Origin of the sequence: Zunongwangia pacifica, from assembly GCF_023499215.1 — a bacterium.
Classification (GTDB): Bacteria; Bacteroidota; Bacteroidia; order Flavobacteriales; family Flavobacteriaceae; genus Zunongwangia; species Zunongwangia pacifica.
In genome coordinates this window covers 1-57,671 of the sequence record NZ_JAKHSK010000014.1, presented here as the reverse complement: position 1 = coordinate 57,671, position 57,671 = coordinate 1, and the positions used below count along the sequence as shown (strand labels likewise).

47 protein-coding genes (1 of these 47 running past the window's edge) are annotated in these 57,671 nt (G+C 35.9%); 29 read left to right on the top strand and 18 right to left on the bottom strand.

Annotated elements, in window-relative coordinates:
• From L1967_RS11215 to proC, 6 genes are all read right to left on the bottom strand, one after another.
• Positions 1–395 carry the 5' portion of an ABC1 kinase family protein gene (locus L1967_RS11215; RefSeq protein ID WP_249601719.1) on the bottom strand. Its footprint begins 1,276 nt before the window's first position, so 395 of the gene's 1,671 nt are visible here — the first part of the coding sequence; the start codon lies at positions 393–395; the stop codon falls past the left edge of the window.
• Between the two features lie 173 nt (positions 396–568).
• On the bottom strand, positions 569–2,572 hold the full coding sequence (locus tag L1967_RS11210; RefSeq protein WP_249601718.1) for a monovalent cation:proton antiporter family protein: 2,004 nt from the start codon (positions 2,570–2,572) through the stop codon (positions 569–571).
• Between the two features lie 164 nt (positions 2,573–2,736).
• Positions 2,737–4,608: a M61 family metallopeptidase gene (locus tag L1967_RS11205; RefSeq protein WP_249601717.1), complete on the bottom strand. Its 1,872-nt coding sequence runs from the start codon at positions 4,606–4,608 to the stop codon at positions 2,737–2,739.
• 136 nt (positions 4,609–4,744) lie between these two features.
• Entirely contained in the window at positions 4,745–5,944 is a 1,200-nt protein-coding gene (locus tag L1967_RS11200) for a glutamate-5-semialdehyde dehydrogenase (RefSeq protein ID WP_249601716.1), read from the bottom strand.
• Between the two features lie 74 nt (positions 5,945–6,018).
• Positions 6,019–6,795: a glutamate 5-kinase gene (proB, locus tag L1967_RS11195; protein WP_249601715.1), complete on the bottom strand. Its 777-nt coding sequence runs from the start codon at positions 6,793–6,795 to the stop codon at positions 6,019–6,021.
• 29 nt (positions 6,796–6,824) lie between these two features.
• Positions 6,825–7,631, bottom strand: a complete 807-nt coding sequence (gene proC / locus L1967_RS11190; protein WP_249601714.1) for a pyrroline-5-carboxylate reductase — start codon at positions 7,629–7,631, stop codon at positions 6,825–6,827.
• Between the two features lie 534 nt (positions 7,632–8,165).
• Here proC and L1967_RS11185 point away from each other — a divergent pair.
• From L1967_RS11185 to ggt, 5 genes are all read left to right on the top strand, one after another.
• Positions 8,166–11,828 carry a CheR family methyltransferase gene (locus tag L1967_RS11185; protein WP_249601713.1) on the top strand — a complete coding sequence of 1,221 codons (3,663 nt, stop codon included), beginning with the start codon at positions 8,166–8,168 and terminating at the stop codon, positions 11,826–11,828.
• Positions 11,829–14,054, top strand: a complete 2,226-nt coding sequence (locus tag L1967_RS11180) for an ATP-binding protein (protein WP_249601712.1) — start codon at positions 11,829–11,831, stop codon at positions 14,052–14,054.
• 54 nt (positions 14,055–14,108) lie between these two features.
• Complete coding sequence (locus L1967_RS11175; protein WP_249601711.1) at positions 14,109–14,675, top strand: response regulator; 567 nt, start codon at positions 14,109–14,111, stop codon at positions 14,673–14,675.
• Positions 14,659–15,222: a biliverdin-producing heme oxygenase gene (locus L1967_RS11170; protein WP_249601710.1), complete on the top strand. Its 564-nt coding sequence runs from the start codon at positions 14,659–14,661 to the stop codon at positions 15,220–15,222. The genes L1967_RS11175 and L1967_RS11170 overlap by 17 nt, the downstream gene beginning before the upstream one ends.
• 70 nt (positions 15,223–15,292) lie before the next feature.
• The gene (gene ggt / locus L1967_RS11165) at positions 15,293–17,014 is read left to right on the top strand and encodes a gamma-glutamyltransferase (protein WP_249601709.1); all 1,722 of its coding nucleotides are present in this window, start codon (positions 15,293–15,295) and stop codon (positions 17,012–17,014) included.
• Positions 17,015–17,173: 159 nt separating this feature from the next.
• On the opposite strand, the gene L1967_RS11160 is transcribed toward ggt, so the two are convergent.
• The 7 genes from L1967_RS11160 to L1967_RS11130 all read right to left on the bottom strand — a co-directional run bounded on the left by L1967_RS11160 (position 17,174) and on the right by L1967_RS11130 (position 24,841).
• Positions 17,174–17,746 (bottom strand): pseudouridine synthase, encoded by a 573-nt coding sequence (locus tag L1967_RS11160; protein WP_249601708.1) that lies wholly within the window; start codon positions 17,744–17,746, stop codon positions 17,174–17,176.
• 84 nt (positions 17,747–17,830) lie between these two features.
• Positions 17,831–18,316 (bottom strand): MarR family winged helix-turn-helix transcriptional regulator, encoded by a 486-nt coding sequence (locus L1967_RS11155; protein ID WP_249601707.1) that lies wholly within the window; start codon positions 18,314–18,316, stop codon positions 17,831–17,833.
• Positions 18,317–18,572: 256 nt separating this feature from the next.
• Positions 18,573–19,115 carry a hypothetical protein gene (locus L1967_RS11150; protein WP_249601706.1) on the bottom strand — a complete coding sequence of 181 codons (543 nt, stop codon included), beginning with the start codon at positions 19,113–19,115 and terminating at the stop codon, positions 18,573–18,575.
• Positions 19,116–19,480: 365 nt separating this feature from the next.
• Positions 19,481–21,628 carry a M3 family metallopeptidase gene (locus L1967_RS11145; protein ID WP_249601705.1) on the bottom strand — a complete coding sequence of 716 codons (2,148 nt, stop codon included), beginning with the start codon at positions 21,626–21,628 and terminating at the stop codon, positions 19,481–19,483.
• A 338-nt stretch (positions 21,629–21,966) separates the two neighbouring features.
• Positions 21,967–22,887, bottom strand: a complete 921-nt coding sequence (locus L1967_RS11140) for a cation diffusion facilitator family transporter (protein WP_249601704.1) — start codon at positions 22,885–22,887, stop codon at positions 21,967–21,969.
• 189 nt (positions 22,888–23,076) lie between these two features.
• The gene (locus L1967_RS11135; RefSeq protein ID WP_249601703.1) at positions 23,077–23,934 is read right to left on the bottom strand and encodes an NAD(P)-dependent oxidoreductase; all 858 of its coding nucleotides are present in this window, start codon (positions 23,932–23,934) and stop codon (positions 23,077–23,079) included.
• 10 nt (positions 23,935–23,944) lie between these two features.
• A complete protein-coding gene (locus L1967_RS11130; protein ID WP_249601702.1) occupies positions 23,945–24,841 on the bottom strand; it encodes a formate/nitrite transporter family protein in 897 nt (298 codons plus the stop codon).
• A gap of 347 nt (positions 24,842–25,188) precedes the next feature.
• Between L1967_RS11130 and L1967_RS11125 the strand changes: the two genes are divergently transcribed.
• The 6 genes from L1967_RS11125 to L1967_RS11100 all read left to right on the top strand — a co-directional run bounded on the left by L1967_RS11125 (position 25,189) and on the right by L1967_RS11100 (position 34,084).
• The gene (locus L1967_RS11125; RefSeq protein ID WP_249601701.1) at positions 25,189–29,901 is read left to right on the top strand and encodes a PAS domain S-box protein; all 4,713 of its coding nucleotides are present in this window, start codon (positions 25,189–25,191) and stop codon (positions 29,899–29,901) included.
• Positions 29,902–29,957: 56 nt separating this feature from the next.
• Positions 29,958–30,713: an Hpt domain-containing protein gene (locus L1967_RS11120; RefSeq protein WP_249601700.1), complete on the top strand. Its 756-nt coding sequence runs from the start codon at positions 29,958–29,960 to the stop codon at positions 30,711–30,713.
• Positions 30,714–30,715: 2 nt separating this feature from the next.
• On the top strand, positions 30,716–31,072 hold the full coding sequence (locus L1967_RS11115) for a response regulator transcription factor (RefSeq protein ID WP_249601699.1): 357 nt from the start codon (positions 30,716–30,718) through the stop codon (positions 31,070–31,072).
• A 56-nt stretch (positions 31,073–31,128) separates the two neighbouring features.
• On the top strand, positions 31,129–32,214 hold the full coding sequence (locus L1967_RS11110; protein ID WP_249601698.1) for a HEAT repeat domain-containing protein: 1,086 nt from the start codon (positions 31,129–31,131) through the stop codon (positions 32,212–32,214).
• Positions 32,215–33,642 carry a glycosyltransferase family 2 protein gene (locus L1967_RS11105; RefSeq protein ID WP_249601697.1) on the top strand — a complete coding sequence of 476 codons (1,428 nt, stop codon included), beginning with the start codon at positions 32,215–32,217 and terminating at the stop codon, positions 33,640–33,642.
• 76 nt (positions 33,643–33,718) lie between these two features.
• Positions 33,719–34,084 (top strand): hypothetical protein, encoded by a 366-nt coding sequence (locus L1967_RS11100; protein WP_249601696.1) that lies wholly within the window; start codon positions 33,719–33,721, stop codon positions 34,082–34,084.
• Positions 34,085–34,244: 160 nt separating this feature from the next.
• On the opposite strand, the gene L1967_RS11095 is transcribed toward L1967_RS11100, so the two are convergent.
• Complete coding sequence (locus L1967_RS11095; RefSeq protein WP_249601695.1) at positions 34,245–34,946, bottom strand: Crp/Fnr family transcriptional regulator; 702 nt, start codon at positions 34,944–34,946, stop codon at positions 34,245–34,247.
• A 127-nt stretch (positions 34,947–35,073) separates the two neighbouring features.
• On the opposite strand from L1967_RS11095, the gene L1967_RS11090 reads away from it, so the two are divergent.
• The 8 genes from L1967_RS11090 to L1967_RS11055 all read left to right on the top strand — a co-directional run bounded on the left by L1967_RS11090 (position 35,074) and on the right by L1967_RS11055 (position 43,893).
• Entirely contained in the window at positions 35,074–37,488 is a 2,415-nt protein-coding gene (locus L1967_RS11090; protein WP_249601694.1) for a heavy metal translocating P-type ATPase, read from the top strand.
• Between the two features lie 90 nt (positions 37,489–37,578).
• On the top strand, positions 37,579–37,758 hold the full coding sequence (ccoS, locus tag L1967_RS11085; RefSeq protein ID WP_249601693.1) for a cbb3-type cytochrome oxidase assembly protein CcoS: 180 nt from the start codon (positions 37,579–37,581) through the stop codon (positions 37,756–37,758).
• Between the two features lie 15 nt (positions 37,759–37,773).
• On the top strand, positions 37,774–40,011 hold the full coding sequence (gene ccoN / locus L1967_RS11080) for a cytochrome-c oxidase, cbb3-type subunit I (RefSeq protein WP_249601692.1): 2,238 nt from the start codon (positions 37,774–37,776) through the stop codon (positions 40,009–40,011).
• Between the two features lie 36 nt (positions 40,012–40,047).
• A complete protein-coding gene (locus tag L1967_RS11075) occupies positions 40,048–40,233 on the top strand; it encodes a CcoQ/FixQ family Cbb3-type cytochrome c oxidase assembly chaperone (protein WP_249601691.1) in 186 nt (61 codons plus the stop codon).
• On the top strand, positions 40,230–41,207 hold the full coding sequence (locus tag L1967_RS11070; RefSeq protein WP_249601690.1) for a cbb3-type cytochrome c oxidase N-terminal domain-containing protein: 978 nt from the start codon (positions 40,230–40,232) through the stop codon (positions 41,205–41,207). The genes L1967_RS11075 and L1967_RS11070 overlap by 4 nt, the downstream gene beginning before the upstream one ends.
• A 68-nt stretch (positions 41,208–41,275) precedes the next feature.
• Positions 41,276–42,697 carry a cytochrome c oxidase accessory protein CcoG gene (gene ccoG / locus L1967_RS11065; protein WP_249601689.1) on the top strand — a complete coding sequence of 474 codons (1,422 nt, stop codon included), beginning with the start codon at positions 41,276–41,278 and terminating at the stop codon, positions 42,695–42,697.
• A gap of 12 nt (positions 42,698–42,709) precedes the next feature.
• Positions 42,710–43,150 carry a FixH family protein gene (locus tag L1967_RS11060; protein WP_249601688.1) on the top strand — a complete coding sequence of 147 codons (441 nt, stop codon included), beginning with the start codon at positions 42,710–42,712 and terminating at the stop codon, positions 43,148–43,150.
• Between the two features lie 2 nt (positions 43,151–43,152).
• Entirely contained in the window at positions 43,153–43,893 is a 741-nt protein-coding gene (locus L1967_RS11055) for a sulfite exporter TauE/SafE family protein (protein ID WP_249601687.1), read from the top strand.
• A gap of 681 nt (positions 43,894–44,574) precedes the next feature.
• Here L1967_RS11055 and hemN read toward each other — a convergent pair.
• Together hemN and L1967_RS11045 are read right to left on the bottom strand one after the other, a co-directional pair.
• Positions 44,575–45,936 (bottom strand): oxygen-independent coproporphyrinogen III oxidase, encoded by a 1,362-nt coding sequence (hemN, locus tag L1967_RS11050; protein ID WP_249601775.1) that lies wholly within the window; start codon positions 45,934–45,936, stop codon positions 44,575–44,577.
• On the bottom strand, positions 45,937–46,218 hold the full coding sequence (locus L1967_RS11045; RefSeq protein ID WP_249601686.1) for a hypothetical protein: 282 nt from the start codon (positions 46,216–46,218) through the stop codon (positions 45,937–45,939).
• A 327-nt stretch (positions 46,219–46,545) separates the two neighbouring features.
• Here L1967_RS11045 and L1967_RS11040 point away from each other — a divergent pair, with 327 nt between their 5' ends.
• The 9 genes from L1967_RS11040 to L1967_RS11000 all read left to right on the top strand — a co-directional run bounded on the left by L1967_RS11040 (position 46,546) and on the right by L1967_RS11000 (position 54,278).
• Positions 46,546–47,214, top strand: a complete 669-nt coding sequence (locus L1967_RS11040) for a response regulator transcription factor (RefSeq protein WP_249601685.1) — start codon at positions 46,546–46,548, stop codon at positions 47,212–47,214.
• Positions 47,211–48,587, top strand: coding sequence for a sensor histidine kinase (locus tag L1967_RS11035; protein ID WP_249601684.1), 1,377 nt, complete (start codon positions 47,211–47,213; stop codon positions 48,585–48,587). Before L1967_RS11040 ends, L1967_RS11035 begins: the two co-directional genes overlap by 4 nt.
• Before the next feature lie 124 nt (positions 48,588–48,711).
• Positions 48,712–49,338: an HD domain-containing protein gene (locus L1967_RS11030; RefSeq protein WP_249601683.1), complete on the top strand. Its 627-nt coding sequence runs from the start codon at positions 48,712–48,714 to the stop codon at positions 49,336–49,338.
• A gap of 15 nt (positions 49,339–49,353) precedes the next feature.
• Positions 49,354–49,791, top strand: coding sequence for a thioredoxin family protein (locus L1967_RS11025; RefSeq protein WP_249601682.1), 438 nt, complete (start codon positions 49,354–49,356; stop codon positions 49,789–49,791).
• A complete protein-coding gene (locus L1967_RS11020) occupies positions 49,791–50,777 on the top strand; it encodes an FAD:protein FMN transferase (protein WP_249601681.1) in 987 nt (328 codons plus the stop codon). Before L1967_RS11025 ends, L1967_RS11020 begins: the two co-directional genes overlap by 1 nt.
• Positions 50,774–50,986: a DUF4266 domain-containing protein gene (locus L1967_RS11015; protein WP_249601680.1), complete on the top strand. Its 213-nt coding sequence runs from the start codon at positions 50,774–50,776 to the stop codon at positions 50,984–50,986. Before L1967_RS11020 ends, L1967_RS11015 begins: the two co-directional genes overlap by 4 nt.
• Positions 50,977–52,317, top strand: coding sequence for a DUF3570 domain-containing protein (locus L1967_RS11010; RefSeq protein ID WP_249601774.1), 1,341 nt, complete (start codon positions 50,977–50,979; stop codon positions 52,315–52,317). Before L1967_RS11015 ends, L1967_RS11010 begins: the two co-directional genes overlap by 10 nt.
• A 58-nt stretch (positions 52,318–52,375) precedes the next feature.
• Complete coding sequence (locus L1967_RS11005; protein WP_249601679.1) at positions 52,376–52,837, top strand: heme-binding domain-containing protein; 462 nt, start codon at positions 52,376–52,378, stop codon at positions 52,835–52,837.
• A 292-nt stretch (positions 52,838–53,129) separates the two neighbouring features.
• Entirely contained in the window at positions 53,130–54,278 is a 1,149-nt protein-coding gene (locus tag L1967_RS11000; RefSeq protein WP_249601678.1) for an MFS transporter, read from the top strand.
• A 172-nt stretch (positions 54,279–54,450) separates the two neighbouring features.
• Here the strand turns inward: L1967_RS11000 and L1967_RS10995 are convergent, their stop codons facing one another.
• Both L1967_RS10995 and L1967_RS10990 read right to left on the bottom strand, forming a co-directional pair.
• Positions 54,451–54,591, bottom strand: a complete 141-nt coding sequence (locus L1967_RS10995) for a hypothetical protein (protein ID WP_249601677.1) — start codon at positions 54,589–54,591, stop codon at positions 54,451–54,453.
• 101 nt (positions 54,592–54,692) lie between these two features.
• On the bottom strand, positions 54,693–56,963 hold the full coding sequence (locus tag L1967_RS10990; protein ID WP_249601676.1) for a serine hydrolase domain-containing protein: 2,271 nt from the start codon (positions 56,961–56,963) through the stop codon (positions 54,693–54,695).
• Between the two features lie 193 nt (positions 56,964–57,156).
• Here L1967_RS10990 and L1967_RS10985 point away from each other — a divergent pair.
• A partial coding sequence (locus L1967_RS10985; protein WP_249601675.1) for a transposase occupies positions 57,157–57,671 on the top strand: 515 nt, incomplete at its 3' end.

Sequence of the window (57,671 nt, the reverse complement as noted above, 5' to 3'; positions counted from 1 at the left end):
ATAGAGGCACTGGCTATTGGTTTTTCTTCAAACGTAGTAAAAGCTTTAGAAATTCGGGTTCCCAGATCTTCCTCTACAATTTGGTGAACTTCTTCGTAGGGAATTGGAGGAACATCGTCCTGTAAAGTCGCCAGTTTTTTAAGATAGGCATCAGGTAGTAAATCGGGTCTTGTAGAGAGCAACTGCCCTAATTTAATATAGGTAGGCCCCATATTTTTTAAGTCTTCTACAAGCTCTTCAGGAGAACGATCAAAACTGTCCTGATCTATATTTTTACTGGAGGCATCATCAAAAGCGTTGGCGGTAGTTTTTTTAAAGAGATCACTGTTGCCATACTTCAGCATAAAACTGAAAAATTTATGATATCGTGTAAAATTGTCGGATAGTTTAGACATTGATTGTTTGCTTAGATTGTGAAGCAAATTACAATTCTTTAGTCTTTTAGCCGAGCATCTTAGCTTAGTTTTAGCACTTTAAGCAAAAACACTAGCATTTCTGCAAAGGGCATGTAAACTTCTTAAAAAATGTAAGGTGAAATTGTATAAAATAATCCCTTGTTTTTATTGTTTTAGACTGTTAGCAAATTATTTAGGTGATTAATGTTTGAGGGATTTCCAAAGACATAAATAAGGTCACCGCGTTTAATTTTGGTTTGCGGTGTAATTTCGGTTAAATATTTGGTGTCTCTTTTTATCGCTAAGACGGTAACACCATAATTTTTAGCCATTCCCGAATCTTCCAGACTTTTCCCAACAATATTTTTATCTTTATACTGAACGCTAAGCGTGGCAATCTCTTTATTTGGAATGTTTAGATGATGTAACGCGGGGTTATGGGGCTTATTTTTTAAACGTGTAAGCATTTCGTAATCTGCTGATCGAATACTACTGGTAAATTCAACAATCTCGTCATAAGGCACCAGATATTTTTTAAGCACCCGGGTAAAAATTTCTATAGAAGTTTCAAAGTCGGCCGGGATCACTTCATCTGCGCCCACACGTAAATTTTCTTCAATTTCTTTAACCTGCCGTGTTCTCACAATGATGAATGCCGTTTGTGTAAATAACCGAATGGTACTTATAATTTTTTTAGTTGCCGCAGCATCAGAAATGGCGATGACCACTACACGAGCTTCCTGAATATGAATATGCTTTAGAATTAACGAATTTGTCGCATCTCCAAAAACAATAGGTTCCTTATTCTTTTTTGCATTGCTAAAAGAATCTGGATCTATATCTACCACTACATAAGGAATATCGGCACTACGGGCCGCTTTTGCGATATTTTCTCCGTTAGTTCCATAGCCGATAATCACAATATGATCGCTTAAATTTTCTTCGGAAAACTGCTCTTCAGCATTTGTATTCTTTTTGATGTTCGATAAACGATGTCTTACTGCTGAAGGGATTGGTGCTTTAAGAATGGCATAGGTAAGCTTTGAAGAATTCATAATTAAAAATGGAGTAAGTGCCATACTTAAGATCGATATTGCAAGAAAATACTGGTAAATATTTTCGGGCAATAAACCATTATCCAGACCTACACCCGATAGTAATAAGGAAAATTCCCCTACCTGAAATAAACTAAACAGGGTGATAAAAACAGTTCTTGGTTTATATTTTAGTATTAAAACGGTAATTCCTATCACCATCATTTTTAGTAAAACAACCCCAAGCACCAGTAAAAGAATATAGCCGATATTGTCGAAAAAGAAGCCTAAATCTAAAAGGGTCCCTACAGAGATAAAAAAGAAACTGATAAAGATTTCACGAAAAGGCAGCACATTTGCAGTGGCCTGGTGACTGTAATCTGATTCAGAAATAATGAGTCCGGCGAAAAATGCACCTAATGCTAAAGAAAGCCCTACAGAACTGGTAAGCCAGGCAATAGCAAAGCAAAAAACAACCACGGTAAGAATAAAAAGTTCCTGATTTTTAGTTTTTACTACCCATCCCAGCACTTTAGGCACTACATAACGGGCAAGTAGTAAAATTACGACTAAAACCAGCGCAATTTTACCAATCAAAATACCAACCGTCATTAAAATATTATCGGCTTTTCCCGCTAATATGGGGGTAAGTAGCATCATAGGTACGACCACAATATCCTGAAATATCAAAATCCCAATGCTTATCCTACCATGTGGAGAAGTGATTTCACCACGTTGCTGAAAGAGCTTCAGTACAATTGCCGTACTACTTAAAGAAAACAGAAATCCCAGAAAAACCGAGGTGTTTAAAGGAAGTCCTAATAGTTGTGCCGCCAGCGTAGTAAATAAAATGGTGCCGCCAACCTGCAAACCTCCACCAATAAAAATAGTGTTTTTAATGGCAGCCAGACCTTTTAATGAAAGTTCAATCCCGATCACAAACAGCAGGAAAATAATCCCAATTTCACTTAACAGTTCAACCTCATGGCCATTGCTTATAAGGTTAAATGCATGTGGGCCGGCAATAATTCCTGCTAGTAAAAATCCTAGAATACTGGGGATTTTTATCTTTTGAATAACAAGGATTATTAATACCGATAATCCCAGAATAACAACAATATCCTGTAAGATCGGGATTTCCATAGCAGTTTTGTTTAGGTTAGTTTGGTGGTAATTTAGTTGAATTATATGGAATAAAAAAGCTACTTAAAATACTTCTTTAAACTATCTAATATCGATAATCAAAGAGTGCATTTAAGTAGCTCTTTTAAATTTTAAAGCTGAATTCTATTTTTTATTTAGAACTCTTAATTTTTAAGCCAGGCTTCTCTTAATTTTACTTTAGGACTATCTGCTGGTAAATCCATTTCGGTAATCGAAGTTTCTTCGGCTTGTGGTTGTGAAGCTTTTGCGCTTAATGTCACCTCTTCACCGTCTCTTTCTATGACCATTTCGATATCATCTCCTTCTCCCCAAGATTGTGAACCTGTAATTAACGCATATACATTTTGGATGGTATATTCAGTTCCATTAATGGTTTTGATAATATCGCCACCTTCAACTCCCAGTTTTTCAAGGAAGGTATTAAAACCAATTCCTTTTCTAAAGAAAAGCTCTCCTGAAGCGGGATCACCATCGATATAAGGTACCTGTCCGTTTAAGAAATAACTGGTGTTGACCATAATAGATTTTTCTTCTAAACCAACTTTAGCGAAAAACTCGTTATAAGGAATAGGGGTTTCTCCGGTAACATATTTATCGAAGAATGATTGAATTTCAGGATAAGTTAGCGCTACAATATCACCAATTAGATCATCATCGTTAAATGGTTTGTCTTTCCCGTATTTCTTGCTTAATTTCTTCATAAGATCAAGAATGCCCATTTTTCCATCGCTTAATTCTCTTAGGCGAATATCTAAAGCCATTCCTATTAAAGCCCCTTTTTGGTACACATTATAATAACTGTCTTTATATTCGTCTGTAAGGATATTTTCACTCATTACCGTAAACGGAACAGTATCATCAAAATTCATTGAAGAGGCGATCTTTTCAGACATACGATCGTAGAAATCCTGATTTGAAATTAGCCCCTGATTAATCTGGAAAAGATTTGCAAAATATTCGGTTACCCCTTCGTACATCCAAAGATGCTTAGACATTTTAGGATCGTTATAATCAAAATAATGAATCTCGTTAGAATGAACGCTAAGCGGTGTTACGATATGAAAGAATTCGTGGGATACCACATCTTTCATGCTTTCATCTAATTGCTCCTTTTGCATGGTCTCTGGCAGTACAACGGTGGTGCTGGTATGGTGTTCTAAGGCACCAAATCCACGGGCGTCTTTTTTCTGAAGATCTGATAAATACAGTAAAATGGCGTATTTTTCGGTATCATTAATATCTCCCAGGAATTTTTTCTGAGCAGAAATCATTTTTTCGATCCCTGGTTTTATATCTTGTGCAGAAAATTTTCCGTTAGGAGAGTATACATCTAAAAGCACCTTCATTCCCTGAACGTCAAAACTTGTTGTATCTGGTTTTGCATACATGATAGGATGGTCGGTCACCTCAAAATAACGACCAACATTGTAGGTATCTGTACTGAAGTTATCATCTGGATTTTCGTCCCTGGTAATAGCCGTTAAAGAAGTCCCTGCGATAAGATTATCTGGACGAACAATTTCTATACGATAGGGTTCTTCCTGAAGTTTACTAAAATACCCTACGAAGCCATGTAAATTCAGCATAAAATTTTGATCGGCATCGATATTGGTTCCTGCGGGTGAGAATACGTCATTTTCACCTTCAATATCATAACTATCATTTACTTCGTAACTAACTTTATCTAAAGCTTTAGCATTGCTAATTGTCCAGGTGTTATCGTCCTGGTGTGTAAAGGTTAACTCGTTACCATCGTAATCGTAGGCCTTAAAATTTTCAATAAACCTTCCGTAATTGTCGGTAGAGTAGGTACCGGGAACAGTTTTAGGAATAAAAAAGCTAATTTCTTCGGTAGTAATTTTAGCGGGATCTACAATCACTTTTACTTTGTCATCAGTAACATTAACCAGATCAATTTTTGTGATAATGGGCTGATCTTTAGAAGTTAGGTTTTGTGTTGTTTTACAAGAGTACAAGCTTGCCAGTAAGGCAGCGGCATACACTATTTTCTTCATATTGTTTTTATCTTTCTTATTGGACTATTAAAAACTGAAATAGTTACATTTTAGTATCTATTTTTATTAATTTTTAAACATTAAAAAGGGTGACAATCTTGTCACCCTTTAGTGTATTTCAATTTAAATTGAAAAATTATGCTCTTATATGCCCGTCTCCCAGCACATAGTATTTATTTGTAGTAAGCTGTTTTAAACCTAGTGGCCCTCTGTGGTGAAGCTTATCGGTACTTATAGCCAGCTCGGCACCAACACCCATTTGTCCACCATCTGTAAATCTGGTAGAAGCATTATGATAAACAGCAGCACTATCTACCTGCTCCATAAATTTAATCGCTTCATCTTTATCTTTGGTGATTATAGAAGCTGAATGCCCACCAGAGTATTTATTAATTTTTTCGATAGCAGCGTCTAATCCGTCGATACTGCCAATGACAATTTTCATCGCTAAAAACTCTTCGTACCAGGTAGATTCAGAAGGAATTTCATCTTCTTCACTAAGTACTTTTTTCACCTCTTCATCTACTAGAATGTTCACTTCATTTTCTTTGAACATTTCCTGAAGTTCTTTTAGTTTAGCTTCATAATCTGGAAGATTTACGTCTACAAGTACTTTATCTAATGCGTTACAACCAGAAATTTTATCAATTTTGGCATTTAGCATTACTTTTTTAGCGGTTTCAAAATCGGCATTTTTAGAAACATACAAGAAGTTATTCCCTCTACCACTTACAAGTACAGCACCGGTAGCATGTTCTTTTACAAAGCCAATAAGGCGTTCACCACCTCTTGGTACGATTAAATCTAATTGTACTGGTGGATTTTTAAGAAATTCCTGAGTTTCGGGGCGGCTAAGGTGTAATAGTTCGATCCAATCTGAACTTAGATCGTTCTCTTTAAGCGCCTCATGCCAGCATTCTACAAGAATCTTATTACTGTTTATGGCTTCTTTACCACCTTTTAAAAAGATCTTATTATTTGCCTTAAATGCCAATACAGCAGCTTCGATAGTAACATCTGGTCGAGATTCGTAAATAATCATGATGTTTCCAAAAGGAGCGGTTTTATTGGTAATATCCAAACCGGTATCTAATTTTCTGTGCTCGATAGTTTGACCTACAGGATCATCCTGTTCCATCACTTCTTTTACTGAGTTGATCATACCATCAACTTTTTTATCATCACAAACCAGGCGATCGTACATAGCCTGATCTCCTTCTCCAAAAGCTTCAAGATCTTTTTTGTTTTCGGTAATAATTTGTTCGCGTTTTTTATCCAAAATTTTCATCATGGATTTCAAAACATTATTTTTTTTATCGGTATCTAAAAGTATCATTTTTCTTCTTTAAGTTTTAATTCGTTAATTAAGCTATAATCGCGTCTTGAGATTATAAGATGATAAAGGTCTTTCTAGGAAGTAAACTTTGTTCCTACCGGTTTACCTCTCATAATATCAAGAATTACATTTGGTCGCTTACCATTTGCGATATAAGTAGGTATATTTTTAGCGGCGGTTTCTTTGGCGATCTTAATTTTAGATTCCATTCCGCCACGGCCTTCACCTTCACCTTTGTCAGATTGCTGAACATATTTTTCAACATTCTGGTCTACCTGAACTTTATTTAATTTTTCTGAATCGTCGTCATCTGGGTGCCCGGTGTAAAGTCCGTCAGTATCACTAAGGATAATTAGGGAGTCTGCACCAATTAATTCAGCAACAAGACTGGCCAACTCATCATTATCCGAGAACATCGACATGGTAACAGAAACAGCATCATCTTCATTCGCAATAGGAATAATTCCTTCAGAAAGTAAAGATTCATAGCAGTTAATCATATTTTCTCTATGAATTCCAGGGCTAAAGTCTCGTTTAGTGGCAAGCACCTGTGCACAACGCATTCCGTAATCGTGAAAAATACTATAGTAATGTCTCATCATTCTAGGTTGTCCTACAGAGCTAAATACCTGCCTTCTTTTTGAAGGATCCTGAATGTTGATTTCGCCAAGAATTTCTTTACCTGCAATTGCAGATCCAGAGGATACTAAAACGGTCATAATATCTTCTTCGTAAAGTTCTGATATTTGTTCTACCAAGTGTTTTAGTACCGGTCCTAAAATTCTATTGTCTTTGTTGGTCATTACATTGGTACCAACTTTTACAACGATTCTTTTTTTCTTATTTTCCATTATTATGTTTGATAGTATTAGTTAGTAGATTATTTGCCTTCTCCTAGTTCCACTGCACGATCAAATGCAGCATAAGCAGCTTCCTTAATAAGTTCTTTTACATTATTATCGTCCATAGAATCTAATGCGGCACGGGTGGTTCCTCCTTTAGAAGCAACACGTTCCATCCAGGTATCGGGTGAAAGATCATGTTGATTAAAAAGTTCAACAGCACCTTCAAACGTCTGACTTACGAGAACTCTACTGTCATTTTCAGAGAATCCCATTTTAAGTGCCGCTTCTAGCATAGATCCCATAAAATAGAATACATAAGCGGGGCCACTACCACTAATTCCTGTAGAGGCATCGATAAAGTTTTCATTTTCAACTTTAATCGATTCTCCGGTGGTGTCCAGTAGATTTCTTACCATTAAAAGTTCTACTCTAGAAACTTCTTTGGCTGCAGTATAAGAAGTTACCCCTTTACCTACCTGTGCCGGTAAATTAGGCATGGATCTAACCACTTTTTTAACTCCTAAACCATCTTGTATGGTTTTTATGGTTACTCCTGCCATAAGAGAAACAAAGATTTGCTCATCATTTACCATAGGCTTTATTTCTTCAAATAAGCCATCAATATGGTAAGGTTTTACGGCTAGAAAAACGATGTCTGCTTTAGGAAGACAATCATCTATTTTATCGAAAACATCAAAATGGTCTACTTTACTTAGGTTGGTAATCACTTCAGCAGATTTATCAAAGATCATAAGATTTCTTCGATTTAGAAGACTGCTTTTTGCCATTCCTTCGGCGTAAGTTAGTCCCATATTTCCTGCTCCAATAACTAATACTTTCATTTCTGTGTTTTTCAATTTTTCCTTGTGGCTTTACCACGATTATTTAGTTAAACTTGCTATTTAATGTTCAAAGATCATGCGAGCCAAACGACAATTTTACTTACATCATCTTTGATTGCTTTTAATATATGCTGAATTTGTTTTAACAAAATCTCAATTACGGTTAAAGAATTGTAAAAGTCTAGCGGGTGCTATTTAGAAGATAAGCACCTCCTGGAGGGGTTGGAACATGCAATTTGATGATCAAAGGCGGTAAATCGAACAAAATCAAGGTTTTTAAGAATGTTAATATTTCTTAAAGAGAAGAATGTAAATAAATATATAAGTTGAAGTATTGAATATTTCTATAATTCATAAATACTTCTTATAGCTGCCTAACTGACAAAAATAACTGTTAAGCTGACAGGTTTTAGCACATCTATAGGCTCAAAATGCTGTGAATACCGTGCATTTTAAACGCAATTGTATTATTTAGTATGCAATTTATCCGATATATTTGACCTTTACACGTGTTAACTACTTCCCAAAAAATAAATGACTAGAAACAACAAACTAACACAACAGGTGAAACCTGAAAAAAATAAAAATAGAGAATCCAGAATTATTGCTGTGGGGGCAAGCGCTGGAGGTCTAGAAGCTTTAAAGGCATTTTTTAACGGTATTCCTGAAGAAGACAATAATACTTACGTAGTAATCCAACACCTTTCTCCAGATTATAAAAGTATGATGGGAGAACTATTGGCAAAATCTACCAAATTCCCTATTAAGCAGATTAAGGAAGGGATGAAAATGGAAAAGAAGACCATTTATCTAATTCCTCCAAAATGCAATCTTTTAGTAGAAGATGGCTGTCTAAAACTGATTGAAAAACCAGAAGAGCGGGCACATCTAAACTTACCTATAGATATGTTTTTGGAATCCCTTTCTAATTATCAAAAAGAAAAAGCAATTGCAGTTATTCTTAGCGGTACCGGCAGTGATGGCACCCGAGGGATTAGGGCCATAAAGGATAAAGATGGTATGGTGATGGTGCAGGATCCAGATCAGGCTAAATTTGACGGAATGCCGAAAAGCGCCATACAAACTGGTTTAGTAGATTATATTTTACCGGTAGAAGAAATGGGAGAGGAACTGCGTAAATTTATTAATGCACCCATGGTTTTTGATATCGAAAACCACGATGTAGAATTTGATCAGAAAACCCTTTCTAAGATCCTTCATCTTATCGATGAAAAAACAGGTCTCGATTTTAGGGAATATAAATATTCCACCTTAGCCCGAAGATTAGCAAGAAGGGTAAATGTAAGCGGTTGTAGTAATCTTGAAGAATATTATGACATGCTATTGCATAATGATGAAGAAATTCCCATGCTATATCGTGAATTTTTAATTGGGGTGACTAACTTTTTTAGGGATAAAAGGGTGTGGGAAATTATCGCAGATGATATTGTACCAGAACTTATAGAATCTAAAAAGGATAATGATATTCTTAAAATTTGGGATGTAGGTTGTAGTACAGGAGAAGAGGCGTATTCCCTGGCTATGTTATTGCATGAAGAAATGCAACGCCAGGATAAGATGCTGGAAATTAAAATTTTCGCTACAGATATTTCACAAGAGCATTTAGATATAGGTAGCTCAGGTATTTATTCAGAGAGTGTTGTAGCGAATGTAGAAGATAAATTCCTTAAAAAGTTTTTTATTAAAAAACCAGAGGGATATCAAATTGTAGAGAAAATTAGGCGAATGGTTATTTTCTCTAAACATAATATCATTAAAAACCCTCCTTTTAGCAATATGGATATGGTATTATGTCGTAATCTTCTTATTTATTTTCAGTCTAGTATTCAAAAGAAAACGATGGATGTGTTGCATTACGCACTTAGAGAATATGGATTCCTTGTTCTAGGAACCAGTGAAAGTGTCACCTCGCACCGGGATTCTTTTGAAGATATAAGTAGAAAATGGAAAATCTTTAGAAATGTGCATCCAAGAGCAAGAATAAGAACTCAAAATTTAAGGTCCACTACGGGTAGGACTTCAGTAGATCATGATGAAAAGCATCAAAAGGCAAGATATAGTGATAATCGCACTTATAATAACAGTAAGCAAAAGTTTGTAAATGAGCTTAACGAAGCTGTTATGGAGCAATTTGGTGCTGCAAGTGTGTATGTAGATTCAGAATTTAATATTATGGAAGCGGTTGGTGAATTTAGAAAATACGCAAACCTACCTGTATCTGGATTTACGACCAATTTAATAGAGATGCTTAATAAAGACCTTAAACATATCGTACAATCTACCACTAAAAAATCGGCGAAGGAAAGGAAAAGAGTGGTTTATCACAATGCTATTGTTAAGGAAACCGATGGTAGCGTGATGAAATTAGATCTCGTCGTAAAGCCTTTTAAACCGAAAAATCTTGATAACGAGAGTAATTTTGTACTTACTTTTATTGAACAGGAAGTAAAAGAAGAAGATACGGTAGAGGTTGAGCAGGTTACTATTAATGGTAGAACCCGGGAATACATAGCAGAACTTGAAGAGGAACTGAAAAAGACCAAAGAAGAATTACAAACCTCTTTAGAAGAGATCGAAACCAGTAACGAAGAACTTCAGGCCGCTAATGAAGAACTTTTGGCGTCTAACGAAGAGTTACAAAGTACCAACGAAGAACTTCAAAGTGTTAATGAAGAGATAAATACGGTAAATGCCGAGAATATCCAGAAAATGGATGATTTAGCGCAGCTTAATGCCGATATGAATAATCTTCTTGAAAGTACCAATATTGGTACGATCTTTTTGGACAGTGATCTTAGGATTAGAAAATTTACCCCCACTATCAAAAAACATTTTAGCTTAATAAATAGTGATATTGGCCGACCTATAGATAATTTCACGACTAATTTTGGCGTAAATAGAGGAAAAGGTCTGGTAGAGCGCTGTAACAAAGTGATGGAAACCGGAAAGATCTTAGAGCGTAATATTCTTTCTAAAGAAGGAAGAAATTACTTACAGCGAATTTCCCCTTTTAGAACCGGAGAAGATAATACAGAAGGTATCGTAATTACCTTTGTAGATATCGAATCACTTCAAAAAGCAAAAAATAAGTTGCTGGCCAGTGAACGACGTTTTAAATCGTTCTATGAAGAAGACCCTGTATTACATTTTAGTGTAGATCCAAGGACTTCAGAAATCGTACAGTGTAACCAGGAAGCGGTCGAAAAGCTGGGATATGATTCTAAAGAAGATATTATAGGTAAACCCATCTTCGAACTTTATGAAGATGAATCTAAACTAAAAGCGTTGCGACTTAATAAGTTATTCCAGGAAAAAGGAGAGCTTAAAAATGTAGAGCAGGAAATGGTAACCAAGAATGGTAAAATTGTTCCGGTAATTATGAACTCTACCGTAGAGCTTGATGAAAACGGTAATGGAATCACCAATAGATTTACCTGCGTAGATATTTCTGAATTAAAACACGTTCAGGAAGAATTACAACAACAAAAAAAGGACCTTGAAAGAGCCAATCACGATTTAGAACAATTTGTGTCTATTTGTTCTCATGACCTTCAGGAACCCTTAAGCACGATTAAATTTGGTAGCGATATTTTAGGGAAAATTTATTCTGATAAACTGGATCAAAAAGGGAAAGATTATATTCAGTATATCGATGAAGCTTCAGATCGATTATCAGCTCAAATTAAAGCTTTATTAGAGCATTCCAGAATAGGTAGAAATACCAAAAAGAAGATGGTGGATACCCGGGAACTTGTAGAAGTTGTAAAATATGATCTTACCAAGCGAATTAAAGATACCAATGCAAAGGTACATATTGGAAGCTTACCAAAATTAAAGGTGTACGAAGTCGAAATGCGACTTTTATTCCAAAACCTATTAAGTAATGCTTTAAAATACTGTGCGAAAGATAAAACCCCTGAAGTTCGAATTTCAGCATATCAGGAAGATGAATATTGGGTATTTTCTGTAATGGATAATGGTATAGGAATTTCTGAAGAAGATCAAAAAGATATTTTCACCATTTTTAATAGGGTCCCAACAGAAGAGAAATACGAAGGTACCGGTGTTGGATTGGCGCACGTGCATAAAATTGTTATATTACATGGTGGGTCTATTTGGGTAGATTCGCAACCAGGAGTGGGGAGTACATTTTATTTTAAAATTAAAGCAAAATAAATGAGCAAAACCGCCTATAGCGAACAAGAAGTTAATATTACCAATTGTGACAGGGAGCCTATACATATTATAGGGAAGTCCCAGGAACATGGTGTTATAATTGTTTGCGATGTAGAAACGCTGAATATTTCGCAGTGCAGCGAAAATATTTCAGCTATTTTGGGAATTTCCCATACAAAAGCCTTGGGACAATCCTTAGAACAGGTTTTATCTAAAAAAGTAGCATCATCTTTTAAAAAGAAGCTTGCAAATAAGGAATCCCTTTTACCCAAAAAACTAAAAATAGGGGAACAAAAGTTTCTATGCATTCCTTCAATTTCCGGGGAGCATCTTATTATAGATGTAGAACCCTCGGGGAAATCGATAGATCCTATTCATTTTCAGGAACAGCTTACCAAGATCTTAACCGAATTAGACGAATCTGAATCGGTTAATGATATGTGCCAGCAGGCGGCTTTGCTTGTAAAGCATTTGTTCGATTACGATCGTATAATGATCTATAAGTTTGATGAAGAATGGAATGGTGAAGTCGTAGCCGAAGTAAAAGAACCTGAGCTGGAAAGCTGGTTGGGATTGCATTATCCGGCAACCGATATTCCTAAACCTGCCAGGGAAATATTTATGAAACAGGGAGTAAGAATTATTAGTGATGTACATTACAAAGCCTCACCAATTGTTCCTGAAATTTCTCCAATAACCGGGCAGCCATTGGATATTTCGAGTTCAGAGCTAAGGGCGGTATCTCCAATTCATATCGAATATTTAAAGAATATGAAAGTGGGAGCTTCGCTTACTGCTGCCATTGTTTTAAATGGCCAATTATGGGGATTGGTAGCCTGCCATCACTATTTGCCTAAATTTATTACCTATCACCAAAGGCAATCCTGTTTATTTTTAACACAGGTCTTTTCGAATAAACTGGCCGTTAAAACCGCCAATACCTTTTTAGAAAATATTTCGAAATCTGATGAGGTTCGCAAGAAACTGGTGTTGCAAATGACTTCGATAAGGAATATTGCAGATGCACTTTATCGTTTTGATCCCAAGTTTACCGATATTATTGAATGTAGTGGGGGAGCTTTAGTAATGGATAACGAGATCTATTTAGTTGGAAAAACACCAGAAAGACCTCAGGTAGAAAGCTTGTTTCAAAAATTTTTAAAAAAACAAGAGCTCTTTTTTTCAGCTAAATGCTTATCCAAAGTATTTCCAGAAGCAAGCGAATATTGTGATAAAGCCTCAGGGATTATTAGTGCCCAAATTGGGGAACAGGGCGATGCTTATTTGATCTGGTTTAGGCCAGAAGCAAAAGAAACCGTAAACTGGGGAGGAAATCCCGAGAAAATTGGATACGTAAAAGATGGTATTGAATATTTAACACCTAGAAAATCTTTTGAGCGCTGGACAGAAAAAGTAGCCGGTGTCGCTAAACCCTGGGAAGATTATGATTATGAAGCTGTTAATGCGCTTAGAGAAAGTATAACACACATTTTAGTAAAAAAGCAAAAAGAACAAATAGACAATTTAAACTCTAAATTAGTAGAAGCCAATAAAGAGTTAGAGACTTTTAGTTATAGTGTTTCCCATGATCTTAGAGCGCCTTTACGAGGAATTGATGGTTATGCAAGGATCCTTAAAGATCATTACATGGACAGGCTAGATGATTATAGCCAAAAAGCGGTGAAAACCATTGTACGATCGGCTTCTGAAATGGATACCCTTATCGAAGATATTTTATCATATTCAAAAGTAGGACAAACAAAACTTTCTAAGCAGATCATATCAATCCAGCACATTGTAGAAAATGCATTCGATGCACAGAATGTTGAAAACAATTATCCCAAAACAACTATAAAAATCGCTGAAAAATTACCTAAAATTATGGGAGACCGCAGGATGATCTCTCAATTGGTAAATAACCTTATTTCTAACGCTTTAAAATACAGTGCAAAGAAAGAAAATCCTGTAGTAGAAATAGGCTATGCGCATGAAGGAGATAAAATTATTTATTTTGTTAAAGATAATGGTGTAGGATTTGATCCTAAGCACAAAGACAAAATTTTTGAGGTGTTTTCACGGGTAGCTACCGATGATTTTACAGGCTCAGGAATCGGGCTTTCGATTGCCAAAAAAGTAGTAGATAAACATAAAGGTGAGTTGTGGGTAGAAACCACTCCCGGTGAAGGAGCCACTTTTTATTTTAGCCTGCCGGACCTGGAAGACTAGAGAGTTTTTTATAAATTTTTACGTATTTTTCGCACATAAAAACTAAACATTTAAATGATAAAGACCGCGCTGAAGATATTGCTGGTAGAAGATTATGACGTTGATGCAGATCTTATCACGATGCAGATTAACAAAATTGTAGAGAATCCTGAAGTTAAAGTTGTAGATAACCTGGAAGATTGTAAGAATAAATTACACAATTTCGTTCCAGATGTTGTACTATCAGATTACAATTTACCCACCTGTAATGGGTTGGATATTTTAAAGCTTGTGAAGAAATTTGATGAAAACCTTACGTTTATTTTTGTGACTGGAACGATAGATGACGACGAGCTTGCCGCCAACACCATACTTTCTGGAGCCTCTGGATTTATTCTGAAAAAGCACATGAATACCCTGGGCGAGAAATTAAAGCCATTACTTAAAAAGGTGGTATTTAATATGCTTGAAAAAGAGGAACTTCGCGAAAAGATACGTCGTAATAAGATCGCGGTAAACCAGATTTATCAATACCTGGATGAAATAAATGCCGAAAATGAAGAGCAACGCCTAAGCCTTAGTAAAATTAGAGCGAATATAGAAAGCATAACACTCGAGAAGAATAATGTTGCAGACGCTTAGAGAGCAGACATCAGCGCTGCATAAGGAAATCGAGAAAGATAATACGGCCGGTCTTATCATGGATCACAGTATTACAATGAGCGAATATAAATTGTTATTGCTCCAAAACTATTTGGCTTATAAAATAGTGGAAGACGAAATTAAGCGATTTCAGCCACAGTTTTCTACAGACAAAAGTGAGCGTTTAGCTGAAGACTTAATCCTTTTAAATGTCGATTTTGAGGCACCAATAGCCAGTTTTAAAGGCGATTTTCACTGTAACGATGAGATCGAAGCCTTAGGGGCGGCTTATGTATTGGAGGGTTCTGCAATGGGTGGAATGCTTATAGCCAGAGAACTTCAGGATTGTACAAATTTAGCTTCCATTGCTAAGCATCACTTTTTTAATGGTGATCGCAAAAATGTACAGGGTTGGAAAGAGTTTATGAAAAAAGTAAATTCCAGAGAATTTTCAGCAGAAGAAACTCAAAAAGCAACTCTAAAAGCGCAAGAGACTTTTCTGTTTTTTGGGAAGATTTTTGATTATCAGCCACAATTTTCAGCTTAATAAGTATAATTTCTTTTAAATAATATACAATTTGAGTAGGTTTAGGTTTTAGTATCATATACTTAAACCTATGAAGAAAATTTTCACCTCGTTATTTCTTATTATTGCATGTTTTGCACCCTTATTTTCATCGGTCGCTCAAAGTGGCCGTATTCCTGTTTCTTCAGAAAAAGGAATAGTAACCAGTAGCCATAAGCTGGCTTCGCAGGTGGGAGCGCAAATACTCAGTGAAGGAGGTAACGCGATAGATGCCTCTATTGCTACCGCTTTTGCGCTGGCTGTAACCTTACCTTCTGCCGGGAATATTGGTGGAGGCGGATTTTTGGTGTACCGCGGGGAAGATGGTACAGAAACGACCTTCAATTTTAGGGAAAAAGCGCCTTTAGCCGCCACTAAAACCATGTATCTGGATAAAGATGGTAAAGTAAGGGACAACTCTAATCATGAAGGATTACTTGCGGTTGGAGTACCGGGAACCGTAGCCGGACTATATAAAGCACACCAGAAATTTGGAAAATTAGATTGGAAGACCCTTTTAAAACCTGCTTTAAAATTGGCGAAAAGCGGTTATCCGGTAAGCGATGATATGCAGTGGTTTTTTAAATGGGTACAAGAACATAAAGAAGACTATCCAGGTACAGCCAGGATATTTTTAAAAGAAGACGGGAGCGTATATAAAAATGGTGAGATTCTGGTCCAGAAGGACTTATATAAAACCTTAAAGCGAATTGAGAAGCAAGGGCCAGATGGTTTCTATAAAGGCAAAACAGCCAAATTACTGGCCGATTTTATGGCGAAGAATGGCGGAATTATTACAGAAGAAGATCTTGCCAGATATAAAGCTGAAGAAATGCAGCCGGTGAAAGGAACGTATCGCGGTTACGAAATTATTGGAATGCCACCGCCAAGCTCTGGTGGAGTAGCGGTTATCGAAATGCTGAATATCCTTGAAGCTTATGATATGAATGAATTTGGCCAGAATTCGGCCACTTCTTTACATTTAATTACTGAAGCAATGCGACGTGCTTTTGCAGATCGGGCAATGTATCTGGGAGATTTGAACTTTAATCCCAATATGCCGTTAGAAGAATTGACTTCTAAAAGCTATGCTGAAAAGCTGCGAAATTCGATTAAAATGGATGCCGCTTCACCGAGTGATTCCGCAAACTTTAATAAAGCGCATTTAAAACATGAGAGTAAAGAAACCACACATATTTCGGTTGTTGATAAAGCAGGCAATGCCGTTTCGTTAACCTATACTTTAGAGCAGAGTTATGGTTCTAAGTACGTGGTAGAAGGTGCTGGCTTTTTGCTGAATAACGAAATGGGCGATTTTAATCCAATCCCGGGATATACCGATTCCAAAGGTTTAATTGGAACAGCTCCTAACTTAATTGCTCCGGAAAAAAGAATGCTTTCCAGTATGAGTCCGGTGATTGTAGCTAAGGATGGTAAAACTATTTTAGCTATTGGTAGCCCGGGTGGGAGAACGATAATTAATACCGTGCTTCAGGTAATACTGAATACAATCGATTATAAGCTCGACATCGCCAAAGCGATAGAATCACCGAGAATTCATCATCAATGGTTGCCGGATATTACGTATTTTGAAGAATGGGGATTTTCACCAGACACTAAAAAGATTTACGAAGAAATGGGACATGAAACCGGAATAAGAAGTAGCCAGGGAAGAGCAATGGGTATTTATATCGACCCCCAAACCGGTATGAGATACGGCGCAGCAGATTCCAGAAGTTATAGTGGCGGAGCAGTAGCAGAAATAGAAGATTAGAAATTATTAAAAACTTAAGTTCGGTTTTAGAAAATCTCGGAGTTTCATTGAAATCTTTGCAAAAAATATTCTTTCAGAAAGCAAGTAGGAAATGACTATTCCAAGGATTTCTTCAGTATAGAAAATAATTTCCCAAAATAGAATACAATATTGGTGATTTTAGCTATCAAATTTTTCAAGTTCAGTCACTTCACCGCTATCCATACCCTCTAATTTTTCGTTACCAATTCGTACACGCACCAAACGTAGTGTAGGAAAGCCAGCTACAGCAGTCATTTTTTTTACCTGGCGGAATTTGCCTTCAGTAAGGGTGATCGAAACCCAGCTGGTAGGCCCGTGGCGCTCATCCCTTATTTTTTTTGCACGTTCGGGGAATACCGGTCGGTTTTCTAATTTAAAAGCGTTGCAGGGCAGTGTCTGGTATTTTGTGCCATTAATACTAATTTCTACTCCGTTTTTTAATAATGTTACGGCTTCCTCGGTAATATCACCATCTACCTGCACATAATATTCTTTTTCTACACCGCTTCCGGTAATTCTGGCACTTTCTTTACCATCAGTAGTTAAAAACAAAAGTCCTTCAGAATCCTGATCCAATCTGCCTACTGCCATAGTTTCTTCAGGAAAATCACCAAGCTCTCCCAATAATTTTTTCTTCTTTCTGGGTTTTTCGTTAGTGATAAACTGACTCAAATAACCGTAAGGTTTGTAGATTTTAAAATAGCGACGCATAGCAAAAATTGTTCAGCAAAAATAGAAAAATAAATGCGCAGGAAAATCTATAATCTTGATTCAGAAAAAAATCAGGAATCAATATTAAAGTTTTTCAAGATTTTTTTCAGAACGTTCTCTAAAGTCGGCTTTTTCCATATTATTTTCAAGGATCGCTAGGTGATCGAGAATGGCTTTGCTGTGGTTCATTATTTCTTTCACGGCCTCGTCACCGGCTTTCCAGTGCCGTTCGATTTCGGGTAATTTATCCTGTGCTTTTTTAGAAAGCCGGAGTACGTGTTTGCGTTTGTCTTTTTGATCTTTTACTGAATTGATATAGCCTTTTTTCTTCATCTTATCAACCAGCTGTACAATGGCAGGGTGGGAGAGGTGCAGTTTTTCTGCAATTTGCATCACGGTGAGCTTTTCATGCTTTTGCAATAAAAGAAAAATCATGTGCCAGTTGGGTTCAATTTCCAGGCCGTGATCCCTGTAAAATTGCCGGGTAGCATATACAAAGGCATCGCTTAGCCTTTTTAACCGGCCTGTTAAGCCGGCATATCCCATTTCTACCAAAAAGTCATTCTCCATAACTATTATTTTAGCACTAGAAGTAAACTACCTCAAGACAAGCCTCGGAGCATTTAAATCTCGATTATCGAGTAAAAGTAAGCACTTACGCAGTTTTAATAAAGAAAAATGTTACTTGATGATTTAATTTTTAATCTTTTATTAAGCTATAATTGCCCGATTCAGTTCGTTGATCTGGATCGGGCAATTCTATTTTCTATAAAGATTTCCTTTTGAGGGAAGCCTTAAGAGTCTGCTGTATATTGAAATTTGCTATTTATAAAATATAAAACGGCTGGCGTGCGGTATGTTTTTGTTCCCGTAAAATCACATACTCCTTTATAGGATTTTCCAGATGAACCATACCAATAGGATAATATTCGTAAAGCCGTAATAGATCGTTTTCTGGTTGATTTTCTTTTTCAGCATCGATACTGATAATCGCTCTTTTTAGATCGAATTTTTCAAAAATCTTATCAACGGAAGAAATAATGCTACTCTCACTCTCCTGCCGACTTAAATTTATATGCTCAAACAACGTAAATCTGATCTTAGCTTCTTTGCCTTTTCTTATTGCTGTTACGCTAACAAAACCAATAGTTTCCTGTTCACGTGACCATAACAAATGATAATTGTTGGCGTTGTGATTATCCAGGTTTAGTTCGGTTTTTAAAAAGGTAAGGAATTTACCAATGTAAGGATCGGTTTGTTGGTTCCCTGCCGTTAGTTTAGGTAAAAAAGTAGATGCAATGTTTTCTAAATTCATTGCATTGAGTTCTTTAATGTCTAGTGCTAAATTGTTTGTTCTCTCTAAGATCATAACTCATTTGTTTAGAAAATTGTTCGTTCAATTTCAGGTCATAATTCGGTTTTAAATAAACTGCGTAAGTGCTTACGCAAATGTAGTCAATTAAAAAGGTAAGTGCTTACATTGTTTTGGGATTTTAACGATAATTTAATCTCTCATAGAGGGTTGAATTTCTTGAGACTTGCCTTCAAATTATTAAAAAAAATTTTAATTTATACCTCGCGGGCATGCCCCGATGTTTTCGATGGTGTTGTCTTTAGAAATTTTTCTCCGGAATTTTTATAAAACAATAAAGCCATTCTGTTTAGAGAATGGCTTTAATCATAATATTAAAACAACCGAATACTATAGCTAATATTCGATAAAATTAATACCGATTATTTTTTAGGTACCGGGAATCCGCGATCACGCATTAAGGCATCAATATTGGCATTTCTGCCTCTAAACTTTTTGTAAGCTTCAGCAGGATCCATGGCATTTCTTGGTGCAAATAAATATTTAACCAGTTTATGGGCCGTTTCCTTATCATAAAAACCATCGGGAGCTTCAGCAAAAGCTTCTGCAGCATCGGCGGTTAACACATCTGCCCATAAATACCCATAATATCCGGCTGCATAGCCTTCGCCAGAGAAAATATGGCTAAACTGTGTGGATCTGTGACGCATCGGGATTTCTTCAGGTAACCCAAGTTCATCGAGTTGCTGCTTTTCAAATTCCTGTACGTCGTTAATTTTAGAAGGATCTGTCGTGTGATATTTCATGTCCATTAAAGCAGATGCTAAAAATTCGGTCGTAGCAAATCCCTGATTAAAAGTTGCCGCTTTTTTAATCTTTTGCACTAATGCTTCAGGCATCGGTTTACCGGTTTCATAATGCCTTAAAAACTGATCGATCACAGCATCGGTAGCTAACCAACGCTCTAATAATTGGGATTGAAATTCGGTATAATCCCGTACTCCGCTATTCAACTTTGGATATTTGATATCTGCCGAGAGAAAATGCAATGCATGGCCAAACTCGTGAAAAAAAGTTTCAGCATCGTCCCAACTTACCAATGTAGGTTCTCCTTTTGCCGGTTTTACGAAATTTGAATTATTAGAAGCCAATACCGGTTTGTTTCCACTTAATTCATCTTTACTACGATAGGTAGTTGCCCAGGCACCAGAGCGTTTACCGGGGCGTGCGTAAGGATCCAGATACCATAAACCAATTACTTCTCCATTGGTTTTATCGTTTACTTCATAAACTTTTACATCTGGATGAAAAACGGGTACAAGACTGGTATCTACCGGTGTAAAATCGAAATTAAAAAGTTCTCCGGCTACGTAAAATATCGCTTTTTTAAGATTGTCTAATTGCAGGTATTGTTTTACTTCTTCGCTATCCAGGTCGTATTTTTCTTTTCTAACTTTTTCCATGTAATAGCGATAATCCCAGGCTTGTATTTTAATGTCTTTCCCTTCTTTATCTGCCAGTCGTTGCATGTCTTTAATCTCTTCTTCAACACGACCCAGGGCAGCAGGCCAAACTGCTTCCATCAGTTCCATTGCCTGTTTAGGTTCTTTTGCCATACGATCCTGCAAACGCCATTGCGCATAGTTATCATAGCCTAAAAGCGCCACACGCTCGTCACGAAGCTCTAAAATCTTTTTGATCACCTGGTTGTTATCATGTTCGTCGCCATTATTCCCACGAGAATAGTAAGTTCTCCATACTTTTTCCCGAAGCTCACGCTCATCAGAATAGGTTAAAAAAGGATCCATTGAGGATCTTGTGTTGGTGATCGCAAATTCTCCTTTGTGATCTCTTTCTTCTGCGGCGCTGGCAGCAGATTTAATATAACTTTCTGGTAAGCCGCTAAGCTGGGAACTATCGATGTAGGTTACATAGCCTTCTTCATCGGCCAAGACGTTATTTGAAAATTTTGTGTATAACTCAGATAATTCTTTATTAATTTCAGCATAACGTTTTTTATCTTCTTCGGAAAGATTGGCGCCATCCATTTCAAAATCTTTGTAAATAAGGTCGATGGTACGCTGTTCAGCTGAATCTAAAGGGTTTTTCTGAGATTGCTCGTATACGGCTTTAATTCGTTGAAAAAGCAGTTCATTTTGTGAGATCTTAGAGCTGTATTCTGATATCTTTGGAGATAATTCTTTCTGAATTTCCCTAAATTCTGGTGAAGAAAGGTTGCTGCTAAAAATTCCGTAGTACGTAAATGCACGATCCAGTGCTGCACCAGATTTTTCAAATGGAATAATCGTATTTTCAAAAGTAGGCGCTTCAGGATTATTGGCGATACTGTCTATTTCTTCAAGATGTTGCTGCATACCGTCTAAAATTGCGGGTTTTAGCATTTCAACTTTCATTTTATTAAAAGCCGGTACTCCCTGATAAGGGCCGGTCCATTCAGTCAAAATAACATTGTTTTCCATAACATCTTCTTTATTTTGGGAATCCTCTTTACAGGCAGCAAATAATATGATAGTAGCCATTCCCAAACTTTTAGCAAGTTTCTTTTTCATAGGTTTTGTTAAAGGTTCGCAGTTTTCATCTTCGAATATACAAATACTGAAAGTTCTAAAGAATCGAATGTTTAAAAAGCTTTAAAAGATTCCTTTTTGTAATAAGTAGGAGCATTAATTTTTTCTAATCATAGCTCAAGGCTTAGCCTGAGGTTTTTGATTTAAAGCTTTGTAGCTTGTAGTAAGCTCATTTTAATTTGAGAATTAACGAAGTAACGCTTTATGCTATAAATTTATTTTTGTAAATGCACTTTTATATATTCAATATTGCTAAAAAGAGATAGCGGCATCAGGCTATTCCCTTAAATTTAAGTCTGTACTATCGAATTTGGTAAAAATTAGTGTTCTTTTTTATGTTCGTGTTCCTGTTTCTCATTCGATAAAAGATCACAGCTTTCATGATCTAATTCGGTTTCGATAGTGTAATGGTCAAAATGATATTCTTTTAAAATAGCTTTAACCTGTTTTTTTATGGCCACTAATTCTTCAAAATCACTAATATCTTTCAGCTTTATATGCGAGCTAAAAACATGGTGTTCACCTTCTAAAGACCAGATATGGGTATGATGTAAAGAATCTATATTGTTGATTTTTAAGATATCGTTTTTAATTTTCTCTGCTTTGATTTCCTTTGGAACTCCCTGTAGAAAAATATAAAGCGTTTCCTTTAATCTTAAAATTACATTGTATAAAATGTACAGGGTGATAAGTATGGAAAGTGCAGGGTCTAAATACTCATTATCGGTAAAATTTAATACGATTGCAACGATGAGTACAGCGACCCAACCCAAAACATCTTCCATTAAATGCCAGGAAACCGTTTTTTCGTTAAGGCTATTACCGCTACTTAATTTCCAGGCGGCATATCCATTAACCAAAACACCAAATATGGCAAAAACAATCATTCCCTGGGCATCTGAAGGTTGTGGATTAAAAAGCCTTCCAATAGCTTCAGAAATTACATATACAGATCCGCCAATTAAAACAATACTATTTATTAAGGCGCCCAATAACGAAAATCGTTTATAACCAAAACTATAGTTATCGTCTGCTCCTTTTTTAGATTTTTTATCTAAATACCAGGCGGTCCCTAAAGAGAGGCTATCTCCCAGATCATGAACGGCATCAGACATTATAGCGACACTATTTACATAAATGCCACCAAAAAATTCTAGAATGGTAAATCCTAGATTTAGAAAAAAAGCAATCTTCAGGTTTTTACCCGACTGATTATTATGGTGGTGATGATGGTGTGACATGGTGTAAAAGTACACTGGGATTTATGCAATCCCAGTGCATTTTTTGGTATCGCTAAAAAGATATGATATCCAAGTTAAATGCCTATAGCTATCAGTATCGGGGTGACTTGAAATTGTAAAAAGGGATTCCAGTGAATATCGTTCTGGAATGCCTTAAAGTTTTTTATATAGAAACTTCTAAATAGCTCCCTAAGAAAGTTTTTTTATAATAGCGATAACGTCTTCCTGGCCAAGCTCTGCTTCAGCATTACTAAAACTATTATAAGCTGCATTCCCGACAGGATGATTAAATCCGCTGTTTTGGGCTAGCCTTAGATCTTTAGTAAGATGTTCTAATGTGAAAGCAGCATTATAATTTTTGTTAATAGCGGCTTCTCCTTTTATTTTCCCAAAAGTGCTTCCCAGTGCGCTATTATTAATTATTTCCATCAGGTCTTGTGTATCGACATTTTTAGTTTTTGAAAACTGAATAATCTCTGCAAGTCCTTGTGCAAGGATACCTAAATAAGTATTGACGGCAAGTTTAGCGGAATTTCCAACACCATTTTTACCTACCAGTATGGATTTTTTGGAATAAGCCTCTAAAACCGGCTTCACTTTTTCAAAAATCACTTGTTCTCCGCCCACAATACTTACCAGTGTGGTATCTTCAGCTTGTTTTACACTTCCCGATACAGGAGCATCCAGATAATGGCTGTTTTTCTTTTTTAATTCTTTAGAAAGGGAAATACTTAATTCAGGAGAAATTGTACTGGTATTAATAAAAATTTTATCAGCTACTTGCGCAGAGAAAATTCCGTTTTCCTGATAGAATACGTCTTTAACTGCGTCGTCGTTAGCGACCATTATAAAAATAATATCTGTTTTTTCTACCAGTTCCTTAACGCTTGTTGCTGAAGTGGCACCTTCGGTTTCCAGGGCTTTTATTTTATCATGGGAACGATTATAAACGCGTAAAGGAAATCCTGCTTTTAAAATTTGTTTAGACATGGGATTGCCCATTTTGCCTAAACCAATCCATCCTATTTTAAATTTTTCTGAATTCATATTATTTATACTAATAATTTCTACGTTCCATATCGATATTGTACACAAAAGCCCGGTATTTTAAGAGGGCCACAAATACACCACCACCTATAGAGTTTCCTAATAATGCAAAAGTTTGAAATTTTAAATAATCCAATATTTCGATTTTAGTGGAAATAATCATCCCAGAGAACACCTCTATACTCCCTATAATACTATGATGTAGGCCGGTAAAAGACATGGTAGCGGTAATAATATAAATGATAAAAATACGGCTCATCGTATCTCTTGAAGAAGTAATAAGCCAGGACAGTAATCCCATAAGCCAACCCGCTAAGATGGCACTCACAAAAATTACGACGCTGCTATAATCGGTAACATGTTCAGCAATTTTTTCAATCGAAGTATGATCAAAAATATTCAGTTTTGGGCCAATCCATATTAAAATGAAAGCAATAATATAACCACCAAGCAGGTTACCGGCAATGACCGTTCCCCATATTTTAAGAAGGCTTTTTATACTTCTTTTTTTATTAAGAACCGGTAGGGTGAGTAATGATGTTTGTTCGGTAAATAAAATCGACTGGCCAAGGATCACCATGATGAAACCAACCGGGTAAACAAATGCCATGATTTTAAATACACTTTCTTTGGATAGGCTATCTTTAAAGAAATAAAAAACAGCACATAAAAGCAGATAGCTAAAGCCAATTTCTAAGCCTGCCGTTATAGAGCTTAATAAAATACTTTGCGGTGTGCGATCATACGTTTCCTGTCCTTCTACAATTTGTTGTTTTAAGATCTCTCCGTGAGATTTGGTATTGTCTCCAGATAGTGAGGTAGAATCTTTAAGTTCTTTATCGATATTTTCCTGTTTTTTCTCCTGCTCTTTTTCTTTCTCTTTTTCCTTGATGTCTTCTTTTTTCATGGTAATGATATATGTGATAGCCTAAGAACCTAAATTTAATTTGGGTTTTATGGCCTAAATTAATGCTTTCAAACTACAGGATAACAGCAATGATAAGACTTAAGCATTTATTTAACATACATATCTAAATAAAATATAATGGTTTTTAAGATCCAGGTAATAAGAAAAGAGTCTATAATTGCTAAACTTTTTTAGATTTTAAAAACTTGTAAGAATTTTCCAATATTTGATATTTTACAGGATGATTTAATTTTTGGTAGACAAAAAAGAATAATATTGTAAATTAGACCAGCTACAAACGCTACTTCTTAGCTTAAGAATAGATGGATTATTCACTATAACTTTATATGGATTTACATTTTAAGGATTTATATACTTCGTTTAAGAATTTAATGGCAGAAAACGCTAATCTAATAGATTGGTTTGGAGACCATATCTTCGAGTGTATCTGGTTTGTTGATATTGAGGAGAAAGCCATTTGGGGAAATTTTAATTATGTCCCTGATCACAAAAAAACACTTGACTTTGAAAAACTATGTAAATTAAATAATGAAAACTCTGGCTTTTTACAAGTGATAGAAGATTTTATAAAATCTGAAAAAAGTGATGAAGATTCCGATTTTTATAATCCAGAAGTAGACAGCAATAAATGGCGTTTTCATTTTAAAAAAATATATTCTGATGTATTTCAGAAAAAAGAATATGTATTTATTCTACAGCAATATATTCCTTATAAGGAAAAATATTTAAGTCTGTACGACGAGAATAGTTACCTTAAAAAGTTAATTGAAGTTTACGACAAAACCAATGAGGTCGCCCAAATAGGCGGCTGGATGATAGATCTTGTAAATAGTAATTTGTTTTGGACAAAAGTTACTCGGGACATTCACGAAGTAGACGATGATTATGTTCCAGATTTAACCACAGGCATAAATTTTTATGTAGAAGGAGAAAACCGGGAGCGTATTACAAGGCTTTTTACCAAAGCTGTAGAGGAAGGGAGTTCTTACATGGACGATTTTGAAATTATTACCGCTAAAAATAATAGAAAGTGGGTTAAAGTTTTTGGAAGTGCTGAGAGAGAAGGGGGGAAAGTTGTTCGGGTTTATGGAGCATTTCAGGATATAACCGAGCAAAAATTACAAGACAGTGAACTTAAACTGTCACAATCTAGATTTCAGGATATTTTTGATAACTCTCCATTAGGGATTATTCTTAGTGACCCTGAAACCGATACAGTTTATCATGTTAACAAATCAGCAATGAAAATCTTTGGCTTGGAGAATTTGCCAGTCGAAGAAGTACAGAGATTCTCTTTTAAAGAGAACGTTTTTGAAGAAGATTTAGCTGGATTTTATGAAGAGAGAAAAAAATTACTTGAAGGACAATTTGATAATTATGTAATTGAATGCCGATATTACAAGAATGACGGCTCAATTATTTGGCTACAATCCTTCACCTCTTTACTTAGAGCAGAGGATGGTACCCCAAGATTAATGATTGCTCAGGTAGAAGATATTACCTTACGGAAGACACTTGAGGCTGAATCTTTTAAAAATGCAAGTCAGTTTAAAAGTTCCTTCGATTATTCTCCAAATGGGATGGCTTTGGTTTCTCTAAATGGGAAATGGATTAATGTAAACCGAAATCTTAGTAAGATGATTGGTTACACCAAAGAAGAATTGTTAAAAATGTCTTTTATGGATGTGACCTACCATGAAGATTTAGATAAAGACCTTAAATTATTATCTAAATTAATGGCCGGAGAGATCGATACTTATAATATGGAGAAGCGCTATATCCATAAAAAAGGGCATTTATTATGGGGATTATTAACCGTTTCCTTACAAAAAGATGAAGATGGTAAACCTTTATACTTTATTTCTCAGATCAATGATATAACTGCGGCAAAAGAAGCGCAAGAAAATATAAATAAAAGCTACAGGGAACTACAAAATATGATGGATGCCACAACCCAGGTATCTATTATAGAGAGTGATCTTAATGGTGTAATAAAGAAATTTAATAAAGGGGCAGAAAATTTCTTTGGCTATAAAGCCGAGGAAATGATTGATAAAGAAAAGGTTTTTATTTTTCATGATAAAGCCGAGATAAAAAAGCGTGAATTAGAACTCTCTAAAAAGTATGGAAAAGAAGTAATAGGTTTTGATGTATTTACAACCGGGGCAAAAATAAAAGAATATGAATCCCTGGAATGGACCTATATTCGTAAAAATGGAGAACGCTTTCCAGTCCAACTTGTAATTACTGCTATTAAAAACAGCGAAGGTACAATTACCGGCTATGTTGGGGTAGCCACAGATATTACCCAGTTAAAATCAATACAGGAAGCGCTTAAGCAAAGTGAGCAACGCTGGCAATTTGCCTTAGAAGGTTCTGGTGATGGTATTTGGGATTGGTTTATAGACAGTAATACACAATTTTTATCGGTAAGGGCTAGGGAAATGCTTGGATTTGAAGAATCAGATGACCTTACCAATGTCGAAGAATGGGATAAAAGGATACATCCAAGAGATCAAGAAAGATCTGAAAAAGCCTTGCGGGATTATTTTACAGGAAAGACACCTATTTATCATGTAGAAAAAAGAATTAAATGTAAAAACGGACAATATAAATGGATTTTAGATCGCGGTAAGGTTACCGAGTGGACAGAAGATAAAAAGCCAATGCGTATGATTGGTACCCAAAGCGATATTACCGACAGGAAAATAGCCGAAAGGAAAATTAAAGAAAATGAGGCCAGGTTTAGATCTTTATATCAGCTTTCCCCAATAGGTATAGGTTTGATAGATGTAGAAACCGGAACTTTTATAGAAGCCAACCAATCCCTTATCAAATCATCGGGATATACAAAAGAAGAGTTTACCGGTATTTACTATCAGAAGATCACTCCAGAAGAATTTATTCCACTGGTTACCGATAGATTTAAAAAAGTGGTTTTAAATGAAAAAGTAGAGCCTTTTGAGAAGGGTTTTATAAAAAAGGATGGTACAGTTTTCCCAGCATTAGTAAACGGCGCTAAAATAAAAGATACTAATGGCAGGGATGTGATATTGGCAACAATACAGGATATCACCTCTCGTAAAGAAATGGAAAATTCTTTAATAGAAGCCAAATTAAAAGCCGAAGCCGCCAGTAAATCCAAATCTGAATTTTTGGCGAATATGAGTCATGAAATTAGAACACCGCTAAATGGAGTGATAGGATTTACCGATCTTTTAATGAAAACCAAATTAGATGCCAGTCAGCAACAATACATGCAGACGGTATATAATTCGGCCAATACTTTACTCGATTTGATAAATGACATCCTGGATTTTTCAAAAATTGAAGCAGGAAAACTAGAGCTTAATGTAGAAAAAGTAAATATTATTGAGCTGTGTGGTCAAACCATCGATGTAGTAAGACAAAAAGCCCACGAAAAAGGGCTAGAAGTGTTATTAAATGTTAGTCCTAATGTAGATCGATTTATTTATGGAGATTCAGTTAGGATCCGTCAAATCTTAACCAATTTATTAGGCAATGCAGTTAAGTTTACAGATAAAGGGGAAATCGAGCTTAAGGTAGAGGCAGGAGAGATTAATAAAGAATACAAAAGAGAATATAAATTTGTCGTACGGGATACCGGTATAGGTATAGCCCCAGAAAATCTGGAAAGAATTTTTAAAGCTTTCGATCAGGAAGATTCCAGTACAACAAGAAAATATGGCGGCACTGGTTTGGGTCTTACCATATCTAATAAATTATTATCCATAATGGATAGTAAACTCGAATTGAAAAGCGAGCCGGGCGTAGGATCTACTTTTTCTTTTAAAGTTTGTTTTGAATCTGAACAGGGAGAATCCTTTTTAAACACTAATCTGCAAAAGATTAATAACGTACTGGTTATAGACGATAATTATAACAATCAGGTGATTTTAAAAGAAATGCTGGCCATAGAGGATATAAACTGTGATGCGGTATCTAACGCAATTGAGGCATTGAGCGTTCTGGAAAAAGAAAATAAATATCAACTGGCTATTGTAGATTATAATATGCCATATATGACGGGTGTAGATTTTATAACTCATTTAAGAAATGAATTAAAAATAAATGCGGATCAATTACCCTTAATTCTTTTACACAGTTCTGCGGAAGAAGAAAAAATGGGCAAAGCTTGCAAAGAACTAGATGTACAGTTTAGCATAACCAAACCAATTAAAATAGATCAGTTATTTGGGATGCTAAATCAAATACAGGCACCATTAAGAGATATTAAAGAAAATACTGTAGATGCGATTAAGGAAAAGACTTTTGAAGATAACTTTAGGATTTTAATTGCAGAAGACAATCCGGTAAATAAATTTTTGGCGAAAACGATCTTAATGAAAGCGGTCCCTAAGGCGCAAATATTTGAAGTTGAAAATGGGCTGGATGCGGTTTCTTTTTATAAAGAGCATCCTTTAGATATTATTTTTATGGACATACAAATGCCTGTAATGAGCGGTTTTGAAGCATCTGAAGAGATTAGAAAGTTTGAAACAGAAAGTCACAAAGGGCAGCATGTGCCAATTATCGCGTTAACAGCAAGAACAGTAAAAGGAGAAAAAGGACGATGTATTGATGCCGGCATGGATGATTATATAACCAAACCGGTGGTTTTTGAGACGATTAGAGCCGTTATTCAGGAATATTTGTTGGATGATGAAGAAGAAGAGGGGGATGTAGAAGATAATGATAGCCTGAAGCATTTTGATAAGCAAAAATTACTGGAAAAATTTGATCATGATCAAAATGCTTACGATCAATTAATGCAAATTGTAGAACAAAGCCTGGAGGAATATCCAAAACAGCTAAGAAGACGTATAGAGCATCGCGATTTAGATGGAATAAACAAATTAGGGCATAAAATAAAAGGCTCTGCCCAGAATTGTTGTTTCTATAAATTGGAGTATCTTGCAGCAAGATTAGAAGAATTTGACCTATTTAAAGAATCAATATTATTAGATTTAGAAAAAAAGATCGAAGCAGAAATAAATTTATTGAAAGACAGCATTTGATATACGCTATTTTTTCATAGAAATTTTGCAGGTATTAGCCCTAAATCGCCTACAAAATGGAGAAGAAATCTAAAGAATTGGCATCCCGTCATGCTATTTTGATCGTGCATAAGGATTACGATAAAATAGCAAACCTTTCTCTTTTATTTAAAGAGCAAGGTTTTTATTGTCTTCACGTAAAATCTGGTTTAGAAGCCATTAAAAAGTTTGAAGCAGCGGAAGATGTAATTAAAACCCTGCTAATACAGGAAGATAGCCTTCCTTTAAATGCCTATAAAACCATTGATTATATTAAGACAGAACTAGATAAAAGTCCCTATTGCGTGGTTTTACAGGAATCTGGAGGAACAGAAATTAGTGGGTCCCATAAAATAATTCTTATAGATCGTTTTTTTTCGTTAGGAGAGGATATGGATAGTTTGTTTCACGATATTTGTGAACAGGTAAAAAATACCTTTGCTGAAAAACCAACTAATTGTTCCTATTCTTTAGGCTATCTAAAGGAAATCTCGGATAACAGTGCAGAATTTATAGCGGAATCACTTCAACTTTTTTCTACTTCTGTTGCAAAAGAAATAGGAGATTTGTACCTTAAGATAAAAACGGGTAGTTACGAAGACATTCGTAAAATTGCCCATAAAATTAAGCCTTCTTTTGCAATGTTAGAAAATCACAAAGGAGTAGAAATTTGTGATCAAATTACCTACCAAGCAAAAGATAGGGAACTTAAAAATAGTATAGACGATTTATATGCTGAATTTAATAGAATTCAGCATGCATTAAAAACAGATTACCCAAATCTAAACCTATAAAGATGAAGAAGATTTTAGTTATAGAAGATAACCCAATGGTTATAAAATCTCTTCAGTTTAAGCTTACAAAAGATGGCTACGATGTAATTATCGCGCCAGATGGGAGAGAAGCCTTGAAGTTATTAAAAGATGCCACCTACGATCTTATTTTAACAGACTTAAACCTGCCTTTTGTAACAGGAAATGAACTTATCGCTTATGTAAAGGAAAATTTACCGGCGATTCCTATTATTGTTTTATCTACATCAACACAAGAAAATATAATAATGGATGCTTTTAACATGGGGGTAGAAGATTTTATCACAAAACCATTTAGCCCTAATGAGTTATCGTTAAGAGTTAAAAGGCTTCTTTCATAGTTTATTTAAAATAGGTTTTTTGTAAGGTAATTGCTCGATGATCCTAAAAATCATTTATGGCAGTTATTTATTCCATAGATTTTGATTGGCTGTTGGGATTTTTTCCCGATGATCTCCCTTTTGTGATAGAGGCAAATATTGTAATGACCTTTATCTTTTTTGTTTTTGCTGTTTTCTTTGTAGGCTTTATTATCCTTTTAAGGATTTTTAAAAATTTTAGAAATAAAAAAAAGGAAGAACAGCGTTTACTGCTGGAGGATATTTTAAATGCGTATCTCTTTGATGAAGAGTTTGATAAAGAGCGGGAATTACAAAAATTTAAAGATGAACATTTAAATAAACCTTTAGAAATAAAAATTGCTATTAAAGAGATATTGCTTTTTCATAGCAATATAAAAGGTGAATCTGCGACGCAACTAAGAGAACTTTTTCTTCAGTGGGAATTAGATGAATTCTGCAAAAAACAGCTCGCCAATAGTGCATGGTATAGTAAATCCAGAGCTTTATTTAGTCTCTCTGAAATGCTTATAAAAGTTGAGCTTGAAAATATAAAACCACTTTTAAATCATAAGCAGGATGAGGTTAGGCAACAGGCACAATTGTACTTTATAAAATTAGCTGAAGACAATCCTTTAGAGTTTTTAGATCATATCGATAAACCTTTAACTTTATGGGAAGAAATCTTTATTGAAGATGCCCTTAAAAATGAATATCATGGTCCTATGCCAGATTATTCTAACTGGCTACACTCTGTACAGAATAGTGTGGTAGATTTTGCCATAAGAATGATTGCAAAATTTAACCAATTTGAAAATATATCAGAGCTTTTACCTTTATTAGAACATTCTTGTGAGCAGGTAAGACGCGAAACGATCAGGTCACTATGTGCATTAGAACATTATGAGGTTATCGATACTCTTATTTCTCAATTTGAAGAGGAAACAAATCTTGTAAAAAAGACTATCTTAGATGCTATAGAACATTTGGGTAGCTATAATGATTTGATGATGCTTAAAGATAAGATTCAGGATAATGAATGGGATCTTAAAATAAAATATTATGGTATAGCTCAATATTTTTTACCAGAAAAGAAACAAAGTATTTATATTCAGTACGAAAAAGAAAAAGCACTTTTGCTGTAAATGAGCATAACCTTCGACGACATTGCAGATATTGCCAGTTGGCTCTTCTTAGTTTACGGAATCCTAATTTGTTTAGGCTATTTATTCTCGGCAATCTTTTCTATTTTTGAAATTAGGGATTACAAACGCTCCAATAATTACAAAGACGAAATTGCTTTATTACAGGCATCAGAGTTACCTCCGGTTTCCATATTAGCTCCGGCCTATAACGAAGGTCTTAATATTGTAGAAAATGTACGATCACTTTTAACTATAAACTATCCAAGTTTCGAGATTGTAATCATTAACGACGGCAGTAAAGACGATAGCCTGGAACGGCTTATCGAAGAATACGATTTAGAAAAGCAGGATTACCTATTTCATTATTTTATCAAAACCCAAACTATTCGCGGCGTTTATAAATCCAAAAACACGGCCTTTAAAAACCTCTTGGTAATAGATAAAGAAAATGGAGGTAAAGCAGATGCCCTAAACACGGGGATCAATGTTTGTACACACGATATTATTTGTTGTATAGATGTAGATTGTATTTTAGAATACGATGCAATGCTTAAGCTAATTAAACCTTTCTTAAATAATAGGAAAAAGGTGATTGCATCGGGTGGGGTGATTAGGGTAGCCAATAATTGTGTGATTGAAGATGGTCGTATTCTTGAAGTTCGTTTACCCGATAAGTTTGTAGCCAGGGTACAGGTTATCGAATATTTTAGAGCCTTTTTAATGGGAAGAATGGCGTGGTCCCGTGTTGACGGTTTACTGCTTATTTCTGGAGCCTTTGGGATGTTCGATAAACAAATAGCCATTGAAGCAGGTGGCTATAACCATAATACGGTAGGAGAGGATATGGAGTTGCTGGTGCGTATGCGCCGAATGATGAGAGAAAAGAAGATTCCTTATAAAGTTGGTTTTGTACCCGATCCTTTATGTTGGACGGAAGTGCCACAAAGTTGGGAAATCCTAAAAAGGCAACGTAACCGGTGGACAAGAGGAACTGCTGAAACACTATTGCTTCACAAGAAAATGATCTTTAATCCTAAATACGGTGTTTTGGGAATGTTATCAACACCATTTTGGTTGTTTTTTGAATGGATGGCCCCGCTTATAGAATTCTCTGGCTCCTTGTTTTTTATTTGTTTGCTTTGGTTTGGTCTTATTAGCTGGGAATTCTTTTTAACCTTTCTATTCGTGGTCTATTCCTTTGCCGTTTTATTTTCTATAACCGCTTTATTTTTCGAAGAATATAGCTTTCAGCAGTACAAGAAACCAAAATACATTTTTACACTCATAGGAACGGCGTTTTTAGAACCCATTGTATATCATCCGTTTGTAATGTGGTCGGCAGTTCGTGGAAACTGGGATTTAATTATTGGTAAAAAAAGTTGGGGAGAAATGACAAGGACAGGACTGTCCAAATCGGCAAAAAAATGATTAGTTTTTTGGCATTAAGTATTTTTTCAACGCAACCATTTGGCTGAATTATGATCTAGTAAAAAAACAAATACTGATGAAAAAAATTTTGATCTTACTTTTCACCGTTACACTAAGCCTAAGCTGCTCAAACGACGATGATTCTATTCAAGAAGAAAAAGCAATAGTAAATATTCGATTAAAAAATGAGAGTGATCTCAATTACAAGGATATTGTAGTGTATAACGTTGATTATGGCAATCTAGATTCAGGAGAATTCTCTGAATACAAAGTGTTTGAAAAAGCATATCGATATGCAAATGTCAAATTATCTGCACAGGGAACCGAATATACGCTTCAACCATACGATTATGTTGGAGAGGAACCTCTTAAAGATGGAAATTATACGTATGTCCTTACCTTAATTGACGGGAATGTGAATATCGAACTGGTTAAAGAATAAAAAGTTATGTAATGATTTCTTGCAAATTATTTGGTTAAATCTCTTATAGAAATCAATTACAATTTTTGCTAATTTTAATCATAGCCATCGCAACATAATTATCCTTAGGGAAAGTTTTGGAATGAAAAATAACAATGGTTTTTAGGTTTCAGTAGGAAGCCTAAAAGCCATTTATCATGTCTTCAAGCCCTTTTTTATCTTCTATTTTAGTCTTTTTTGCTTTTGTTGCTATAAATTTTTCTTTTTTCAACTCGGCTAAGAGCCTGATACAACTTTCGGTTGCAGTTCCAACGACATTGGCCAAATCTTCTCTAGAAAGGTTTACCGCTAAAAATCCCTCATCGTCGGTACCAAAATTGGTTTCAAGATATAGTAAGGCCTCAGCAATTCGTTGTTTTACGTTATGCTGGGACATGTTTACAATAAAATTATCTGATTCCCGAAGATCTGATGCCATGATCTTTAAAAGATTTCTGGTAAATTCAGGATTCTGGTTAATCTTATCGATGATGAGTTGTTTTGGGATGTAACACATCGAGGTATCGTTAAGGGCAGTTGCACTAAGATTTGTTTGCTCGTCTGCCACCACAGACCGCTGACCCAAAATCTCTCCTTTTTTAGCGATTTTTACGATTTGGTGCTTTCCGTTTTCACTAAGTTTAGAAAGTTTAGAGGCACCATCCCTAACACAAAATACGCCGTTTAATTTTTCCCCTTCCTTAAAAATCAGATCCCCTTTTTTAAAATTTTTAGTGACTTTGTGGTCTGAAATAACTTTTAATTCATCCTTAGTAAAAGCCTTTAACGCATTAAACTGCCTTATGATGCAACTTTCGCATCTGGTTTTTTCAGTGGTTTTCATACTGAAGCCTCGGTTATGGGTTACAATTTTGGTTTCACAAAGGTAAGCATTTAGCGCAACTGATATTTATCATATTTTAATTTCTATAAATAAAGAATCTTTGTACCACGGTTAAGTTGTGCAGAATATGAAATCATGTTACCACTGTGGTGAAGCTTGTAAAAGCGACGCCCTTGTTTATGATAATAAAGATTTTTGCTGTAATGGTTGTAAAACAGTTTACGAAATTTTAAGTAGCAATGATCTCGATTATTATTACGCTCTTGATGAACGCCCTGGAATTTCTCCTAAAACTCAATTAGGAAAATTTGATTTTCTACAAAATGATGAAATTGTAGAGAAACTGCTTGAATTTAAAAGTACTGAGGTTTGCATTGTAAACCTGCTTATTCCAGAAATTCATTGCAGTTCCTGTATTTGGGTGTTAGAGAATCTTTCTAAACTTCACCCCGGCATTAAAAACTCGCAGGTTAATTTTCCCGAAAAAACCTTAAGAGTTCATTTTTCTGCGGAAAAAATTACGTTTTTACAGTTAGTAGAGCTACTGTGTAAATTAGGCTATGAGCCTTATATTTCACTTTCAGATAGCGATAAAAAAGAGCGCAATATCGACCGAAGTTTAATCTACAAACTTGGGGTTGCCGGTTTTGCTTTTGGGAATATCATGTTTTTATCGTTTCCGGAGTATTTTGAAGTTAAAGAATTTTGGCTGGATCAGTTTAAATATGTGTTTCGATGGCTGATGTTTGCCTTTAGTTTGCCGGTAGTATTTTATTCGGCAAGTACCTATTTTATTTCAGCATTTAAAGGCTTAAAATCTGGAATTTTAAACATCGATGTCCCCATAGCTTTAGGAATTACCGTGTTGTTTTTAAGAAGTAGTTTTGAAGTGGTTTTTGATATGGGGACCGGATTTTTTGATAGCCTTTCGGGCCTTGTATTCTTCTTATTACTGGGAAGGTTCTTTCAGCAAAAAACCTATTCTTATCTTTCTTTTGAGCGGGATTACAAATCGTATTTTCCTATTGGTGTCACCAGAATTAATCATCCAAATACCCAAAATCAAAACGAAGAACAGGTAGAAGTGTATAAGCTTAGAAAAGGTGATAAGATCCTGATTAGAAACAACGAATTAATTCCTGTAGATGCCAGATTACTAGAAGGAGAAGCTTTAATAGATTATAGTTTCGTGACCGGAGAAGCTGTGCCGGTTTCGATTAAAAATGGCGATAAAATTTATGCCGGTGGAAAACAAACCGCGGGTTTACTTCAGGTAGAAGTGCTAAAACCGGTAGAACAATCATATTTAACACAGTTATGGAATAATGAGGTTTTCGATAAAAACTTTAAAGGAAGCTTTCAGGATCTTACCAATAAGATAAGTGGTTATTTTACAAAAGCGATTTTAAGCATATCGATTTTAGCCACGGTAGCCTGGTATTTTATCGATCCTGCGATGATACCACAGGTATTTACGGCGGTGCTTATTATCGCCTGCCCATGTGCACTGGCGCTGGCTGCACCTTTTACTTTAGGGAATTTACTCCGGATTTTTGGTCAGCATAAATTCTATTTAAAAGAAGCAAATATTATCGAGAAAATGGCCAATATCGATGCGGTGGTTTTCGATAAAACTGGGACACTCACTTCAACCAAAAGAAATATGATCACTTACGAGGGGGATTTGCTTTCTGAAGAAGAAAAATCATTGCTTAATAGTACGCTAAGAGCTTCTAACCATCCATTAAGCCGATCGTTATATGAAATTTTAGAGCAAAACGATATAAAAACCTTAGATTCTTTTAATGAAGAAGTGGGGAAAGGAATGGAAGCTTCAGCAGACCAAAATTCGATAAAAATAGGGGCTTTTCGATATGTTGCTGAAAATAGTGAATCGATACAGGAGCAACTTAACCAAACTGCCGTTCATATTAGTACCAATAATCATTATAAAGGCCGATATATTTTAAAGAATGAATATAGGGAAGATGTTGGACAATTGTTTAAAGCTTTAGGTAAAAGCAAGCAATTATTTGTGCTTTCTGGAGATAATGATGGCGAACGTAAAAGCCTTGAAAAGCTATTACCATTAAGCACCAAAATGAGTTTTAACCAAAAACCACAGGATAAATTGCAGTTTATTAAAAAACTTCAGGAAGAAGGCCGGTCGGTAATGATGATTGGGGATGGGTTAAACGATGCCGGGGCATTAAAGCAAAGTGATGTTGGTGTAGTTATTTCAGAAAATATTAATGTGTTTTCTCCAGCTTGTGATGCCATTTTAGATGCTTCGGTTTTTGGTAAGATTGGTCAGTTTTTTACCCTGGCAAATAGCGGCCACCGTATTATAAAATTAAGCTTTTTACTATCACTTTTCTATAATCTGGTAGGTCTTGGTTTTGCGGTTACAGGGCATTTGTCGCCTATTGTTGCAGCGATTTTAATGCCTTTAAGTTCTATAAGTATTGTGGCTTTTACCACGATAAGTTCACAGTATTCAGCAAAAAGAATCTTAAAAAGTTATGCTAAAAGCAAATTATAGTAAACTGAACTTAATTATCAGTAAAACCTGATAAATGTCATTTTTTGCCAGCAGGACACATAATACTTTTACAAAAAATTAGGAAATCCCATGAACATCATCTACGTATTGCTAAGTATAAGTGTTGTAGTAGCGGTCGTCTTTTTTATCGCCTTTATCATATCGGTAAAAAGAGGTCAGTACGACGACACCTATACGCCGTCAGTAAGAATGCTATTTGAAGATGAAGTTATTGACAGTAAGGAAAATTCTAAAATCACCGATAAATAATTTGTTTATAATCTTATGGAAAAAGAGCAGTTTTATTACGACAACAAGATCGTAAGGAAATTTATCAATGCGACCATTTTTTGGGGTATTGTGGGAATGAGCGTAGGGCTATTACTTGCTTTTATGTTTTTGTTTCCTAATGTAACCGATGGTATTTCGTGGCTTAGTTTTGGGCGTTTACGACCCTTGCATACCAATGCCGTGATTTTTGCCTTCGTAGGAAACGCCATTTTCGCTGGAGTTTATTATTCTAGCCAGCGTCTTTTAAAAGCAAGGATGTGGAACGATGCACTTAGTAACTTCAACTTTTGGGGTTGGCAGGCGATCATCGTGGCAGCAGCCTTAACCTTACCTTTAGGCTATACTACTTCTAAAGAATATGCTGAACTGGAATGGCCCATCGATATAGCAATTGCTTTAGTTTGGGTAGCTTTTGGTGCTAACTTAATTGGTACAATCTTAAAACGTAGACAACGCCATTTATATGTAGCAATATGGTTTTACCTGGCTACTTTTGTAACCGTAGCCGTTTTACATATTGTAAACAGTATAGAGTTACCGGTAAGTGCCCTAAAAAGTTACTCGGTTTATGCCGGGGTTCAAGATGCTTTAGTACAATGGTGGTATGGGCATAATGCGGTAGCTTTTTTCCTTACTACTCCTTTTCTTGGATTAATGTATTATTTTGTTCCTAAGGCTGCCAATAGACCTGTTTATTCTTATCGATTATCGATTGTTCACTTCTGGTCATTAATTTTTATATACATCTGGGCTGGGCCGCACCACTTATTATATTCAGCTTTGCCAGATTGGGCGCAAAATTTAGGGGTAGCTTTCTCGGTAATGTTAATCGCACCATCCTGGGGAGGGATGATTAATGGATTATTAACTCTTCGTGGAGCCTGGGATAAGGTAAGAACAGATCCTGTTCTTAAATTTATGGTGGTTGCAATTACTGGTTATGGTATGGCAACTTTCGAAGGGCCAATGCTTTCGCTTAAAAACGTAAATGCCATTGCACACTTTAGTGACTGGGTGATTGCTCACGTTCACGTTGGCGCTTTAGCATGGAATGGCTTTTTAACTTTTGGTATGATCTACTGGTTGGTACCAAGGTTATTTAAGACTAAACTTTGGTCTATAAAATTAGCAAATGCACATTTCTGGATCGGTACCCTTGGTATTGTGATGTATGCGTTACCAATGTACGTGGCAGGATTTGTACAAGCTTCTATGTGGAAACAGTTTAATCCTGATGGTACCTTAACGTATGGTAACTTCTTAGAAACGCTTACCGAAATTATCCCAATGTACTGGATGAGAGCGATTGGAGGTAGTTTATTTATCGTAGGAGCATTTATTGCACTTTATAACGTATACAAAACAGCAAAACAGGGAAGTAAAGTTACCGATGAATTAGCTGAAGCTGCTCCTCTTGCTAAAATTACCAGTAAGAGAACTGCAAAAGAAGGGTATCATACCTGGTTAGAAAGAAGACCGGTAAAATTAACCATTTTCGCTACTATCGCGATCTTGATTGGTGGTATGGTTCAGATTATACCTTCGTTGATGGTAGATGAATATGTTCCAGTGATTTCAAGTGTAAAACCATATACTCCGCTAGAGCTAGAAGGTCGTGACCTTTATATTCGTGAAGGATGTGTAAGCTGTCACTCGCAAATGATTCGTCCTTTCCGTAGTGAAGTAGAGCGTTATGGTGAATACTCTAAATCTGGTGAATATGTTTATGACCACCCATTCTTATGGGGTAGTAAACGAACTGGTCCCGATTTGTTCAGGGTTGGAGGTAAATATTCCGATAACTGGCATTTAAATCACCTTTACGATCCACAAAGTACCTCTTCGGGTTCTATTATGCCATCGTATAAATGGTTACTAAATAGAGAGCTGGACAAATCGTCTACCGAAGATAAAATGGAAGCGATGGTAAGTCTGGGCGTACCTTATACCCAGGCCGAGATCGATAGAGCGCAAGAGTGGATGGCAGAGCAAGGTAAAAAAATAGAGGAAAACCTTTATAGTGATCCAGATTTTGCCAAAACCTATGAGGCAGATAAAGCTTATGCTAAAGAAAATGGTGAGGAATTCGTAGAGATGCGTAATCGAGAGATTGTTGCGCTAATCGCTTATCTGCAACGCTTAGGTACAGATATTAAAGTGAAGAATGTAGATGAAGAGCAGGAAGCCGAAATTCTTGGGGAAACAGAAGATGGCTTAGGAGCTATCAAATAAAATACAGCTAAAGTTATAACATCAAAAAACTAAATCATGCTAAAATTTATAAAAGGAAATCTGGAAAATATCGATGGGGTAGCGGTGTACCCCATGATATCTCTGCTGATATTCTTCATTTTTTTCGTCGCTCTTTTTGGATGGGTAATCACGGCGAAGAAAGAACATATAAAACAAGTGAGTAACATTCCTTTAGAGGACGATAATCAAGAGGTATTATGAGAAATACGGCATCATATTTAAGAGTTATCGCAATTACTGTTCTTGCATTTATTTTTCTGGAACTTACGGTAGAAACTTCAGAAGAATGGGCGTTTATTGAATATCCGGTCATTTGGGCGGTTCTTGGGATCTTAATGGTTTTTGGAATTGCGATGGAAGTTGTACTGGCCAGTATTACTTCAGTATTATTTAGAAGTTTAACTCCAGAAGCTCAGGAGCGTTACCTTCAGCAACAGGCTTTAAGAAAAAAGAACCGTTTTTCTAAACTAAAAGCGTTCTGGAAAAAAATAAACGATAGTAAACCAGTTGAAGAAGAAGACGAAATTATTCTGGATCACAATTACGATGGGATTAGAGAGCTGGACAATAACCTACCCCCATGGTGGTTGTATGGATTTTACGCAACAATGGTATTTGCCGCAGTATATTTGGTAAGACATCACGTTTTTGGAGCACCCGATCAAAAAGAAGAGTATATCGCAGAGGTAGCATCAGCTAAAAAAGCGATCGAAGAATATAAAAAGACAGCCAAAGATTTAATAGATGCAAACACAGTAGAACTGCTAACCGGTGAGGAAGACATCAAAGCAGGTTCAGCCATATTTGCGGGTAACTGTGTTGCATGTCATAAGGAAGATGCCGGTGGTGGTATTGGGCCTAACTTAACCGACGACTACTGGATACTGGGTGGTGGTATTAAAAATGTTTTCAACACTATTTCTGAAGGAGGGCGTCCTGGAAAAGGAATGGTATCCTGGAAAACAGATTTAAAACCGGGGGAAATCGCCCAAGTAGCCAGCTATGTACTTAGCCTACACGGTACCACACCGGCTGATCCTAAAGAACCACAGGGAGACCTGTGGGTAGATGAAAATGCTCCTGTAAAGGAAGCAGATGTAGAAGTCTCAGCCGATTCAACTTCTTTAAAAGTAATGATGGAAGATGGAGCGGTAGAGAAAGAATTGAAAGAATAAAACAAATATCCAGAGTCGGCCTTTTAAAGTCGGCTCTGGTTAATTACTCACATTAGTGAGCCTATGTTATGAGCAAGATCCCCGAAAATAATTTTAGAGATTCTATTGGTACAATCGACCAGGAAGGTAAAAGAGCATGGATCTTTCCTAAAAAACCTTCTGGTAAATTTTACAAATATCGTAAGCTGGTAAGTTATCTACTGCTGGCCATATTATTTACTGCTCCTTTTTTAAAAATTAACGGCAACCAGTTTCTGCTTTTTAATGTATTAGAACGCCGTTTCAACTTTTTTGGATATCCTTTCTGGCCCCAGGATTTTTATTTGGTGGTGATCATGATGATTATAGGGGTAGTCTTCGTGATTTTATTTACCGTGGCCTTTGGTAGAATATTTTGTGGCTGGATTTGCCCACAAACTATTTTTATGGAAATGGTTTTTCGCCGAATCGAATATTGGATAGAAGGTGATCGCGGTAAACAAATACGGTTGGCAAAACAACCCTGGAATACTGAAAAGATCTGGAAAAAAGGTCTAAAATGGACAATTTTCTTCATCATTTCATTCTTAATCGCAAATATCTTTTTAGCCTATTTAATAAGCAGTGACAAACTTTTAGAATATATCACTGAAGGACCTGCAGAAAATATAAGCACCTTTATTTCCCTGCTTATTTTTACCGGTGTTTTCTACTTTATTTTCGCGTGGTTTAGAGAGCAGGTGTGTATTATTGCCTGTCCTTATGGTAGGCTTCAGGGCGTATTGCTGGATAACAGATCGATCATTGTAGCCTACGATCATAAACGTGGGGAAAAAGAAAAAGGACGAGCTAAATTCAGAAAAAATGAAGATCGTCCAGCTACCGGAAAAGGTGATTGTATTGATTGTTTACAATGTGTACAGGTTTGTCCCACCGGGATCGATATTAGAAACGGTACGCAGCTAGAATGTGTAAATTGTACTGCCTGTATCGATGCCTGCGATGCGATGATGGATGCGGTTGATCTTCCTAAAGGACTTATTCGTTATGCCAGTGAAGAAAATATCGAGAAAAAAGCCAAATTCAAATTTACAGCCAGGTTAAAAGGCTACACTTCGGTTTTAGTAATTTTAATAGGGGTTTTAACAGGAATGTTATTTCTAAGGAACGATGTAGAAGCCAGAATCCTTCGTTTACCAGGGCAACTTTACGAACATCAGGAGAATAATAGGATTAGCAATGTATTTACCTTTAAACTGGTCAATAAAACGACTAAAGATATTGATAATGTTCAGCTAAAATTAATTTCTCATAAAGGTGAAGTACGATTGGTAAAAAGTGATAGCTTAATTGTACCAAAACAAGGATTTGCTGAAGGTACATTATTTATCGAGATACCAGCCGCCTCTTTAAAAGGAGAGAAAGAAAAGCTAAAAATAGGCGTTTACAGTAATAATGAATTAATAGAAACTACCACAACCAATTTTCTTGGCCCACGTAGTTATCGATAAAAAGACAGAATTATGAAATTTAATTGGGGAACCGGACTCGTAATTGGCATGTGCTGCTTTATAGGTTTTATCATGTTTTTTGTGATAAAAATGAGTACCGACAAAAAATATGAGCATGATCTGGTAGTAGAAGATTACTACGGAAAAGAATTGCACTTTCAGCAGGAAATCGATGCAGAGAAAAACCTAAGCCTTTTTTCTGAAGAAATTACTGGAAAAAAAACAACAAAAGGTTACGAACTTACTTTTCCTAAAACCAGAGGTGCTATTAATGGAACCGTAAGTTTATATCGACCTTCAAACAAGAAACTTGATTTTACCATTCCGCTAAAATTATCTGAAGGTAAAATAGTTATTCCGAAAGAGCAATTAATCGATGGGCGTTGGGATATTTCAGTAGAAATGACCTATCAGGGAAAAGAGGTTTTATTTAAAAAATCCATTACCTATTAGATATGCTTATTAGCGGTTTGATATTCGGACTTTTAGGTAGTTTTCACTGCATAGGGATGTGCGGTCCCATTGCGTTTCTATTACCTTTAAACAGGGATAAAAAACCGCTGATGTTCCTTCAATTATTTCTATATCATTTTGGCCGAATATTATCCTATGCTGTCATCGGGCTATTATTCGGTTTGTTAGGAAAAGGATTAAATCTTTTTGCAGCCCAACAAAAACTATCCATAGCCATTGGAGTTTTAATGATCTTAACGGTTATTCTTTCCTTTGGAAGCATGAAATTCGATAAAATTGGCAGTCCTTTTTTTAGCATTATAAGTCGGTTAAAATCTAAAATTGGTGCCGGTTTAAAGAAAAAATCGCCAGATACTTTTCTTTCTATAGGCATGCTGAATGGCTTTTTACCATGCGGACTCGTTTATATGGCGATGCTTGGTGCCGTAGCCGAAGCTAATGCCGGTTTTGGGGCATTATACATGGTGTTTTTTGGCTTGGGTACCATTCCACTGATGACGACAGCCGTATTGTTATCAGGTAAGCTTTCTGGCGGGGTAAAAACCCGTGAAAAAATAAGAAAGCTTATCCCGATATTCATTGTTTTAACGGGCTTTCTATTTATACTTCGTGGCGCTGGCCTAAATATTCCTTATCTCTCCCCGGCAATGGCCAAAGACAAAGTAGATGCCAAAATCGAATGTCACAAACCCGTGCAGATTTCTTTTGAAAAAGACTTATAATTAGAAATTAGACCGCTTCGCTGCTAGAATCTGGAAGATCAAGTAAAGACCAAAGAATCAAAAATCAGGATTGAAAATGTTGAGTTTTAATGCTTAATTTTAAATGATAGAAAGAAATCCTATCCTTTTGCTCTTTACTTAACTGTGAAGAATCTGTGGTTAAATCTCTATTACGATCAGTATTTCTAACGCCTACAATAATCATTTTAGGAATTAATCGATTTAAATAAAGAAATTATGCGATACCAACCGTATTGGTAAAGTTATAATAACTGTAAAGTAGATATAAAACCGGATAATCTTTATCAGAATATTTATATTTTTAGGGAGGTGAATTTCAAGTGGCCCATCTTCATTTAAGATATCTGAATGTAAAATTTCAGATTTTCCGATACTAATATCATTCTGAGAAAAGCTTAAATAAGTAGTAAATACTAAGCTCAATATCAATAGATAAATTTGCTTTTAATTTTATTTGGAGCCTCGAACTTTTAGAGATATACTTTAAAATTCTAAAGTTTTGTCTCAAACCTTGAACTTTCAAAATTTTAACTCTTAGCTAAGCAATATAAAAAGAGGCTTCCCAAAACGATATCCTACCTTCCAATCAGAAAATCCCCGAAATCTTATGGTTAGGTTAAGAGCGTTAAAAGAAAGCCTCTGGTTTAAAGAAGACAGAATTTAAATTGTCATGGAAAATAGTTTAGTATCAGGTTTTTTTCGTTGAAGCCTAAGATCAAAAGCCATACAAACATTTCGAACAAAGGGCCTACCTTTTTCTGTAATCTCAATTTTATTATTGAGGATTTTTAATAATCCGTCTTCTTGCATTTCAGATAGTTTTATAATCACATCAGGCAATTCTGGAAACTGCAAATTTTTGTCTACCCAACTTGTTTCCAGTTTGCACATCAGGTTAAGAATATGTTTTCTGATAATTAAATCTTCAGGACTAAGAATATGTCCGCGATAAATAGGGAAAATGCCTCCTTCAATTAAACTATTATATTCTTCTATGTTTTTTACATTTTGTCCAAAGGCATACCAGGAATCGCCAATTGCCGAGACGCCCAGGCCAACCATCAATTGTGTGGTAGCCGTGGTATAGCCCATAAAATTTCGGTGAATCGTTTTTTGCTCAAGGCTCTTTGCCAGTTCATCTTCAGGAAGCGCAAAATGATCCATGCCAATCTCTATATAACCGGCATCTAATAAAAGTTGCTTACCAAGTTCAAACTGGGCCCTTTTTTCTTCAGCAGTAGGAAGGTCTTCATCCTTAAAACCGCGCTGGCCGTTACCTTTTATCCATGGCACGTGAGCATAACTGTAAAAAGCGATACGCTCTGGCCTCAATTTTTTAGTAAGGTTTATGGTATTCTCTATATCAGCGGTAGTTTGAAAAGGCAATCCGAAAATAATATCGTGCCCTATAGAAGTGTAACCTGCCTGCCTGGCAAGGGTGGTTACCTTTTGTACATTTTCAAAAGGTTGTACTCTATTAATGGCCTTTTGAACTTTTAGGTTATAATCCTGCACACCAAAACTTACCCGGCTAAAACCAAGATTAGCCAAAACTTCAAGGTGTTTATGGGTGGTGTTATTAGGATGCCCTTCAAAACTTAGTTTCGCAGTAGCACGATCATTAGGATCTTTAAATAATCCTTCAATAAGCAGCTGTAAGTTTTCCGACGAAAAGAAAGTAGGAGTACCACCACCAATATGTAATTCTGAAATCTTTGGTGTTTCTTCAAATAACGAAACATACAAATCCCACTCTATCAAAAGAGATTTGATATATGGGATTTCAACCAGGTGATTTTTAGTAATTCTTTTATTGCAGCCGCAAAAGGTACACATACTTTCACAATATGGGAGATGAATGTATAGGCTTATACCGTTGTGCTTACTTTCTACATAGCTTCTTTTTAAACATTCTTTCCACTCTTTTAATGAAAAAGAAGCATCATCCCAATACGGCACGGTTGGATAGCTTGTGTACCTTGGACCGGCTACATTATATTTATTTACCAACGATTGCATGATTTATATGCTGTTTCCTATAATTAGTAAAGTGTTAATTAAAACACTTGCCGTAAATAAGTGAAAAACCACACTTGGTTTTTGCACAGTTAAAATCGATGCATTATGGGCGCTACAAATAGCAACACTAATAAAAACCAAAAACATTTGTAATGCCGCATGGCCATGCATTAAAGTGGTCATAATTGCGATCCCTCCTAAACATGTAGAAACGATCATGGCTAAAGCTGAATAGCCTAAAAAATTCTGACTAAATTCTTTGTTTAATTTTGCATAAATAGTCATAACTCGAGGATTTTTAATTATATCCCAAAATTATCGTAGAAGCTCGTCGTAAAATATGATAATTGTCAGTTTGGAATTTTTTTTTCTGAAATTTTAAAAAGGCTCTTTTCATAATGAAGTTATCTTGGCGATTCGAAACTTTTTTATATCCTGAAGAAGAGCATTCTACCTTCCTTTTAATCGATCTTATAAAATGAGGTGACTAAAAAGTTGAATATTGATTACATTGCAATAAAGGTTTTTTCTGAAATTATAAAAACCGCAATTTTAAGCCAATCTTAAGGCAAGGCTAAAGCCAATTTAAAGGATTAATAGCAATTTTGTATTATGAGAATTCTAATAGTAGAAGACGAAACAGGTATCTCTGGATTTCTAAAGCAGGGCTTAGAAGAAGAATCCTTTGCCGTAGACATTTCTGATAACGGCAAAAAGGGGCTGGAAATGGCACTTACAGGAAAGTACGACCTCTTGCTTTTAGATTGGATGCTCCCTGGCTTAAGCGGGATAGAGATATGCCGGCAATTTAGAAAAGAAGATAAAGAAACCCCTGTTCTTTTTTTAACGGCTAAAGATACTGTAGACGAGACGATATTTGGCTTACAAAGTGGAGCAAACGATTATATAAAAAAACCATTCCATTTTGAAGAACTATTAGAAAGAATTAAAGTACAACTACGCCCAAAATCTGGAGAGCATACGATCTTTTCTTTGGGATCTATAGAATTAAATACAAGTACCCACCAGGCATTTAAAAGCGGAAAAGAAGTAAACCTCACCCTTAAAGAATTTGCTTTGCTGGAGTATTTAATTCGTAATAAGGAACGCGTGTGTACACGTACTAAGATTATAGAGAAAGTTTGGGACATCAATTTCAGCTATAATACAGGCGTCATCGATGTTTACATCAACGCCTTACGCCGTAAATTAGATCTAGATCAGGACGAAAATTATATTCAAACGGTTAGAGGTGTTGGTTATATTGCTAAAGAATTATGAAGCTAAAATTTAAAGATCGCATCGCATTTTATTATATGCTGGCTACAGCACTTATCGTAGCATTTGCTTTTTGTGTGGTTTTTATTTTAGTGAAGGAGGCCGTTTATCAAAATCTTGATGAGGACCTAAATTATGAGGCAGATATTCATCTACAGGAAACAAAGCTGGAAAATGGAAAACCTGTTTTTTGGGACAAAGAAGAGTGGGAAGAACGAGAGCATCGTGAAGTTCAGGTGAATCCCGTTTTTGTTCAGATAATGGATAGTACAGGTAGCGTAATTACAGATAAAGCGCCAAATCTTAAAGATGATGTTCTACCTTTTTCAGAAAAGCACCCAGACTATGAGCATTACAATACTTATCTAAAAGATAAGCTTATTAGGCAGGTGCAGGTGCCTTTTACAAAAGACGGAAAAAAATATGGATACATCGTTACCGCCATGTCTTTTGAAGCTTCCCAACAGGTAATAACCAGGTTAGCTAAAGTACTTCTGTTTTTTTATCCGCTTATTTTATTAGGATTATTTTTTATTTCCAGATTTTTAGCAGGTCGTAGTATACAACCAATTAAAGAGATAACGCAAACGACTAATTATATAAGCAGGGAGCATCTAAAAAAAAGAGTCCAGCTTCCCGAGAATAAAGATGAACTTTATGATCTTTCTATGTCTATCAATGGTCTTTTAGACCGTATAGAGTCGGCCATACAAAGAGAACGTCAATTTACCAGTGATGCCTCTCACGAGTTAAGGACCCCCATTTCTTCAATTAGAGGAACTTTAGAAGTTTTAATAAGAAAGGAACGAACCCGCGAGGACTATGAAGATAAAATTAATTATAGTCTTGGTGAAATTGATAGGATGAGTATTATTATCGAGCAGTTATTGTTTTTAGCCAGAAATGACGAAGGCCATAGTATTGATAACAGCAGGGAAACAGAAATTGTTTCCCTTATCGATCAGGTGATTAATGAATATACAGCAAAACTGAAGAAAAAGAACATTCAGTTGGTCTTTAATGCCAAAGAAGTTAATAACTTTCAGATCCATGCCTATTATGGATATGCTATTTTAAATAACGTTTTAGAAAATGCTATTAAATACGCTTATTCTGGTTCTACTTTAATCATCGATTTAAAAAAGAAAAATTCCAAACCGGTCGTAAAGATCATTGACGAGGGAATTGGGATTAAAGAAGAAGATATTCCTAAAATTTTTAATCCATTTTTTAGATCAGAAGGTTTAGAACATAAGCATATAAAAGGTACCGGTTTAGGACTTTCTATTGTACAAAAGGCAGCGCAGGCCATTGGTGCAAAAATAGAAGTAAGCAGTATTAAAAATAGAGGCACCACTTTCACCATCCATTTTTAAGCGAATCTTAAGAAAAGACTTAGTTTATTTTTAGGTAAACCATTTACTTTTATAATCATAAAGAACGTTAGGGAATTAAATACGTATGATGAGATAAAATTACTTCAACTAATTTTTTTGATATATGTTGATTGATGAAGTAAAATCATATTGTGAAGAATTACTTTCTTCGCAATCTTGTAAAGAAATGTCTTTTCATAATCTGGAACATACGCACGACGTGGTTGCCAATATTAAAACCATTGGAGAATCGATGGGACTTTCTGCAACGTTTTTAGAACCGATAATTATTGCAGGATGGTTTCACGATACCGGCTTTTTACAATCCTATAAAGAGCATGAAAAATATAGCGCCCTATTCGCCTACCAATTTCTATCTGCCCGGGATTGGCCTTTAGAAAAGATTAAAATAGTGACAACTTGTATTCAGTCTACCCACATGCCACAAGCGCCATGTTCTTTGGAAGCCGAGATTCTTTGTGATGCGGATATTTTTCATTTAGGAACTTCAAAATTTATTGGTCGTAATCAATTATTAAGAAAAGAATGGGAAGAAAAGCTTCAGGAGCAATATTGTGAAGAAAGCTGGCTTCGGCTTAATATTCAGTTTTTAAGTCAACAGCACTTTTTTACCCATTATGGGAAAACAATACTGGCACAGGGAAAGTGTAAGAATATCAATTTCTTAAAAAGCAAATTAGTACAAATCACAAAATCGGCATCATTAAAAATAAACGCCAATTTTGCCTAACAACGAATTTTAAAAATGAAAAAAATACTGCTTATTGTTATTTGCGTTTTTTCCACGCAGTTTTTATTAGCTCAGGATTGGAAGACCGATTTTGCCGAAGCAAAAAAAGAAGCGGCTAAAGAAGACAAACCTATTATTCTTGTTTTTCAGGGATCAGATTGGTGCGCGCCCTGTATAAAGTTAGATAAAGAAATTTGGAGCACAGCAGAGTTTAAAGATTATGCCAAGAAAAACTATGTGATGCTGAAAGCCGATTTTCCGCGGAAAAATAAAAATGAACTATCACCAGAACAGCAGGAAAAGAACAATAAATTAGCCGAAATGTACAACACTAACGGCTATTTTCCTTTTGTAGTGGTTTTGGACAAATCGGGAAAAGTCTTGGGACAGGCAGGCTATCAAAAAACGGAAGTAAAACAATATATAGCGATGCTCGATAACTTTGTAAGATAATGAAGAAAGCAGGATTGTTTTTAGTGCTTTTATTAATGTTTTCTGTATCCGTAAGTGCGCAGCAAACCATTAAGCGAACCTTAAAACTTATGGGAAGTCGCTTTGATATTACGGTGGTCGCTAAAGATAGCGTCACGGCTAATCATGATATCGATATGGCTGTTGCTGAAATTACCCGTATAGAAAAGCGAATTTCATCCTGGGATCCACATTCAGAAACTTCCTTGGTAAATGCTAATGCCGGGATAAAACCTGTAAAAGTTAGTCAGGAGCTGTTTGATCTTATAAAAAGAGCGATAGGAATATCAAAACTTACCGATGGTGCTTTTGATATTACGTATGCTTCTATGGATAAAATCTGGAAGTTTGATGGTAGTATGACGCAGATGCCTTCCAAAGAAGATATTAAAAGTTCAGTATCAAAAGTAGGCTATCACAATATTGTGCTGGATGATGCCGAAAAAACCGTTTTTCTAAAATTACCGGGAATGAAAATTGGTTTTGGAGCCATTGGTAAGGGATATGCAGCAGATAGGGCCAAAGATTTATTGCAACGTAAAGGTGTTGTTGCCGGGATTATTAATGCCTCTGGCGATATGAATACCTGGGGGAAACAAACCAATGGAGAAAACTGGAAGGTTGCCATTACCAATCCCATGGATAAGAACAAAGCTTTTGCCTTGTTGCCTATTAAAAATGAAGCAGTAGTAACTTCTGGCGATTACGAAAAGTTCGTAGAATTTAACGGAACTCGCTATGCGCATATTATCGATCCAAGAACGGGATATCCGGCTACCGGGATTATTAGTGTGACCGTTTTTGCTCCTAAAGCCGAATTGGCAGATGCTCTGGCAACGTCGGTATTTGTGATGGGAAAAGATGTAGGGCTAAACCGAATAAATCAGTTACCAAAAATAGAATGTATAATTATCGATGCTGAAGGAAATATCCATACTTCAGATCATATTGAAATAGCGACTAAATGATAAAAAAAGTAGTGATGCTGGCGGTAATAGCCTGTTGCACCGTTTCGTGTTCGGTTATTAAAGAATATGAAAAAGTGTATATCAATGATCCTGATATGGTTTTGGGAGCAAAAAAAGTAGATCGGTTTCAAACAAATTTCCATTCGTATAGAGAAGCGGCTTCTGGCGCAAATGGAGGTAAAACTGGCGGAGGATGCGGATGCAATTAAAATTTCAATATAGTATTATAGCGATTTTGGGCATTTTAAATGCCAATTTTTTAATGGCTCAGCAAGAGCAATCGTCTTCTGGAGAGGGCGAAGGCTACAAGAAAAGAGTTTTAGAAAATACTGAAATCGACTTTCTAAGCAGTTATTATTCTCAGGATGGGGATAATGCAGCCGTATCTGGCGGTAAAGGAACAGAGGAACTTACCGATTTTACGCCAACCATTGTAGTTTCGATCCCTTTAAATGCAGATGATGTTTTAACGATAGATGCCGGTGTTTCAGCATATACTTCGGCATCTTCCAGTAATATTAATCCGTTTGATGGCTCTGGGCAAGCAGATCCTTTTACAGCCTCTTCAGGAGCATCTAAAGGAGATACCTGGGCGAATATTAATGGTACCTATAGCCATAGTTCAGATAATCGTAATACTATCTGGACAGCAAATGCGTCTGTGGCCAGTGAATATGATTATTTTTCAGTAGGTTTTGGTGGAAGTTTCACAAAGTTATTTAATGAAAAAAATACGGAACTTACCCTACACACCAAGATCTATCTGGACACCTGGAAGCCCATTTATCCAATTGAATTAAGACCTTTTGGTGAAAACGGAGCCGGTTTAAATGATGGTTTATTTCAGCGAAATTCGATTACAGGAAATCCAGACTATAACCCGCGGTTTACAGAATTTGCCGATAAAGGTCGAAATTCGTATGCTTTTGGATTAAATTTTTCCCAGATTCTTAGTGAGCGACTGCAAGGATCAGTGGCACTAGACCTGGTAAGCCAAAACGGACTTTTATCGACGCCTTTTCAGCGGGTGTATTTTGCAGATGTAGCCGATTCATTTATTCAGAATTTCCAGTTGGCTGATGCTATAGAACAATTACCCGATACCAGGTTTAAAATCGCTGTTGGTGGTCGTCTAAATTATTATCTAAACGAAACTTTTGTTCTGCGTGGTTATTACCGTTATTATAACGACGATTGGGGCATACAATCGCATACCGCAAGCCTGGAAGTACCAATAAAACTAGGTAGCAAATTTACGCTTTATCCGTCATATCGGTATTATACGCAAACGGCTGCCGATTATTTTGCGGGGTACGAGGCGCATCGTTCTAACGAAGAATTTTATACCTCAGATTATGATCTTTCAGAATTCAATGCAAATCAGTTTGGCTTTGGGGTAAACTATACCGATATATTTACCAATTTCAATATCTGGAGTTTACATTTAAAAAGTATCGATCTTAGGTATCTTTACTACGAACGGAATTCAGGTCTAAACTCGGGATTGGTTTCTTTGGGGATTAATTTTATAATTCCGTAGTATTTTTCAACAACTATCACAGTTTAAAAGGTAATACGCTAACTAAATCCTATTAATTATGTCTGGTAAGAAGAAAATTTCAAGTATATTTTTAATAAGTATGGTACTTGTTATTGTTGCACTTCAATTTTTTAAACCGTCAAAAAACATTTCCAAAGAAATATCGAATAACGATATTTTAAAAGTCGAAGATCTGCCGAGAGATATCTCCAGGATTTTAATGACTTCGTGCTACGATTGTCACTCTAATAACACTAAATATCCATGGTATAGTGAAATTACGCCGGTAAATTTCTTTTTGGATAGTCATGTAAAAGACGGGAAGAAGCATCTAAATTTTTCTGAATGGGCAAAATTATCTACGGAAAAAAAAGCACATAAAGTCGAGGAAATAGGGGAAGAGGTGGAACGAGGTAAAATGCCTTTAGATTCTTATGTTTGGTTGCACGAAGAGGCTAAAATCACTGAAGCACAAAAGCAGTTATTACTGGATTGGGTAAGAAATTATGAGCCGAAATAGCTACTATTATCAGTAAAAAAAGCCTGGCCATTTGATATTGCTGGGCTTTTTTTATAGTGGTAATTCAGGATAAAAATTGATCACCTTTTAAGTAGACTACCTTGGTATAAGTCTATGGACTGTTTTTAGAAAATTATCTTTTGGTTCGGCGCAACCCAAGAGCTATTGGGACGTTTCATCTCGATAATCGAGTAAACTGTTATTATGAGTTTCTTTTGTAAGCATTAAAGCTAATTTCTGTGAAGTTTATGTTATAGTAATTGCTGATATTTGCTTTTTTATTGCAAAAAAAATGGAAGCAAGACATAAACATCGTATCGCCTTAAGCATTTGCTTTTTTATTAGCGGAATTTCGTTTTCTACCTGGGCCTCCAGGATTCCGTCGGTAAAAGAATTATATGATCTTAGCGAAGCCGAATTAGGGAGTTTGCTTTTAGTAATGCCGTTTGGCAATATCGTAGGTTTACCAATTTCGGGATGGCTGGTATCAAAATTCGATAGTCGTAGTCCGCTTTTTGCCGGGATTATTCTTATTTCCTTGTCGTTAGCCGGTATTGGATGGTCTTCCAGTATTTATAGTTTAATGATTAGTATGTTCTTTTTTGCTTTTGCCATGCGAATAATGAACATAGCAATGAATACCCAATCGATAAGTTTACAAAAATCTTTTCTTCGTAAGATTATTGGTTCTTTTCATGCGGCATGGAGCTGCGGTGGTATCGTAGGTGTGGCACTATCTACTTTTATGGTAAAATTTGGCGTAGAGATGCCAATGCATCTTAGTATTGTGGCTTTGGTAAGCCTGGTGTCTATAGGGAGTAGTTTTAGTTTTTTACTTCGTAACGACAAAACAACCGGTGGTAGTAAACTAAAATTAGGCAAGCCCGATGGATACATTTTTATTTTAGGACTTATGGTGTTCTTTGCTGCGTTATGTGAAGGTGGTATGTTTGATTGGAGCGGAGTGTATTTTAAAGAAGTGGTAGGCGAAGAAATTTTTACCTTAGGCTATCTTACCTTTATGGTTTTTATGGCACTTTCACGTTTTTTCTCAGATTTGATAGTAGAAAAAATTGGAATGCCAAAAACCTATATCGTCAGCTCTTTAATGGTTGTTTGCGGTGTTTTAACCGTGGTTTTATTTCCACATTTTTGGCCCGCTTTGATAGGATTTAGCGTGGTAGGTTTAGGAATAGCTGCTGTAATGCCAATGACGATGGGACTGGCAGGAGAATCGCCAAAATACAGTCCTGGTATGGCCATCTCGATTGTTACAACTTACAGTGTAACCGGTATGTTGCTGGGCCCGCCGTTGGTAGGATATTTGGCTGAATTATTTGGATTAAAAATTGCTTTTTTACTGTTCTTACTTGCCGGGTTAATGCTTTATCCTATTTCACGAAGGTTTTTTAAAAGACAGGAAAAACTTCAAAATAGTTAATCCTGGCTAACAATTTTAGCCTTGATCGTAGCAGGAGTAATAGAAGGGCTTTCATGTAAAAAGCTTTTACGCTTTTCATCTTTAAAATTAAAAAGCATAAGAAGCAAGTATAGCAAAAGCAGAAAGCAAAGGCTTAAAATCGAGATATTATTTTTTAAGAAAGCCTTCATGACTATTCATTGGTTTCAAAATAGGCTTTACCTTCATTATAACCTTCTATAAAAGCTTCAGAATTTAAAATAAGGTTAATAACAAAAAAGGAAAAGAATCCCAATAGGGCAAATTTTACGTCTCTTTTCGTAATTTTTTTCATGGTAGGTAAAGTTTGGTTGGTCAATTGTGTGAAATTAAGCTATTTTTAAGAATACCAAAAGGGGGAATATTCCCCCTTTTTGATGGATAAGTAATAATGTATTATTCTGGTTGTTCTATTAGAAACGCTGTATTCATTTTATCGAATCGTACTCCGCTGGTTCTACCATTATCCACTTCAAATCCAATAATTTCATCTTTACTGTTTCGTATAAATTTTAAGGCTTGTACAGGAAATCCTGTAGCAAAGGTATCTTCAGTGGTATATTCTAATTTTAAATTTTCAGGAAATAAAAAGCTAGAAATTTCTAAGTGATCGTCTTTTAAATTGATGTGATAAACGGTTTCAATTTCACTGCTATAAAAACTTCCGGTAAAATTTTCGAGTTCTACTTTTTCTGAAGTTTCTATTTTCTTCGCTGTATGCAATCCATTTTGAATTAAGGTTAGCGAATCTGCCGTTCCGTTTTCGTTAAGATGAAATTTAACCCGTGCATTCACTCCTTTTATTTTAAATAAGGAGTCTGATTCGGCAATAAGATCAAACTCAGGTTGCCCGGTAGCCTGTGCATAAATTCGGTCTTCATCTTTCATAAAAATCATGATAAAAGATTTCATTTCTTCTAAGGCATATTTCCCTAAAAGTTTGTTGAATTTTGAAGTATCATAAACAAAATCCTCAGCAGGTTTTTCTGAAGAAATCCTGGTGGCCGTATGAATACCATTTTGCATTAGCGTTAACGTGTTTGCGCTGCCATCTTCATTTAGGTTGAATTTTACACGTGCATCTATGCCTTTAATTTTAAAAACCGAATCCGATTCGGCAATAAGATCTATTTCGGGCTGTCCGGTTGCCTGGGTATAAATTCGGTCACCTTCTTTCATAAAATTCAGAATAAAATTGGGTGCTTCATCCAGAGCATATTCACCAACCAGTTTTTCAAATTTTGCAATGTCGTATTCGCCGTCCTTTAGTTTTTTTGAGGTATTAAATTCGTCTTCAAAATAAATATCGGCAATCTTATTGGCCATACCTGCACTGTTGAAGGAAGCATTATTACTTTCAGTAATTACAGCAGCATCAAATTCTGGGAAATACATTAACATAGATCGGTGGGCATTATCTGCACCGCCATGATGAATTCTGTTTTTGTTATGGTATTTATCAATAGAAAGTCCGAAGCCATAATCCAGCGTATCGCCATCTTTTAATACAAAAGGTGTTGTCATGGCCTTATAAATTTCTTCTCCTCCCAATTGATGGGATTTAAAGTTTTTGATCCAGTTTTTTAAATCGGGTAGGGTGGTGTAAATTCCGCCCGCTCCACGAGAATACTGTAAATCTTCAACCTCTACATATTCACCGGAGTCTCCAATTTTATAACCGGCAGCACGATTTGGGATAATTTCGTCATTAGAAGCTCTAACACGAGTATCCTTCATATTTAAAGATTTAAAAATGTTCTCTTTCATCCATTGTGGGAAAGGAGTATCGGTCACTCGTTCTACGACCAGACTAAGCAAAATAAATCCGGTGTTATTATAATTGAATTTTGTTCCCGGTTCGTTTTGTAATTTTGACTGATTTTGAATACTTCTAATAATTTGTTGTTCGCTAATAGGAAGGGTAAGATCACTTCCGGTAAGGGCAAAAAGGTTTAAAAACTCACGATAACCATTGGTATGGGTTAGGAAGTTACGTAGCGTCACTTTTTGTTCAAATTCAGGTAATTCAGGGATATATTTTCTTATATCATCATCGATATTTAGTTTTCCCCGCTGTTGTAGCAATAAAATAGCCATCGCGGTAAACTGCTTAGAAGTAGATCCTATATTGGTTGGCGTAGTGGTTTTAAACGGAATCTTATAGCTAAGATTAGACATCCCGTAGGCTTTTTCTAACAGTGTTTTCCCGTCTTTGATGACCAGAACTTCGGCTCCGGGAACATCACCGGTATAACCAATAAGTAATTGATCTACCTTTCCTTCTGGCGTTTTTGCCAGAGGCTCTGCCGTTAAGATTTCGATACTAAAGCTGCCAGAATCTTTTTTGAATGGTGCCACCTCTAAGCGATAGTTGCCCCTTTTACTGGTGGTAAAACTGAAGTAGTCTGGGCCTTTTCCAGATTCGTCAAATTCTTCCAATAATTTATTTTCTTCAGAATATAATTTAACGACACCATCTACACTGGTTTGATCGATTTTACCGTAAACAAAGTAAGCCGAATCTAAAGCTATGGTAAAAGATTTGGTGTCTTCTGAAGTTTGTAAGGTTGCAGAAATGGGGTGGTTTAGCTTCAATTTTTGCTGAGCAGCTATTGGGGCTAAATTCAGAATAAAAAATAAAAAAAGTAATGGGTATTGTTTTTTCATGATTGATGGTTTAATTAAGGTCATGTTGGTTGGTTATTAAAAGGCGCACATATAAGACGCCAAATAGAAAAACTGGTTACAAAATAATTTTTTACATTTTTAACCGTTATATATTATGTGCCTGTTGCACAAGTTAGCAAAAAGCTAACATACGGGTTATACTTAATTTACAGTTGAGTTGTAATTTCATGGTATGCAAGGAAAAAAAGTATATCAGGAACAGCTTTTCAACAGTTTTCGGTTGAGTGACCGAGTGCCGTCCACCAATTTCTACCGGCGTTTAAAGGATGCTTTGAACCTGGATTTTCTTTATGAACTTACGCGTGGCTTTTACGGCAGTAGTGGGCAAAAGAGTATAGATCCTGTTGTATTTTTTAAGTTCTGTTTAGTGGGTTATTTAGAGAATATCATCAGTGACCGCAAGTTAATAGAGCATTGCAGTATGCGACTGGATATCCTGTATTTTATAGGCTATGATATAGATGAAGGGCTACCTTGGCATTCAACCATCAGCCGCACGCGACAGTTGTTCCCCGAAGATGTGTTTGAATCGGTTTTTACTAAAGTGTTCACGCTTTGTGTAGAAACCGGGATGGTGAGCGGACATACCCAGGCTATCGACAGTGCCCCGGTAAAGGCCAACGCTTCGATGGACACTCTGGAACTAAAAGTACCTGAGGAAGAACTGGAATCTCACCTGCGTAGGGT

Coding starts and splice junctions, on each gene's coding strand:
- L1967_RS11210 (WP_249601718.1), bottom strand. CDS start 2,572: ATGGAAATCCCGATCTTACAGGATATTGTTGTTATTCTGGGATTATCG.
- L1967_RS11205 (WP_249601717.1), bottom strand. CDS start 4,608: ATGAAGAAAATAGTGTATGCCGCTGCCTTACTGGCAAGCTTGTACTCT.
- L1967_RS11200 (WP_249601716.1), bottom strand. CDS start 5,944: ATGATACTTTTAGATACCGATAAAAAAAATAATGTTTTGAAATCCATG.
- proB (WP_249601715.1), bottom strand. CDS start 6,795: ATGGAAAATAAGAAAAAAAGAATCGTTGTAAAAGTTGGTACCAATGTA.
- proC (WP_249601714.1), bottom strand. CDS start 7,631: ATGAAAGTATTAGTTATTGGAGCAGGAAATATGGGACTAACTTACGCC.
- L1967_RS11185 (WP_249601713.1), top strand. CDS start 8,166: ATGACTAGAAACAACAAACTAACACAACAGGTGAAACCTGAAAAAAAT.
- L1967_RS11180 (WP_249601712.1), top strand. CDS start 11,829: ATGAGCAAAACCGCCTATAGCGAACAAGAAGTTAATATTACCAATTGT.
- L1967_RS11175 (WP_249601711.1), top strand. CDS start 14,109: ATGATAAAGACCGCGCTGAAGATATTGCTGGTAGAAGATTATGACGTT.
- L1967_RS11170 (WP_249601710.1), top strand. CDS start 14,659: ATGTTGCAGACGCTTAGAGAGCAGACATCAGCGCTGCATAAGGAAATC.
- ggt (WP_249601709.1), top strand. CDS start 15,293: ATGAAGAAAATTTTCACCTCGTTATTTCTTATTATTGCATGTTTTGCA.
- L1967_RS11160 (WP_249601708.1), bottom strand. CDS start 17,746: ATGCGTCGCTATTTTAAAATCTACAAACCTTACGGTTATTTGAGTCAG.
- L1967_RS11155 (WP_249601707.1), bottom strand. CDS start 18,316: ATGGAGAATGACTTTTTGGTAGAAATGGGATATGCCGGCTTAACAGGC.
- L1967_RS11150 (WP_249601706.1), bottom strand. CDS start 19,115: ATGATCTTAGAGAGAACAAACAATTTAGCACTAGACATTAAAGAACTC.
- L1967_RS11145 (WP_249601705.1), bottom strand. CDS start 21,628: ATGAAAAAGAAACTTGCTAAAAGTTTGGGAATGGCTACTATCATATTA.
- L1967_RS11140 (WP_249601704.1), bottom strand. CDS start 22,887: ATGTCACACCATCATCACCACCATAATAATCAGTCGGGTAAAAACCTG.
- L1967_RS11135 (WP_249601703.1), bottom strand. CDS start 23,934: ATGAATTCAGAAAAATTTAAAATAGGATGGATTGGTTTAGGCAAAATG.
- L1967_RS11130 (WP_249601702.1), bottom strand. CDS start 24,841: ATGAAAAAAGAAGACATCAAGGAAAAAGAGAAAGAAAAAGAGCAGGAG.
- L1967_RS11125 (WP_249601701.1), top strand. CDS start 25,189: ATGGATTTACATTTTAAGGATTTATATACTTCGTTTAAGAATTTAATG.
- L1967_RS11120 (WP_249601700.1), top strand. CDS start 29,958: ATGGAGAAGAAATCTAAAGAATTGGCATCCCGTCATGCTATTTTGATC.
- L1967_RS11115 (WP_249601699.1), top strand. CDS start 30,716: ATGAAGAAGATTTTAGTTATAGAAGATAACCCAATGGTTATAAAATCT.
- L1967_RS11110 (WP_249601698.1), top strand. CDS start 31,129: ATGGCAGTTATTTATTCCATAGATTTTGATTGGCTGTTGGGATTTTTT.
- L1967_RS11105 (WP_249601697.1), top strand. CDS start 32,215: ATGAGCATAACCTTCGACGACATTGCAGATATTGCCAGTTGGCTCTTC.
- L1967_RS11100 (WP_249601696.1), top strand. CDS start 33,719: ATGAAAAAAATTTTGATCTTACTTTTCACCGTTACACTAAGCCTAAGC.
- L1967_RS11095 (WP_249601695.1), bottom strand. CDS start 34,946: ATGAAAACCACTGAAAAAACCAGATGCGAAAGTTGCATCATAAGGCAG.
- L1967_RS11090 (WP_249601694.1), top strand. CDS start 35,074: ATGAAATCATGTTACCACTGTGGTGAAGCTTGTAAAAGCGACGCCCTT.
- ccoS (WP_249601693.1), top strand. CDS start 37,579: ATGAACATCATCTACGTATTGCTAAGTATAAGTGTTGTAGTAGCGGTC.
- ccoN (WP_249601692.1), top strand. CDS start 37,774: ATGGAAAAAGAGCAGTTTTATTACGACAACAAGATCGTAAGGAAATTT.
- L1967_RS11075 (WP_249601691.1), top strand. CDS start 40,048: ATGCTAAAATTTATAAAAGGAAATCTGGAAAATATCGATGGGGTAGCG.
- L1967_RS11070 (WP_249601690.1), top strand. CDS start 40,230: ATGAGAAATACGGCATCATATTTAAGAGTTATCGCAATTACTGTTCTT.
- ccoG (WP_249601689.1), top strand. CDS start 41,276: ATGAGCAAGATCCCCGAAAATAATTTTAGAGATTCTATTGGTACAATC.
- L1967_RS11060 (WP_249601688.1), top strand. CDS start 42,710: ATGAAATTTAATTGGGGAACCGGACTCGTAATTGGCATGTGCTGCTTT.
- L1967_RS11055 (WP_249601687.1), top strand. CDS start 43,153: ATGCTTATTAGCGGTTTGATATTCGGACTTTTAGGTAGTTTTCACTGC.
- L1967_RS11045 (WP_249601686.1), bottom strand. CDS start 46,218: ATGACTATTTATGCAAAATTAAACAAAGAATTTAGTCAGAATTTTTTA.
- L1967_RS11040 (WP_249601685.1), top strand. CDS start 46,546: ATGAGAATTCTAATAGTAGAAGACGAAACAGGTATCTCTGGATTTCTA.
- L1967_RS11035 (WP_249601684.1), top strand. CDS start 47,211: ATGAAGCTAAAATTTAAAGATCGCATCGCATTTTATTATATGCTGGCT.
- L1967_RS11030 (WP_249601683.1), top strand. CDS start 48,712: ATGTTGATTGATGAAGTAAAATCATATTGTGAAGAATTACTTTCTTCG.
- L1967_RS11025 (WP_249601682.1), top strand. CDS start 49,354: ATGAAAAAAATACTGCTTATTGTTATTTGCGTTTTTTCCACGCAGTTT.
- L1967_RS11020 (WP_249601681.1), top strand. CDS start 49,791: ATGAAGAAAGCAGGATTGTTTTTAGTGCTTTTATTAATGTTTTCTGTA.
- L1967_RS11015 (WP_249601680.1), top strand. CDS start 50,774: ATGATAAAAAAAGTAGTGATGCTGGCGGTAATAGCCTGTTGCACCGTT.
- L1967_RS11010 (WP_249601774.1), top strand. CDS start 50,977: ATGCAATTAAAATTTCAATATAGTATTATAGCGATTTTGGGCATTTTA.
- L1967_RS11005 (WP_249601679.1), top strand. CDS start 52,376: ATGTCTGGTAAGAAGAAAATTTCAAGTATATTTTTAATAAGTATGGTA.
- L1967_RS11000 (WP_249601678.1), top strand. CDS start 53,130: ATGGAAGCAAGACATAAACATCGTATCGCCTTAAGCATTTGCTTTTTT.
- L1967_RS10995 (WP_249601677.1), bottom strand. CDS start 54,591: ATGAAAAAAATTACGAAAAGAGACGTAAAATTTGCCCTATTGGGATTC.
- L1967_RS10990 (WP_249601676.1), bottom strand. CDS start 56,963: ATGAAAAAACAATACCCATTACTTTTTTTATTTTTTATTCTGAATTTA.